Raw genomic sequence first — 45268 nt, forward strand, 5'->3', positions numbered from 1 at the left:
GGCGACGCCGACCGGGGCGGCGGCGTCGAGCGCGGCGAGGTCGTCGGCGCTGAGCACGACGTCCGCGGCGGCGACGTTCTCCTCCAGGTGCCGACGCTTCTTCGACCCGGGGATCGTGACGACGCCGTCCTGGTGCAGGACCCACGCCAGCGCGAGCTGCGCCGGGGTGACGTCGAGGCGCTCACCGATCGCGCGCAGCTCGTCGACGACGGCCAGGTTCTGCGTCAGGTTCTCGGCGCTGAAGCGCGGGTTGTTGCGGCGGAAGTCGTCGGCGTCGAGGTCGTCGGCCGAGGCGATCTTCCCGGTCAGCGCACCACGACCCAGTGGCGAGTAAGCGACGAACGCGATGCCGAGCTCGCGGGTCGTCTCCAGCACGCCGTTGACCTCGGGGTCGCGCTCGAACAGCGAGTACTCGGTCTGCACCGCCGTGAGCGGATGCACCGCGTGTGCCCGACGGATCGTCTCGGGCGCCGCCTCCGAGATGCCGAGGTAGCGGATCTTGCCGGCGGCGACCTGATCGGACAGCGCGCCGAACGTCTCCTCGATCGGCACGTTCGGGTCGACCCGGTGCACGTAGTACAGGTCGATGACGTCGGTGCCAAGGTTCTGCAGCGAGCGGTCGAGCGCCGTCCGCATGTACTCCGGGCTGCCGTCGACCGGACCGCGCGATCCGTCCTCACCGAGACGCGAGCCGAACTTCGTCGCGATCGCGAACTCGTCCCGTCGTCCGCCGAGCGTGCGCCCGATGAGCTGCTCGTTGATCCACGGCCCGTAGATCTCGGCCGTGTCGATCAGCGTGACTCCCAGGTCGAGCGCCCGGTGCAGCGTCGCGGCCGACTCCTCGTCGTCACGGTCGCCGTAGAACGCCGACATGCCCATCGCGCCAAGGCCCTCGACCGACGCCTCGAGCCCTTGACTTCCCCATGCTGTGGTCCTCATGGATCCAGCATGCTCCGGGCGCCGAAACGACGCGCGGTCAGCGGCGCAGGAGGTAGGCGTCCATGACCCAGCCAGCGTCGGCCTTGGCGTCCGTGCGCGCGGACTCGATCGCCGGGAGCACGTCGGCGACGCGGCCCGAGACGAGGCGCTCCGAGGCGGCCCCGAGGTTGGCGCCCCACCAGATCGTCCAGTCCTCCAGCCCCTCGAGCTCGAGGCGACCCGTCAGGAACACCAGGACGTTGTCGGCGCCGGAGTCGACCGCCTCGCGCAGACGCCGGGCCGTGGTGACCGTGATCGGCTGGCCGACCTCGTGCAGCACGATGCGGTGCCGTGCGGCCAGCAGCTGCAGCGCCGAGATCCCGGGGAGGACATCCCACTCGAAGGCAAGATTGCCCCGAGCCAGCACCCGCTCGACCACCCGGATCGTCGAGTCGTAGAACGCCGGGTCGCCCCACACCAGCAGCACCCCCGCACCCAGATGTGCTGACTTATCCGTCGAATCAGCACCGCGAAATGGCGGATGAGCCAGCACATCTGGTTCGGTCCAGGCGGTGGTGAGGGCGGACTCCCAGGCGGCGGCGCGGGCCTCGTGCCACGTCGAGACGACGGCCTCATAGGCCGACGTGGATGACGTGGCGCCTTCGCTGCGGTCGCGCTCGGGATCCTCGACCTCGACGACCGGGAGCCCGGGGGCGTACCGGTCGAGGATGGCGCGGCGGGCGGCCGCGAGCGGGTCGTCGTCACGCTTGACCGTGACCAGCGCGAACGACGCCGACTGCAGCGCCTCCACGGCCTCGACCGTCAGGTGGGCCGGGTCCCCGAGGCCGATGCCGACGAGGCGGAGACGGAAACCCTGTGGCTGAGGTACCCCTTTCGAGGCTCGTCGTTCCTCCTCGCGCCTCAGGGGGCGGGAGGGTTCGGTGGCGTCAGCCACGGTCCTCGAGGTCGCCCTCGATCTCGAGGTACACGGCCTGCATCGCCGCGACGACCTCCGGGTCCGGCTCGGCCCACAGCCCGCGCTCGGCCGCCTCGCCCAGCTTCTCGACGATGCCGCGCAGCGCCCACGGGTTGGACGTGCGCATGAACTCCTGGGTGTCGGCGTCGAGCACGTACTCCTTCGCGAGCGACTCGTACATCCAGTCGTGCACGACCCCGGCCGTGGCGTCGAAGCCGAACAGGTAGTCGACCGTGGCCGCCAGCTCGAACGCGCCCTTGTAGCCGTGACGCTTCATCGCGCCGATCCAGCGCGGGTTGATCACGCGCGAGCGGAAGACGCGGTTGGTCTCCTCCTGCAGCGTGCGGGTGCGCACCGAGTCGGGCGAGGTCGAGTCACCCACGTACGCCTTCGGGTCGGAGCCCGTCAGCGCGCGGACCGTGGCGACCATGCCGCCGTGGTACTGGAAGTAGTCGTCGGAGTCGGCGATGTCGTGCTCGCGGGTGTCGATGTTCTTCGCCGCGACCTTGATGCGCTTGTACGACGTGCGCATGTCGTCGGCCGCCGGGACGCCCGAGAGGTCACGGCCGTACGCGAAGCCGCCCCACGCCGTGTAGACCTCGGCGAGGTCGGCGTCGTCGCGCCACGTGCCCGACTCGATGACCTGCAGGATGCCCGCGCCGTACGACCCGGGAGCCGAGCCGAAGATGCGCGTGCGGGCCCGGCGCTCGTCGCCGTGCTCGGCCAGGTCGGCCTGCGTGTGGGCGCGGACGAAGTTCTGCTCGGCCGGCTCGTCGAGCGCGGCCACGAGCTGCACCGCGTCGTCGAGCATCGCCACGACGTGCGGGAACGCGTCGCGGAAGAAACCCGAGATGCGCACCGTGACGTCGATGCGCGGACGGCCGAGCTCCTCCAGCGGGACGACCTCGAGGTCGCCGACGCGGCGCGAGGCCTCGTCCCAGACCGGACGGACGCCGAGCAGGGCGAGCACCTCCGCGATGTCGTCGCCGCTCGTGCGCATCGCCGACGTGCCCCAGACCGACAGGCCGACCGAGGTCGGGTACTCACCGGTCTCGTCCAGGTACTTCGCAAGCAGCGACTCGGCCATGGCCTGGCCCGTGCCCCACGCGAGGCGCGACGGGACGGCCCGGGGGTCGACGGTGTAGAAGTTGCGGCCCGTGGGCAGCACGTTGACGAGTCCGCGCAGCGGCGAGCCGGACGGGCCGGCGGGGATGAACCCGCCCTCCAGCGCGTGCAGGATCGCGTCGAGCTCGCCCGCCGTGCCGTCGAGGCGCGGCACGACCTGCGTGGCCGCGAACTCCAGCACGCGCTGCACGCCCGGGTCGTCGTGGAGGCCGGCCGCTGCAGCGGGGTCCCAGCCGGTCGCGGCCAGCGCCTCGACGAGCGAGCGCGCCTGCGCCTCGATCTCGTCGACCACGGTGGTGGCCTCGTTGTCCTTCAGCCCGAGCGCCGACCGGAGACCGGAGACCGCGCCGGCCTCGCCGCCCCACACCTGCTGGGCGCGCAGGACCGCGAGCACCAGGTCGACCTGCACCGAGTCGACCGGCGCCTGGCCGAGCACATGCAGGCCGTCGCGGATCTGGACGTCCTTGATCTCGCAGAGCCAGCCGTCGACGTGCATGATGAAGTCGTCGAACGACTCGTCGTCGGGCTGGGCCTCGAGCCCGAGGTCGCGGTGCATCTCGGCCGCGTGCATCAGGGTCCAGATCTCGCCGCGGATCGCCGGCAGCTTGGCCGGGTCCATCGCGGCGATGTTGCCGTACTCGTCGAGCAGCTGCTCCAGGCGAGCGATGTCGCCGTACGTCTCGGCGCGGGCCATCGGCGGGATCAGGTGGTCGACGATGACGGCGTGCGCGCGCCGCTTGGCCTGCGCGCCCTCGCCCGGGTCGTTGACGAGGAACGGGTAGATCAGCGGGAGGTCGGCGATCGCGGCATCCGTGGCGCACGAGGCCGACAGCGCCGCGTTCTTGCCCGGCAGCCACTCCATCGAGCCGTGCTTGCCGAGGTGCACGACGGCGTGAGCGCCGAAGCCTCCGCGGTCGGGCTGCGCGCGCAGCCAGCGATACGCCGCGAGGTAGTGGTGCGAGGGCGCCATGTCGGGGTCGTGGTAGATCGCGACGGGGTTCTCGCCGAAGCCGCGGGGCGGCTGGATCAGCAGCACGACGTTGCCGGCCTGCAGGGTGGCGAGCACGACGTGGCCGTCGGCGTTCACGAACAGCGTGCCGGGCGCGGCGCCCCAGGCCTCGACGATCTCGTCCTTGAGGTCCTGCGGCAGGTCGGCCGTCCACTCCTCGTACTGCTCGGGGGTGATGCGGACGTGGGACTCGGTGAGCTGGGCGCTCGTGAGCCACTCCTCGTCCTGGCCGCCGGCGTCGATCAGGGTGTGGATCAGCGCGTCGCCGGCTTCGGTGTCGTCGGCCATCGCGATGATGCGCGTGACCTCGTTGTCGCCGCCCAGGTCGTAGCCCGCGTCGGCCATGCGGCGCAGCAGGCGCACGGTCGACACCGGGGTGTCGAGACCGACGGCGTTGCCGACACGGCTGTGCTTGGTGGGGTAGGCCGACAGCATCAGTGCGACGCGACGCTCGGCCACCGGCACGTGCCGCAGCCGCGCGTGGTGCACCGCGATGCGGGCCACGCGGTCGCACCGCTCGGCGTCGGCGACGTAGCGGGGCAGGCCGTCCTCGTCGATCTCCTTGAACGAGAACGGCGCGGTGATGATGCGGCCGTCGAACTCCGGGATCGCGATCTGGTTAGCCGAGTCGAGCGGCGTGACGCCGTCGTCGTTCGCGAGCCACTCCTCGCGGCTCGACGTCAGGCACAGGCCCTGCAGGATCGGGATGTCGAGCGCGGCCATGCGGGCGACGTCCCAGGCCTCGTCGTCGCCGCCGGCCGAGGCCGACGCGGGGGTCGCGCCGCCGGCCGCCAGCACCGTGACGACGAGGGCGTCGAGCGTGCCGAGCGCCTCGTAGAGGTCGTCCGGCGCCGAGCGCAGGGAGCTGGAGAAGACCGGCACGCCGGTCGCCTCGCCCGTCGCGTCGATCGCGTCGGCCAGGGCGTGCGCGAAGTCCTCGTTGCCCGCCGTGTGGTGCGCGCGGTAGAACAGCACGCCCACGCGCGGGAGGTCGGTGGAGGCCTCGGGACGGTCGAGCCAGCCCCAGGCCGGCACCTGCTGCGGCGGCTCGAAGCCCTCGCCGGTCAGCAGGACCGTGTCGGACGCGAACGCGTGCAGCTGCGCGAGGTTGGCCGGGCCGCCCTCGACGAGGTAGCGGTGCGCCTCCGCGGCGACGCCGACCGGGACGGTCGACATCTCCATGAGCTCGGCGTTCGGGGTGAGCTCGCCCCCGAGGACGATCATCGGCTTGCCCGTGGCGCGGATGCGGTCGAAACCGCCACAGAGGTCCTGCGGCGACCCGAGCACACGGGCGATCACGAGGTCGGAGGCCTCGATGGCCTCGGCCATGCCCTGGTGGCCCTCGACCTGGCGGGACGGGTTGGTCCACAGGTAGTCGGCGCCACTGGCGCGGGCCGACAGCAGGTCGGTGTCGGACGTGGACAGCAGCGCGATGCGGGTCATGACGTGCTCCTCCGGGGTTCTCGCCCCATGGATGACTCTCGGGAGGTCCGGTGGTCAGTGTCTGGCTGGGCCGCGAGGCCTCACAGTGGCGGAACCGCCCCGGACTCTCACCGGGTTCCTGCTCCACGCGGACGGTGCGCCCAGGGTATCCGCCACCACGGACGACGGTCGGACCGCCCAGATATGACCACTTTCGGCCCGTCCGGGGGCCTCCGAGTGGGCCCGAAGTGGACACATCTGGGCGGTCACGGGTCGACGAGGAGGTGGGGCTCGCCGGTCTCGGGGTGCGTCACGCGCGTGACCCGGACGCCGAAGACCCGGTGCACCAGGTCGGGGGTCAGGATCTCGTCGGCGGCGCCTGCCGCGGCGATCCCGCCGTCGTGCACGACGACGACGCGGTCGAAGTAGCGGGCCGCGAGACCGAGGTCGTGGATCGCTGCGACGACGGTCAGTCCGAGGTCGCGCACCGTGCGGAGCAGCTCGTGCTGGTGCCGCAGGTCGAGGTGGTTGGTCGGCTCGTCGAGCACCAGGAGCGGCGCCTCCTGGGCCAGCGCCCGCGCCACGAGCACGCGGCGCAGCTCGCCACCGGAGAGCCGGTCGACCGGACGATCGGCGAAGTCCCGCAGCCCGAGACGATCGAGCGCGGACGACGCGTGGTCACCCGAGTCCGTCGACCACGCCGAGCGGTGCGGCACCCGGCCGAGCGAGACCAGCTCGTGCACCAGCAGGTCGGCCGGAGGCACTTCCTGCTGCGAGACGATCGCGATCGCCCGGGCGCGCTCCCGCGCGGGCATCGAGGACAGGGGCTGGCCGTCGAGCAGCACCGTCCCTGCGTGCGGGGCGTCGATCGCGGCGAGCACCCGCAGCAACGTGGACTTGCCGGCGCCGTTGGGTCCGACGATCGCGACCCGCTCCCCCGTCGCGACGTCGAGGTCGACGCCCGCCAGGATCGTCGTGCGTCCGCGGCGGCACTCGAGTCCGTTCGCGCTGAGGTGTGCGGTCATGACTCGCCTCCGAACCGGTAGCGGCGGCGGCCGAGCAGCACCAGGAACACGGGCGCCCCGACCACGCCGGTCACGACGCTGAGCGGGATGTCCTGGGGCGAGGCGAGCGTGCGGGCGGCGACGTCGACCCACACCAGGAAGATCGCCCCCACCAGGGCCGCGACGGGCACCATGCGGCCGTGCAGGGGCCCCACGAGCAGACGCGCCACGTGGGGCACGACCAGGCCGACGAAACCGATGCCGCCGGCCACGGCGACCAGCACCCCGACGAGCAGCGCCTGCAGCACGAAGAGCACGACCCGCAGGCGTACGACCGGCACGCCGAGGCTGGAGGCGACGTCCGGCCCCGCGAGCAGGGCGTCGAGCCATCCCCGCATGAGGAGCAGCACGACCGCCGTCACCGCCACCGCGACGACCGGCAGCAGCAGCTGGTCCCAGGAAGCCCGCGCGAGGCTGCCGAGCAGCCAGAAGAGCACGCTCTGCGCCGCCTGCGGCTCCTCGCTGCGGAACACCAGGTAGCTCGCGACCGCTGAGAAGGCCGAGGCCAGCACCGTGCCCGTCAGCACGAGACGCAGCGGCGTCAGCCCACCCTGGCCCATCGCGATGCCGAAGACCGTGGCGGCCGCGACGACCGCCCCGACCATGGCGCCGACCGACAGGGCCCAGGTCCCGGCCGACGCGAGGACACCCAGCGTGATGACGGCGGTGGCACCCACGCTCGCACCGGACGAGACGCCCAGGAGGTAGGGATCGGCCAACGGGTTGCGCACGAGCGTCTGGACGACCGTGCCCGCGACCGCTAGGCCCGCGCCGACCACGGCGGCCAGCAGCACCCGGGGCGCCCGGATGTTCCACACGATCGTGTCGGAGGTGGCGTCGCTCGGCACGCCCTGGAGCCTCGCCCGCCAGACCTCGACGACCTCCGACCAGGGGATGCTCGTCGAGCCGAGCGCGGTCGCGACCGGCAGGCTCACGGCCAGCACCACGACGCTCACGAGCGTGAGGAGCACGAGCGGCGCGCGCCGGGTGTCAGCCGCCGACATGGGCACCCACCGCCATTCGGGGCGCCGGGGCCCGGTCCGCCTCCGCCTCGTCCCACCGCGCATCGCCCTCGGCCGGGTCGATGTCCGAGCACGCGGTGCAGGCCCGGTGATCGGGCGCCAGACGGATCAGGCAGCACGTGCCGCGGCGGTACCGGAGCGGCAGCCCGGGCCGCACCTGCCAGTCGAGCGGGACCTCGTCCCACGGCCACGCCGGAGCGTCGAGGCAGGCCCGCGCGGCGACCAGCACGTCGGCGCGTCGCGCGGGGTCGGCCGCGTCGTGCACGCGTCGCCACGCGCTCGCGACGGCGCTGCCGGCGTTGCCCCAGGCCACCTTCGGCTTCAGCCGCGAGACCGTGCGCGAGGCCTCGACGACGGGCGTCAGGTGCGCGACCAGGTCGGCGGCCAGCGCCTCGGGCGTCGCGGGGCCGGCCTCGGGAGCGAACCCGCCGACCGCCAGCCCCACCGTGCGGCCCGCCCGCTGGCGGACCGTCAGGTCGACCTCTGCCAGCGGCACGCCGTGCCCGGACGCCACCCACCGACCGACGGTCAGGATCGCGACGCGCCAGGCGTAGCCCTGGAGCGCGCACGAGCCACCGACCACGAGGCTCCCCGAGCCGAGGTCGGTGGCGTAGGCGCGGGCGACGTCGGGCCAGGCCGAGGCCCGGGCGAGGTCGGACGCGGGTCGCCACCCCGGCCCCTCACCCCGCTCGCCGCGACGGACCAAGTACTGGTCCGGGTCCGTCGCGGCGAGGTCGAGCAGGACCGCGTCTTTCGTCACGAGAGGTCGAGCGTGCCCGTGATGTCGGTCTCCGGCAGCAGACCGAGCGCCTCGAGACCGGCGCGGAGCTGCTCGGCGGCCTCGATGTTCGGGTAGCCGCTCGTGAAGAGCACCAGCGGGAGCACGATGATGCGGTCCTCGCGGACGGCCTCGGTGTCCTTCAACGCCGCGTTGGTGCGGATCGTGGTGAGCTTCTCCTTGACCTCGTTCGGGTTGTCGCTGCGGTAGTCCATCACCACGATGACGTCGGGCTCGCTCGTCGCGACCGACTCCCACGAGGCGCGGAACCAGGTCGTGTCCTCGGCGGCGAAGACGTTCTCCGCACCTGCCGCCTCGATGACGCCCTGCGGCGGGCCGTTGCGGCCCGACGTGTAGACGTCCGTCGTGGCACTGTCGAACAGCAGGACCTGCGGCGCGCTGTCGCCCTGCGGGGCGGCCTCGAGCGCCGCGAGACGCTCGTCGAACTCGGCCAGCGCGGCCTCGGCCTCAGCCGTGTTCCCCGTCAGCTCGCCGTAGTTGACGATGTCGGCGCGCACGGCGTCCCACGGGCTCATCGTGCCGAGCTTGGACGCCGGGTCCGCGGGGTCCTGGCGGCAGCTGTCGGAGATGACGTAGGTCGGGACGCCTTGGTCCGCCGCGGCCTCGCGGGTCACGCCTGACGACCCCGAGAACAGGCCGCTGTACGAGCCGATCAGGAGGTCGGGGTCGGCGCCCACGACCGACTCCAGCGAGATGGGGCTCTTGAGCCGGGGCACGTCCGTCACGTCGACGTCGTACAGCTCGTTCAGGATCGCGTCGTTGCCGACCGAGAGCGACATCGCCGCGATCTGGTCGAGCGCACCGACGCGCAGCAGCGTGCCGATGTTGGCGGAGTTGCTGGTCGCGACGATGCGCTCGGCGGTGGCGTCGTAGGACGTCTCCTCGCCGCAGTTCTCGACCGAGACCGGACCGGCAGCGTCCTCGGTCTCGGACTCGGCGGCTCCGCCGCAGGCGGCGAGCAGGAGCACGGCTCCGGCGGTCAGGGCAGCCGCGGCGCGGCGGACGCGGGCAGGGGTCGGCAGGGCCATGGGGCAGTCCGTTCACTCGAGGCTCGAACGCGGAGCCTGTGGGGGTGGGTCCGGGGCGGATGCCCCGCTGCCAGCAGGTCTTCGGACTCGAGATCATCGCGCCGGGACGCCTTCCCAGGCCTTCCGAAGAAGCCCCAGTGGCTGGTGCTCACCGCACCGAGTCCTGGCCCATCACCCTCACCGCTGCGCGTCAGTCCCGGACTCTCACCGGGTTCCCTTGCGCTGGCGATCGCACCGTAGCAGCACCCGCGGGCCAGCCTCAGGCGCTGTGAGCGAGCACACAGTCGCCGCAGTAGCCGCCGCCCGGGAGGCGGTAGTACAGGCAGCACGACCGGCGGACGAACGGCGGGCCGACGTCCGCCGTTCCGGCCAGCAGGCTGTGGTCGAGCAGGCGGCGCAGCAGCGCCCCGGCCGACTCCGAGAGCCGCGGATCGGCCTGCGCCGCCATGCGGGCGGCACCGTGGACGGCGGACGCGACGTTGCCCCAGCCGATCTTCGGCGAGACCCCGTGCTCGGCGTCGAGGCGTCGGACGATCGGGGCGAGCAGCTCGTGGAGCACCACACCGACGTCGGGCTCGACCCAGGCCTCTGCCGCGAGCCGCAGCGGCCCGCCGTCGACCGGTTGCCAGTGCAGCGACCCGGGGGCGGGGGCCTCGACCTGCAGCAGGGCGGCACCGATCACGGGCGACAGCAGGCGGGCGAAGATCCCGAGCGAGAACGTCGACGCCGCGACCCGCTCCTCCACCTCGACGCCGGCCCTGGCGCCGAGGGCCTCGCCGGTCCAGGCCACCCGTTCGGCCAGCGCACCGCCCTCGAGCAGGTCCGCGACCGGGCGCCAGCCCGGGTCCGCCCCGAGGGTCTCCACGACGAAGAACGCCCCGAGGTCGCCCAGCGCCGTCGCACCCATGCCGCAGAACCTAACGCCTCACCCCGTCCGGTAGGTTGCGATCGCCAGCGTGGGGGAACCCGGTGAGAGTCCGGGACTGACGCGCAGCGGTGAGGGTCCAGCACCCGAGTCCGAGTACCTGCCTGGCGCGTCGTCGCGATCGCGACGACACGTCCCCCGGGTCTCGCGCTACGGACCCCCGATGTGAAGGAACGCCATGCGTCCCCACCTGCCTGTGTCCCTGCTGTCCGCTGCGCTCGTGCTGAGCGCCTGCGCCTCGAGCGAGGACGGCGACGCCGGCCCCGTCGCCGAGGGCTATCCCGTGACGGTCGACAACTGCCACGCCGACGTCACCGCCACCGACCGCCCGGAGCGCATCGTCTCGCTCAACCAGGGCTCGACCGAGATCCTGCTGTCGCTCGGCCTCGAGGACCGCATGGTCGGCACCGCCACCTGGACCGACCCGGTCCTGCCGAACCTCGCGCAGGCCAACGAGGGCATCGAGCGCCTCGCCGACAACAACCCCTCGTACGAGGCCGTGCTCGACACCGAACCCGACCTCGTCACCGCGTCGTTCACCGGCACGCTCGCCGAGGGGGGCGTCGCGACGGTCGACGACTTCGCCGAGTACGACATCCCCGCCTACCTCTCGCCCGCCGAGTGCGGCAAGGTCGAGAAGGGCAACACCGACGGCGAGCGCGAGGGCACGCTCGAGATCGACGCGATCTACACCGAGATCCGCGAGCTCGCAGCCCTGACCGACACGGTCGACGAGGGCGAGGCGCTCGTCGCGAGCCTCGAGGAGCGCATGGCCGCGGCCAGCGCGGTGCAGGTCGGCGAGGGCGTCTCGGTCATGTACTGGTTCGCCAACTCCGAGTCGCCGTACATGGCCGGCTGCTGCGGCGGCCCCGGCATCGTGTCGCGCGCCCTCGGCCTCGACAACGTGTTCGTCGACCAGACCGCCGAGTGGCCCCAGATCAACTGGGAGGTCGTCGCGGCCGAGGACCCGGACGTGCTCGTGATCGGCGACCTGACCCGCAAGAGCCAGACCGCCGAGACGGCCGCCGCGAAGGTCGCGTTCCTGGAGTCGAACCCGGTCACGAGCCAGATGACCGCGGTCAAGGAGAAGCGCTACATCTACCTCGCCGGCGCCGAGCTGAACCCGTCGATCCGCACGGTCGACGCGGTCGAGAAGGTCGCGCAGGGTCTGCGGGACCTCGGCCTGGCGAGCTGACCCGGTCGATGAAGCGCCTCGGCGTCCGCGGCACCGCCGCGCTCGCCCCGATCGCCCTCGTGGTGCTGGCCGTGTCGATCGCGGTCGGCACCACGATCGGGCCGTCGGACCTGGGCCCGAGCGACGCGTTCGCGGTGTTCCTCGAGCGCATCGGCGGGCCCGACTCCGGGCTGTCGGCCGTGCGCGAGGGGATCATCTGGGACCTGCGGCTGCCGCGGGCGATCCTCGCCGCGATCTGCGGAGCGGGCCTGGCGCTGTGCGGGGTCGTCCTGCAGTCGTTGCTGCGCAACCCGCTCGCCGACCCGTTCGTGCTGGGCGTCTCGTCCGGCGCCTCGACGGGGGCGGTGCTGGTGGTCGTGACGGGCCTCGGTGCGGGCGCGATCGGGCTGGCCACGGGCGCGTTCCTCGGCTCGATGCTGGCGTTCGGGCTCGTGCTGCTGCTGGGCTTCGTGACCGGCGGCACGACCGACCGCATGATCCTCGCGGGTGTCGCGGCGACGCAGCTGTTCTCGGCGCTGACCTCGTTCATCGTCTACACCGCGGCCGACGCGGAGCAGACCCGCGGCGTGCTGTTCTGGCTCCTCGGCTCGCTCAGCACGGCCTCGTGGACCGACGTCGTGGTGTGCGGCGTCGTCGTGCTGCTGGGTGTCGCGGTGTGCTGGTCGGCGGCCGGGACCCTCGACGCGTTCACGTTCGGTCAGGACGCGGCCGCCTCGCTCGGTGTCTCGGTCGCGAAGGTCCGGCTCCTGCTGCTGGTCATGACGGCGCTGATGACCGCCGTGATCGTCTCGACGTCGGGCGCGATCGGCTTCGTCGGGCTGGTGCTGCCGCACGCGGCCCGCGCCATCGTGGGGGTGCGGCACCGCCTGCTCGTGCCGACCGCGACGATCCTGGGCGCGATCTTCCTCGTGTGGGTCGAGATCGCCTCGCGCGTCGTCATCGCACCGCAGGAGCTGCCGGTCGGCGTCGCCACGGCCCTCGTGGGCGTGCCCGCGTTCGTCGCGATCATGCTGCGCCAGCGCCGGAGGACCCAGGCATGAGTATTCAGACGCGCGGGGCCACGTGGACGACGCGCGGGAAGGTCGTGGTCGACGGCATCTCGATCGCGGTCGAGCCCGGCACGACGGTGGGGCTGCTGGGCCCCAACGGCTCCGGGAAGTCGACGCTGCTGCGCCTGCTCTCGGGGCTGCGCGGCACGACCTCGGGCGTGGTGACGCTCGACGGCACCGACGTCGGCGGGCTCAGCCGGCGCCAGGTCGCGCGCCGGCTCGCCGTGGTCGACCAGGAGTCCACGACCGACGCCGATCCCACGGTCCGTGACGTGATCGGCCTCGGCCGCCTGCCGCACCGCGCGCCGTGGTCGCCGGAGTCGTCGTCCGACCGCGAGGTCGTGCAGCGCTCGGCGGTGGCGATGCGCACCGACCACCTGCTCGACCGGCACTACGCGACGCTCTCCGGCGGCGAGCGGCAGCGCGTGCAGATCGCCCGCGCCCTGGCGCAGGAGCCGACCGAGCTGCTGCTCGACGAGCCGACCAACCACCTCGACGTCCGGCACCAGCTGGAGCTGCTCGAGCTCGTCGTCGCGACGCCGACCACGACCGTCATGGCGCTGCACGACCTCAACCTCGCGGCGGCCTACTGCGACGAGCTCGTCGTGCTCGCCGACGGCCGTGTCCGCGCCTCCGGGACCGCGGCCGCGGTGCTCACACCCGAGCTGCTCGCCGAGGTCTACGGCGTCGAGGCCGTCGTCGAGGACCGCGACGGCACCCTCCACGTCCGCTACCTCCGGGCCCTCCCGTGACCCGCCCCCGGGGCGGTAGGTCAGCCACCTTTGCCCACCCCGCTCGGGTGGGCGGTAGGTCAGCCACCGTTCGGACCCCTCGAGAGGTGGCTCACCTACCGCCCCCTGGGGTGGGGGGAGGTGCGGAGGACAATGTGCGGGTGACCGAACGAGATCGCGCCGACCGCTGCCCCGGGGTGCTGCGGCCGTGGATCGCCGACGACGGCGCCCTCGTGCGGCTGCGCCTGGTCGGCGGGCGCCTGTCGCTCGACGCGCTCGCCCGTCTCGTCGACGTCGCCGCGGAGCACGCCGACGGGCACCTGCACCTGACCAAGCGAGCCAACGTGCAGCTGCGCGCGATCAGCCACGACGAGGGCTGCGTGGACGAGGCGTTCGTCGAGGCCGTCGAGGCCACGGGCCTGCTGCCGAGCCGCACGCACGAGCTCGTGCGGAACGTCATGGTGTCGCCGCTGTCCGGACGCTCCGGCGGCCAGGCCGACCTCCGCCACGCCGCCACGCGCTACGACGCGCTGGTGTGCGACGACCCCGAGCTCGCCGCCCTGTCCGCCCGCTTCCTCGTGGTGCTCGACGACGGCCGCGGCGACCTGGTCGACCGCTCGCTCGACCTCGGCGCGATGGCCGTGTCGCCGGACGCCGCGCAGCTGCGCGTGGGGTCGGACGGATGGGGCGAGGTCGTGCCCGTGGCCGACCTGCCCGAGGCGCTCGTCGCCCTGGCCCACCGCTTCCTCGCGGCCACGACCCCGCCCCCTGAGGTGCGAGGAACGAGCCTCGAAGGGGGTGCCCCGGCCGCGCGACCGTGGCACGTCGACGAGCTGCCCGACGGCGGCGCGACGGTGCTGGGCGCGGCCCACGCACGCGACCTCCGCACGCACGTCACCGCGCTCCCCCTGCCCCACGGCCCCATCCCGCAGGACGACGGCCGGTTCGCCGAGCACGTCGCGGTGCCCGACGGCCGCCTGACCCCCGACCTCGCCGCGCAGGTGATCGCCCGCGCGCATCGCGAGGTCGTCGTGACCCCCTGGCGCAGCCTGCTGCTGCCCGACCTGGAGAACGCATGACCCTGACGCCCCCGACCCGCCGCTACGCCTACGAGGGCAGCGGCTCCGCCATCTACGTCGACTCGTTCGCGACGATTCGCGCCGAGGCCGACCTCTCCGGCATCCCGGCGGACGCCGAGAAGGTCGCGGTGCGGATGATCCACGGCACGGGTCAGACCGACCTCGCCGCCGACCTCGTGATCCACCCGGGGCTGGTCGCCGCGGCGCGCGGCGCGCTGGAGGGCGGCGCTCCGATCCTGACCGACGCTCACATGGTCGCCTCCGGCGTCACGCGCGCCCGACTGCCGAAGGACAACGAGGTCCTCTGCCTGCTCCGCGACGCGCGTGTGCCGGACCTCGCGCGCTCGTGGGGCACGACGCGCTCCGCCGCCGCGGTCTCGCTGTGGGGCACGCGCATGGAGGGCGCGGTCGTCGCGATCGGCAACGCGCCCACCGCGCTGTTCCACCTGCTCGAGCTGATCGCCGAGGGCGCCGCCCCGCCGGCAGCGATCGTCGGCGTGCCGGTCGGGTTCATCGGCGCCGCGGAGTCGAAGGAGGCCCTCGCGGGCTTCGCTGCGGAGACCGGTATCGACGTGCCGTTCGTGACCGTGCGCGGGCGCCGCGGCGGGTCCGCGATGGCCGCCTCGGCGCTCAACGCCCTCGCCCAGGAGCGCGAGTGAGCACGCACGGCGAGGGCGCCGGGCTCCGGGCGGCGATCGAGCACGGCTCCTTCCGCGTCGTGGGCGTGGGCCCCGGCGATCCCGAGCTGATCACGCTCAAGGCCGCCCGGCTCATCGCCGGCGCCGACGTGGTGGCGTACCACCAGGGCGTCGGCAAGTCCTCGAACGCGCGCCGCATCGCGGCCGACCTGCTCCCCGCGGGTGTCGTCGAGGAGGTGCTGGAGTACCCCGTGACGACGGGGCTGACCGACCACCCGGGTGGCTACGACGGGGCGATGACCGACTTCTACGACGACTGCGAGCGGCGCACGCGCGCGCACCTCGAGCAGGGTCGCGACGTCGTGCTGCTGGCCGAGGGCGACCCGCTGTTCTATGGCTCGGCGATGTACCTGCACGACCGGCTGTCAGCGGCGTTCGACACCGCCGTGGTGCCCGGGATCCCGGCGTTCGCCGCAGCCACGGCGGCGGCCGGCGCCCCGCTCGTGCGGCACACCGACGTGCTGACGGTGCTGCCCGGCACGCTCCCGGTTCCCGAGCTCGCGCGGCGGCTGGCCGACACCGACGGCGCGATCATCATGAAGCTCGGTCGACGCTTCCCTGGCGTGCGCGACGCGCTCGAGCAGGCCGGCCGGCTCGAGGGGGCGCTCTACGTCGAGCGGGCCTCGATGGTCGAGCAGCGGTACCTGCCGGTCGCCGACGTCGACCCGGCGACGGTGCCCTACTTCTCGCTGATCATCGTCCCCGGCGACACCAAGCCCCGCGCCCTGACGCGCGACGACGAAGGAGGAGCCTCGAAGGGTGCACCTCACCCACAGGAGGTCCTCGTGATCGGCCTCGGCCCCGGCCCCGACGGGTGGCTCACGCCCGAGGCGTCCGCGGCGCTCGCCGAGGTGGGCCACGTGATCGGCTACGCCCCCTACGTCGACCGGGTGCCGCAGCGCGCCGGGCTGCAGCGCCACTCCTCCGGCAACACCGTCGAGGTCGACCGGGCGCGCCACGCGCTCGACCTGGCGCTCGCGGGCGAGAAGGTCGCGGTCGTGTCCGGCGGCGACGCGGGCGTGTTCGGGATGGCGTCGGCGGTGTTCGAGGCGGCGGAGTCGCCCGAGTACGCGGCGGTCGCGGTGCGCGTGCTGCCGGGCGTCTCGGCGGTGCAGGCCGTCGCCGCCCGCGCGGGCGCTCCGGTCGGCGCGGACTTCGCGGTCGTGAGCCTGTCCGACCGGCTCAAGCCGTGGGAGGTCGTCGAGAAGCGCGTGCGCGCGATCGCCGAGGCCGACCTCGTGATGGCGGTCTACAACCCGCGGTCGCGCAGCCGCACGACCCAGGTCGCCGACCTGCGAAAAATCCTCCTGGAGCACCGTGCGCCCGAGACCGTCGTGGTCGTCGGCCGCGACGTCGGCCGGGCCGAGGAGTCCCTGGCCGTCACGACGCTCGCCGACCTCGACCCGGAGTCGATCGACATGAAGTGCCTCCTGATCGTCGGCGCCTCCTCGACCCGCGTCACCCCCTCCGGCCGCGTCTGGACCCCCCGCTTCGTCACCTGACCCCGTGCCGTTCCCCGCCCCTCGAGGTGCGACGAGGAACGAGGAGCCGTTCCCCGCCCCTTGAGGTGCGACGAGGAACGAGGAGCCTCGAAAGGGGTACCGCCGCCCGGATCGCGAGCATGGCTCCTCGCGGTGCGGCCACCGCCAGGGCGGAAACTCACTCGCCGCGGGGCGGAAACTCACTCGCGGAGGGGCGGGAATCCACTCGCGAGCGGTCGTCCAGGGGCTCAGGGTCGGGGGGACTTGAGGGAGCGGTCGCGGGTGGGGGCGTAGAGGTAGGACTCGCCCGCGCGGACGTCCTCGGCGAGGGCGCGGCCGACGAGGATCACCGCGGCCTGCCGCAGGCCCGCGGCCTCGACCTGGTCGGCGATGTCGGCCAGCGTGCCGCGCAGCACGAGCTGGTCCGGCCGCGAGGCGTTCGCGACGACGACGACCGGGCAGTCGGCGCCGTGGTGCTCGGCCAGCTCGGCCGCCAGCACGCGCGTCCGCGTGATCGCCAGGTGCAGGCACAGCGTCGCTCCCGTGGCCGCGAAGGCCGCCAGCGACTCCCCGTCCGGCATCACGGTCGACCGCGCCTGCGTGCGCGTGAGCACGACCGACTGCACCAGCTCGGGCACCGTGAGCTCGGCCGCCACCGTGGCGGCCGCAGCGGCGTACGCCGGCACCCCGGGCGTGACGTCCCACGGCACGCCGTGCGCGTCGAGCCGGCGCCCCTGCTCGTGCACGGCGGAGTACAGCGACGGGTCGCCCGAGCACAGCCGCACGACGTCGAGCCCCGCCTCGTGCGCGCCGACGAGCTCGGCCGTGATGCGGTCGAGGTCGAGGTCCTGCGTGTCGACGAGACGCACACCCTCGCGACAGTGCGAGAGCACCTCGGCGTCGAGGTACGTGCCCGCGTAGACCACGACGTCGGCTTCCCGCAGCATCGCGGCGGCCCGCAGCGTCAGCAGGTCCGCGGCACCCGGGCCGGCTCCCACGAAGTGCACGGTCACGACACGGTCTCCTTCGGCGACTTGGTCACGGCCCACTGCACGACGGCGCGCGCGGGCGTCCATCCGGTGAACGTCCCGATCGGCTGGGCCGTCTCGACCGAGACCCGCGTGAGCTCTCCGCCCAGGCGAGCGGCCCAGTCGACCACGACCCGCTCGGTCTCGAGCGTCACGGCGTGCACGACGAGGCGACCACCGGGACGCAGCGCCTCCCACGCCGCCTCGAGCACGCCGTCGCGCGTGGCTCCACCGCCGACGAAGACGGCGTCCGGCGTCGGCAGGTCGACGAGCGCGTCGGGTGCACGGCCCTGGACGACCCCCAGGTCCGGCACGCCCAGCCGCATCGCGTTGCGCGCGATGCGGACGACCCGGTCGGGATGGGACTCGACGGCCACCGTGCGGCAGGTCGGGTGCGCGCGCATCCACTCGATGCCGACCGACCCCGCGCCGGCCCCGACGTCCCACAGCAGGGCACCCGGCGTGGGGGCCAGGCGCGCGAGGGCGGAGGCGCGCAGGTCGCGCTTGGTGATCTGGCCGTCGTGGTCGAAGGCGTCGTCCGGCAGGCCCGCGACCCAGCCGAGGCCAGCCACCGCAGGCCGGCCCACGACCTCGATCGCGAGCACGTGCAGCGTCGGGACCGCGTGGTCCCAGTCGGCGGCGACGCCCTCGACGCGGGACTCGTCCGCACCGCCCAGGTGCCCGAGCGCCGTGAGGCGGCTGGCGCCCAGGCCACGCTCGACCAGGGCGCGGGCGACCGCACCCGGCGTCGTCGCGTCGGCGCTCAGCAGCAGGATCCGGTGGCCGGGCGCGGCGTGGCGCGGCAGCTCCCCCGCGTGGCGCAGCACGGTGGCGGCCTCGGCCGGCCAGCCCATGCGCGCCCGGGCGAGCGCGACCGACGAGACCGCCGGGTGCACCACCAGGCGGTCGGCCGGCACGAAGTCCTGCAGCGTCGTGCCGATGCCGGCGACGTACGGATCCCCCGAGGCGAGCACGACGACGCGGCGTCCGTCCCAGGCCTCGACGAGCCCGGGCAGCGCGTCGCGCAGGGGCGACGGCCAGGCCATGCGCTCGGCCGCGACGCGGTCCGGCAGCATCGCCAGGTGCCGCTCGCCGCCCACGACGACGTCGGCCTCGACGACCAGCGCCTGCAGCGACGCCGGCACCCCGTCCCACCCGTCGGCACCGACGCCGACGACGTGCACTCCGCCGCGCACCGGGGTCTCAGCCATGGGCGCGAGGCTAACGCGACCGGGAGGACGCGCTAGCCTGACCCCGATCAGAACGGCCCGAGGTGCCCCACGACGACCACGTGGTCAGGGGAGAATCGGGAAGCCGGTGAAAGTCCGGCACAGGGCCCGCTGCGGTGACCTGGGCATCACGACCCAGGAAGTCCGAAGACCGGCCTCGGGCCGCTCCACTGCACGCAACCTCACGGCACTGAGAGCGGGAGCCCCACATGCCACGTCAGTACCCCTTCACGGCCGTCGTCGGATCCGACGACATGGCCCTGGCCCTCGTCCTCGCGACGATCTCGCCGTCGATCGGCGGCGTGCTCGTGCGCGGCGAGAAGGGCACAGCGAAGTCGACGATGGTGCGCGCGCTCGCCGCGGTGCTGCCGCCGATCGACGTCGTGGCGGGCGACCGCTTCTCGTCCGACCCGCGCGACGCGAACCCGCTCTCGCCCGACGGGCCCTTCGGCCCGGAGCCGGAGGTCGAGACCCGGCCCGTGCGCCTCGTCGAGCTGCCCGTCGGCGCCTCCGAGGACCGCGTGCTCGGCTCGCTGCACCTGCAGAAGGCGCTCAGCGAGGGCGTCACGGAGTACGAGCCGGGCCTGCTGGCCAAGGCGCACCGCGGGATCCTCTACGTCGACGAGGTCAACCTGCTCCACGACCACCTCGTCGACCTGCTGCTCGACGCCGCGGCGATGGGCCGCAGCACGGTCGAGCGCGACGGCGTCTCGGTCGAGCACGCGGCGCGCTTCGTGCTGATCGGGACGATGAACCCCGAGGAGGGCGAGCTGCGCCCGCAGCTGCTGGACCGGTTCGGCCTGACGGTCGACGTCGCCGCCCCGCGCGACCCCCAGCTGCGCGCCGAGGTCACCCGCCGCCGGCTCGCGTTCGACTCCGCTCCCGAGACCTTCGCCGCGCGCTTCGCCGCCGAGGAGGCGTCGCTGACCGAGCGCCTCTCGGCCGCGCAGGACCTGCTCGAGCAGGTGCTGCTGACCGACGACGACCTGGTGCGCATCGCCGAGATCTGCGCGGCCTTCGACGTCGACGGCATGCGCGCCGACATCGTCACGGCGCGCGCGGCGGTGGCCCACGCCGCCTGGCAGGGCCGCACGCACGTCACGACCGAGGACATCCGCGTGGCCGCCCGCCTCGCGCTGCCGCACCGGCGTCGCCGCAACCCCTTCGACGCCCCGGGCATCGACCAGCAGCAGCTCGACGACCTGCTGGGCGACGACGAGCCCGAGCCGCCGACCGACGGGCCGGACGACGAGGGTCCCGACGACGACGGGCCTGACGGCGAGGGTCCGACGCCCAGCGGCCCCGACGGCGGCAGCGACGCCACCCCGGACGACGGCCCCGGCGAGACCGGCCCTCCCCCGCCCGCCGGCGGCTCCGGCGAGCAGCAGGCGCCGGGCTCCGGCACCACCACGACCGCCCAGGCCGGCGAGCCGTCGCGCGCCCGCCTGTTCACGGTCGACGGGCTGGGCACGGGCGAGGCCGGACGCCGGTCGCGCGCCCTCACCTCGAACGGCCGCCGCGTCGGCGCCCGCCGCCCCGAGGGCTCGGGCGGCCGGCTCGACCTCCCGCAGACCCTCTGGGCCGCCGCCCCGCACCAGGCGTCGCGGCGTGAGGCGGCAACCCCTTCGACGCTCGTTCGTCGCACCTCGGGGCCCGATGGATTTCCGCCCCCTGAGGTGCGACGAGGAACGAGGAGCCTCGAAGGGGAAACCTCCGCCCCGCGGGTCCGGCTCGCTCCCGCGGACCTGCGGGTCGCGATCACCGAGGGCCGCGAGTCGAACCTCGTGCTGTTCTGCGTCGACGCCTCCGGCTCGATGGCCGCCCGCAAGCGCATGGAGCAGGTCAAGACCGCGATCCTCTCGCTGCTGCTCGACGTCTACCAGCGCCGCGACAAGGTCGGCCTCGTGACCTTCCGCGGCGACGCGGCCGAGCTCGCCCTGCCGCCGACCGGCTCGATCGACATCGCCGCACGCCGCCTCGACGACCTCCCCGCCGGCGGCCGCACGCCCCTGGCCGAGGGCCTCCTGCAGGTCGTCGAGACGCTGCGCATCGAGCGCGTCCGCGACCCCCGCCGTCGCCCGCTGCTGGTGCTGGTGACCGACGGCCGCGCGACGCACGGGGCCGACCCCGTCGGCCGCTCGCAGCAGGCCGCCGCGCTGCTCGGCGGCGTCGAGACCGTCGTCGTCGACTGCGAGAGCGGCCGCATGAGCCTGGGCCTGGCCCGCCGGCTGGCCGAGGTCATGGACGCGACCTACCTGCCCCTGGCGGAGGTCACGGCCGACGCCCTCACGACCGTCGTGCGGGAGGTGGCCTGATGCCCCAGGGCGAGCCGCTGACCGTCCCCGACGACGGCCTCACGACCAAGCAGCGCCGCAACCGGCCGCTGCTGATGGTCAACACCGGCGACGGCAAGGGCAAGTCGACGTCCGCCTTCGGCCTGGCCCTGCGCGGCTGGAACCAGGGCTGGGACATCGGCGTGTTCCAGTTCGTGAAGTCGGCCAAGTGGCGCATCGGCGAGCAGACCGTGCTCGAGCGCCTCGGCGAGCTGCACACGCAGACCGGCGAGGGCGGTCCGGTCGAGTGGCACAAGATGGGCTCCGGCTGGTCGTGGTCGCGCAAGCAGGGCACCGAGACCGACCACGAGGCCGAGGCCGCGGAGGGCTGGGGCGAGGTCAAGCGTCGCCTCGCCGAGCAGAAGCACACGCTCTACGTGCTCGACGAGTTCACGTACCTGATGGAGCGCGGCTGGGTCGACGTCGACGACGTCGTCACGACGCTGCGCGACCGCCCGGGTCATCAGCACGTCATGATCACGGGCCGCCGCGCCCACCCCGCACTGCGCGAGATCGCCGACCTGGTGACCGAGATGCAGCACGAGAAGCACCCCTTCGACCGCGGCCAGAAGGGTCAGAGGGGCATCGAGTGGTGACCTCGCTTCCCCGGTTCGTCGTGGCTGCTCCTGCCAGCGGTCACGGCAAGACGACGGTCGCGACCGGGCTGATGGCGGCCCTGGCCGCCTCCGGCCACGTCGTCAGCGGCCACAAGGTCGGCCCCGACTACATCGACCCCGGCTACCACTCGCTCGCGACCGGCCGCCCCGGCCGCAACCTCGACCCGCACCTCGTCGGCGAGCAGCGGCTGGCGCCCCTCCTCCGTCACGGCGCGCGCGGTGCGAACCTCGCCGTGATCGAGGGCGTCATGGGGCTGTACGACGGGCAGATCGGCGGCGAGGGGTTCGCCTCCACCGCGCACGTCGCGGCGATCACCCGCTCCCCCGTGGTCCTCGTCGTCGACATCTCCTCGGCCTCGCGCACGATCGGCGCGATGGTGCACGGCCTGGCCAGCTTCGACCCCGCGGTGCGCATCGCGGGGGTGATCCTCAACAAGGCCGGCTCCCAGCGCCACGCCGACGAGGTCCGCCGCTCGATCGAGCCGCTCGGTCTGCCGGTCCTCGGCGTGCTGTCGCGCGACGACGGCATCGTCGCCCCCTCGCGGCACCTCGGTCTGGTGCCCGCGCAGGAGCGCGACGAGGCGGCGCAGGCGCTGGACCGGCTCGCGACCCAGGTCGCCGAGCGCATCGACCTCACCGCCGTCGTCGAGATCGCCCGCTCGGCGTCCGACCTCGACGCCGACCCCTGGGACCCCGCCGACCACGTCACCCCGGTCGCGGGCGCGCCGGTCGTGGCCGTCGCCGGTGGACGCGCCTTCACGTTCACGTACGCCGAGACCACCGAGCTGCTCGAGGCCGCGGGCTGCCGGGTCGAGGTCTTCGACCCCCTCAGCGACACCGAGCTGCCCGCCGGCACCCGCGCGCTGTACCTGGGCGGCGGCTTCCCCGAGGTCCACGCCGCAGGCCTGACCGGCAACACCGCCCTGCGCGAACAGCTGCGCCAGGCCGTGGCCGACGGCGTCCCGACCGTCGCCGAGTGCGCCGGGCTCCTGTACCTGTGCCAGAGCGTCGACGACGTCCCGATGATCGGGGCGCTCGAGGCCAGCGCCGAGATGACGCCTCGCCTCACGCTCGCGTACCGCACCGCGATCGCCGGCGAGGACACCCTCCTGACCCGCGCGGGCGAGCGGTTCACGGCCCACGAGTTCCACCGCACGCACGTCACGCCCGTGCACGGCGCCGTGCCGGCGTGGATCGAGCGGGGTGAGCACGTCGGCTTCGCCGGCCCCGCTCTGCACGCCTCCTACCTGCACACCCACTGGGCCGGTGCGCCGCGCCTCGCACAGCGTCTCGCCGAGGCCGCCGCAGCCGCGACGCCGCTCTCGCCCCCTGTCATCCGGCCGCACGCAGCGAGCACCTCGGCGCACGAGCCGGTCCCCGCGCGGCACGACCGCACCCCGGACCTCGGCTGGCACGGCGACGCCGAGCTGGCCGACGGACTCGTCGACCTCGCGGTCAACGTCACCGACGAGCCGCTGCCCCGCTGGCTGGCCGAGGCCCTGCAGGAGTCGATGACGCACATCGCCTCCTACCCCGACCCCACGACGGCCGAGAAGGCCGTCGCCCGCCGCCACGGGCGCGCGCCCGCCGAGGTGCTGGCGACCTCCGGGGCAGCCGAGGCGTTCACGCTGATCGCCCGCGCCCGCGCCTGGCGTCATCCCGTCGTGGTGCACCCGCAGTTCACCGAGCCCGACGTCGCCCTGGCCGCGGCCGGCCACGCCGTGCACCACGTCGTGACGCGCGCCGAGAACGGCTTCCGGCTCGACCCCGACGCCGTGCCCGAGGCGGCCGACCTCGTGGTCGTGGGCAACCCCACCAACCCGACGTCGGTCCTGCACCCCGCAGCGGACCTGCGGCGCCTGCTCCGTCCAGGCCGCGTCGTCGTGGTCGACGAGGCGTTCATGGACGCCGTGCCCGGCGAGCGCGCGAGCCTCACGTCGGTGCCGATGCCGGGCCTGGTCGTCCTGCGCAGCCTGACGAAGCTCTGGGGCCTGCCCGGCGTCCGCGCCGGCTACGTCGTGGGCGACGGCGAGGTCGTCGCCGACCTGCGCCGCCAGCAGCCGCCGTGGTCGGTCTCGACCGCGGCCCTCGCGGTGCTGACCGCGACGGCCGGCGACGAGGCGACCGCCGAGGCCGAGCGACGGGCCCGCCTCGTCACGACGCAGCGCGCGGTCCTGGTGGACGGACTGACCGAGCTCGGCATCCCCGTCGTGACGCCCGCCGCCTCGTTCGTGCTGGCCCGCCCGGGCACCGGCACGCACGCGCGGCTCCGCGCCGCCGGGTTCGCGGTGCGCCGCGCCGACACGTTCCCCGGGCTCGACGACTCCTGGGTGCGCATCGCGGTGCGCAAGCCCTCGACGACCCGCTCCCTCCTCTCGACCTGGCGGTCCCTGACATGACGGGCTCGTCTGCCGCCCAGGGCCCGGCACCCCTGCTGCGGCGAACGCTGGTGACCTCGGGCGACGCCCGGGCCGCGGCACACGTCGAGGCAATGCTCCGCGCGGGCCACACCGTCACGGTGGTCGCTCCCGAGGTGTGCGGCTCGATCGAGGACTGGCACGCCCGCGGCCTGCTCACGTGGCACGCACGCGACCTGACCCTCGACGACGTCCGCGCCGTCGACACGGTCTGGAACGCACCGGCCGACGACGCTCCAGCCGCCCCCCGCCGCGACCACGGCCGCGTGACCCTGGTCGGCGGCGGGCCGTCCGACCCCGGCCTGCTGACCGTCGCCGGCCGCGACGCCCTGCTCGACGCCGACGTCGTCGTGACCGACCGCCTGGCCCCGCTCGCGGCGCTCGCGACGCTCCCGCCGCACGTCGTAATCATCGACGTCGCGAAGATCCCGCACGGCCGCACGACGCCGCAGGAGGAGATCAACCGTCTCCTGGTCGAGCACGCCAGCGCCGGGCGGCACGTCGTGCGGCTCAAGGGCGGCGACTCGTTCGTGTTCGGCCGCGGCGGTGAGGAGGTCGACGCGTGCCGCGAGGCCGGCATCCCGGTCACGGTCGTCCCGGGCGTGACGTCCGCGATCGCCGCTCCCGAGCTGGCCGGCATCCCGGTGACCCACCGCGGCACGAGCCAGGGCTTCACGGTCGTCTCGGGCCACCTCCCGCCGAGCCACCCCGAGTCCACGGTCGACTGGGCCGCTCTGGCCCGCGCCGGCACGACGATCGTCGTGCTGATGGGCGTGCGCACGCTGCCCGCGATCGCCGAGGCGCTGACCGCCGGCGGGCTCACCGGCACGACCCCCGCCGCCGTGGTGGCCGACGCCGGGCAGCCCAGCCAGCGCGTCGTGCGCGGCACCGTCGCGACGATCGCCGCTCTTGCCGCCGAGGCGGGCATCGGCGCCCCCGCGGTGACGGTGTTCGGCGAGGTGGCCGCGATCGGGGCCCCGGCCGAGGTGTCCGCGTGATCGCGTGGCTGCGGCACGGCCAGTCGACGTGGAACGCCGCCGGTCGGTTCCAGGGCCACACCCCCTACCCACCGCTCACGGCGCTCGGCGTCGAGCAGGCCCAAGCAGCGGCCGAGCAGGCACGCGGGTTCGGGATCGAGCACCTCGTGTCGTCTCCCGCCGTGCGCGCACGACAGACCGCGATGATCGTCGGCCGCGCCCTGGACCTGCCGGTCCACCTCGACCCGCGCCTCGTCGAGCAGGGCTACCTCGAGCCGCTCGACCTCGTCGCCCGGCGCACGGCGGACGCCCTCGCAGCCGTGCCGGCCGGGGCCCGCCTCCTGGTCGTGAGCCACGGCGACGTCATCGCGCTGGCCCTCGCGCAGGCCACCGGCGAACCCCCGCGCCTGCCCGACAACGGCGAGCTGCAGGTCGCTCCCTGAGACGTTCGACCCACCCGTCGCACCCTGCAACCGTCATGCCCTACGATGCGAATCGATCGAGACCTCGGAAGCCGGTGGAAGTCCGGCACAGTCGCGCTACTGTGACACCCGCTCCGGCGGGTGGAGTCAGACCCGAGCCTCGGCATTCCACCCACCACGGGACGCTCGTATCCCGAAGGAGTTCATGATGAGCCAGCTCAACCCGACCGCCGTTCCCCAGGTCGCCCCGGTCGCCATCCCGGTCCGTCAGCTCGCCCCCTGGGCGCTCTTCGCCGCGCTGCTCGCGGTCGTCGTGACGTACTTCGTCGGCGCCGAGCAGGGTGCCTTCTCGCTGCTCTCCGGCACCGACGTGCACGAGTGGGTCCACGACGGACGCCACCTGCTCGGCTTCCCCTGCCACTGACGCTCGCCTCGCACGACGCCCGCTGACCGCTCCGGTGGCTGGGCGTCGTCCCCCTCGCCGGCTTGGCCGGCCCCCGTGGCGTGGCGTCACGCCGTCATGCCCTCCTGGACGGAACCTCCATGAACGCACGCAGCTTTCTGATCAACGGCCTGATCGCCGGTCTCCTCGGCGGCCTGATCGCCTTCGTCGTCGCCCTCGGCGTCGGTGAGCCCGCCATCGACGACGCCATCGCGCTCGAGGAGAGCGCCGCCGCACCCGCCGAGCACTCGCACGACGAGGACGAGGCGCACTCGCACGACGAGGCGGCCGGTGGCCACTCCCACGGTGACGAGGAGGGTGGCATCACGCGCGGCCAGCAGGCCGGCCCCGGCCTCGCGACCGCCACAGGCCTGATCGGCACGATCCTCGGCGGTCTCGTCGGCATCGGCGCCGCCTTCGCCGCGGGCCGCTTCGGCCGCCTCACGCCCGTCGCGACGACCGCACTGGTCGCCGGTGTCGGATTCGTGGCCGTGGTCCTGGTGCCGTGGCTGAAGTACCCGCCGAACCCGCCGGCCGTCGGCAGCGGCGACACGATCGGCGAGCGCACCGCCCTGTACTTCGGCTTCCTCGCGATCTCGCTCCTCGCAGTGCTCGCCGCCGTGATCATCGCCCGCCAGGTGCTCGCCTCCCGCTCGGCGTGGACCGCGACGGCCGCAGCGGGCGCGGTGTACCTGGTCGTCGTCGGCATCGCGACGTTCGTCATGGCGCCCATCGACGAGGTGCCGGACTCCTTCCCGGCCAACACGCTGTTCGAGTTCCGCATCGGGTCGCTGCTGACGCAGGCTTCGCTGTGGCTCGTGCTGGGCGTCGTGCTCACGGGCCTGGTGCACCGCGCCTGGACCCGCGAGTCCGCCGAGCTCGCACGCCGTGAGGCGGCTGCTGCGCTGTGACCTCCGGACCGGACCTCGCGCCGACGCTGCCCCCGGCCGGCACGCCCGTCCCTGCCCCGGACCCCGCGCTCGTCGAGGCGGCCCGGGAGCGGCTCGGCGGGCTGGCCACGCCGGCGGGCGCGCTCGGCCGGCTCGGTGACCTCGCGGTCTGGGTCGCCGCGACCCAGGGGGCCGTCCCGCCGGCACCGATCGAGCGCGTGCGCGCGGTCGTGCTCGCGGGCGACCACGGCGTGTCCGACCACGGGGTCTCGGCCTATCCCAAGGCGATCACGGGTGCCATGGTGCGCACGTTCGTCGCGGGCCGGGCAGGCGTCTCGGTGCTCGCGCGCCAGCACGGCGTGACCGTCCGGGTGCTCGACCTGGGCGTCGAGGAGGACCTGGCCGACCTCGATCCCGCCGTGCGGGAGTTCAAGGTCCGCGCGGGGTCCGCACCGATCCACCTGCAGGACGCGCTCACGGTGGGCGAGGCCCGTCGGGCGATGGCTGTCGGCGCGATGATCGCCGACCAGGAGATCGCCGCTGGCGCGCAGCTCCTCGTCTCCGGCGACATGGGCATCGGCAACACCACGCCAGCCGCAGCGCTGATCGCCGCCTCGCTCGGCCTGCCCGCCGAGGCGGTCACCGGTCGGGGCACCGGAGTCGACGACGCCGGCCTCGCGCACAAGACCGCCATCGTGCAGCAGGCCCTCGACCGCGTCGGCGACCGAGCCGACGACCCGGTCGTGACGCTCCAGGCGCTCGGCAGCGCCGACCTCACGGCGTCGGCCACGTTCCTCGCGCGGGCGGCGCACGCCGGTGTACCGGTGGTGCTCGACGGCGTCATCAGCGTCGCGGCTGCCCTCGTCGCCGAGCGGCTCGCACCCGGTGCTGCCGCCTGGTTCGTGGCGGGCCACCGTTCGACCGAGCCGGGCCAGGCCATCGCGCTGGAGAAGCTCGGCCTCGAGCCGGTGCTCGACCTCGGCATGCGTCTGGGCGAGGGCAGCGGCGCGGTCGCGGCGGTGCCCCTGATCCGCTCGGCCGGCCTCCTGCTCGCCGACATGGCCCTGCTCGCCGACCTGCTCCCCTGATGGCCTCCCCCGTCCGCACCGGCTGGCTGCTCGCAGCCGGGACGCTGACGGTCGTGCGCTGGCCCGCGCCAGAGCGGGTCGACCGGCGTGCCGCTCGGATCGCGATGCTGCTGGCGCCGCTCGCGGTGGTGCCCATCGGGCTCGTCGTGGCGCTCACGGTGTGGCTCGGGAACGAGGTCGACGCGCCGCCTCTCGTCGTCGGGCTGCTCGCGGTCGGCCTGGTCGGGCTCGGCAGCCGGGGCCTGCACCTCGACGGCCTCTCCGACGTCGCCGACAGCCTCACGGCGTCGCACGACCGCGACCGCTCGCTCGAGGTCATGAAGGGCGGGACCGCCGGCCCGGCGGGCGCGGCGACGCTGGTCGTGGTGCTGGGGCTGCAGGCCGTGGCGATCGCGGCACTGGTCGGCACCGACGCCGGGCCTCTCGTGGCCGGTGCGCTCGTGTGCCTGTCGCGCGCCGCGCTCGCGGTCGACTGCGTCGCCGGGGTGCCGCCGGCCCGCGACTCGGGCCTCGCGGTCAGCTTCGCGCAGACCGTGCCGCGCGCGGCCGCCATTGGCACCTGGATCGTCGTGGTCGCCGCGTGCGTCGGCCTGGCCCTCGCCGCGGACCTGCCGTGGTGGCGCGGGCTCGTGCTTGGCGCCGCCCTGCTCGCCGGCGCCGTCGCGGTGCTGGAGCGGTGCGTCCGGCGCCACGGCGGCGTGACCGGCGACTGCTTCGGTGCCTCGATCGAGATCGCGCTGGCGGCAGGCCTGATCGCCGCGAGCATCCCGTGAGCTGGTCGCGGGCCGTCGGCCTGGCGCTGGGGATCGCGGCCGACCGCCTGCTCGGCGACCCCGCGCGATGGCACCCCGTGGCGGGCTTCGGCCAGGCGGCCGGGGCGCTGGAGCGGCGGGTGTATGCCGACGACCGGCGGCGCGGCGTCGCCTTCACCGCCGTCGCGGTCGGATCGGTCACGGCGGCGGGAATGCTCGCCGAGCGAGGCACCGCCGGGCGCCCGGTCCGGCACGCCCTCGTCACCGCGGTCGCCACGTGGGCCGTGGTGGGTGGTCGGACTCTCGGGCGCGAGGCCGCGGCGGTCGGTGAGCACGTCATCGCCGGCGACCTCCCCGCCGCCCGTCAGCGCGTGCGCAGCCTCGTCGGCCGCGACCCGAGCACGCTCGACGCCGACCAGCTCGCGCGTGCCGTGGTGGAGTCGGTCGCCGAGAACACGTCCGACGCGGTCGTCGGACCGCTGTGGTGGGGGGCCGTCGCGGGGGTGCCGGGGCTCGTCGGCTACCGCGCGGTCAACACGCTCGACGCGATGGTGGGCCACCGCTCCGCGCGCTACCTGCGGTTCGGCTGGGCCTCGGCCCGCCTCGACGACGTCGCCAACCTGGTGCCCGCCCGCCTTGCGGCGGCGCTGGCGTCGGTGGCGGCTCCGGTGGTGGACGGCCGACCTGTCGACGCCCTTCGCGCCTGGCGCGAGGACGCACCGGGGCACCCGAGCCCCAACGCGGGCGCCGTCGAGGCCGCCTTCGCGGGCGCGCTGGGCGTGCAGCTCGGCGGGGTCAACCACTACGAGGGCGTGGTCGACGACCGCGTCCGCATGGGCACCGGCCCGGCTCCGGCGCCCAGGGACATCCCGAGGTCCGTGACGCTGGCGTCGGCGGTCGGCCGGGGCGCCCTCGCCGTCGCCGCCGTGGTGGCCGCCCGACGCCCCTGACCCCCTCCCCCAGATTTGCGCCGAGATGTGCAGAAGCGCCACCCCGGTTCCGCGCATCTCGGCGCAAATCTGGGGACGGTGGGGTCAGGGGCGGGTGGCGAGCCAGGGGAGGACGGCGGCGGGATCGGTGACCGAGGGGACCTCGGGGGCCGGGTCGTGGCGACGGACGACGACGACCGGGATGCCGCGCTCGGCCGCGGCCTCCATCTTGGGCCAGGTGTGCGAGCCGCCGGAGTCCTTCGTGACCACGACGTCGAGACCGTGCTGGTCGATCAGCGCCAGCTCGCCCTCCAGCGCGTAGGGCCCGCGGCTCAGCAGCAGGGTCCACCTCTCCGGCAGCGCGACGTCCGGCGGATCGACGACGCGCGCCAGCGCAGCGTGCGACGCGAGCGGCCCGACGAAGCGGTCGAGCGACTGACGTCCGATCGTGAGGAACGGCCGCTCCCCCAGCGAGGCGGCCGCACGCGCCGCCGCGTCGTGGTCGTCGACCCAGTGCCAGGTCTCGGCGCCGGGAGACTCGCTCCAGCCGGGTCGCGCCAAGCGGAGCAGTGGGACGCCCTCCGCCGCGCAGGCCGCCGCCGCGTTGCAGGACATGCCCACCGCGAACGGGTGCGTCGCGTCGACCACGGCCGTCACGCCCCGCTCCCGCAGGTGCTGCCGCAGTCCGTCGACCCCGCCGAACCCGCCGATCCGCACCGGTCCGACCGGGAGCTGCGGCCGCGCCACTCGCCCCGCGAGCGAGGACTCGAACGCGATGCCGGCAGCCTGGAGCTCGCGTGCCAGCGCACGCGCCTCGCCGGTGCCGCCGAGCAGCAGGACGTGCGGCCCTCGGGTCACTGCTCGGCCCCCGGCGCGAGGCGGCGCAGGCCCCGCGGCGGCCCGGACGTGGCGAGCTCGAGCAGTCGGTCGACGTCCAGGTGCTGCTCGGCGAGCTCACCGAGCAGGTCGAGCCGGGCCTCGCGCCGCTCGGCGAAGGAGACCTCGGCCGTGGGCGCCGGACGTCCGGCAGCCGACGCGACCTCGGCGAGCAGGGCCCGACGGAACTCGTCCGACTCCAGGCTGCCGTGCCACATCGTGCCGAAGACGTTCCCCTCGCGACCGCCCGCCAGGAAGTCCTCCACATCCGCTCCCCGGGTGATGCGCCCGTGGTGGATCTCGTAGCCCGCGGCCGCGTGGCCGAGGGCCTCGCCGGTCGGCAGCCGCAGCACCTTGTCCGCGCCGAAGTCGGTGCGGACGTCGAGCAGCCCGAGCCCGGCCACCTCGGCTCCCGCCGGACCCTCGACGCCGTCGGGATCAACCACAAGCCGCCCCAACATCTGGAAGCCGCCGCAGATCCCCAGCACGGCCCGGCCCGAGGCCGCGTGCTTCGCGATCGCGTCGGCCAGGCCCCGCTCGCGCAGCCACGCGAGGTCGCCCATCGTGGCTCGCGTGCCCGGAAGCACGACGAGGTCGGCACCGTCGAGGTGGTGCGGCTGGGAGGCGAACACGAGGTCGATCTCGGGCTCGATGCCCAGCGCGTCGACGTCGGTGAAGTTGCTGATGCGCGGCAGCCGCACGACCGCGACCCGCAACGCCGCCTCGCGGTCGCCCGCGCGCCGTCCCTCCAGGTCGAGCGCGTCCTCGGAGTCGAGCCACACGTCCGGGTGCCACGGCAGCACGCCGAGCGTGGGTCGGCCCGAGAGCTCGGCCAGCCGCTCGATGCCCGGCGCCAGCAGCGACACGTCGCCGCGGAACTTGTTCATGACGAAGCCGGCGACGAGGTCCTGGTCGGCGCCCTCGAGCAGCGCGACGGTGCCGAACAGCGCCGCGAAGACGCCGCCGCGGTCGATGTCGCCGACCACGACGGTCGGCAGCGACGCGTGCCGCGCGAGCCCCATGTTGACGTAGTCGTTCGCCCGCAGGTTGATCTCGGTGGGCGATCCGGCCCCCTCGGCGACGATGACGTCGTAGCGCGACGCGAGGTCGTCGAGCGCCGCGAAGGCGGCCTCCGCCAGGTGCGCGCGACCGCCGTCGACGAAGCTGCGCGCTCCGAGCGTGCCCGCCGGGCGGCCCATCACGACGACGTGGCTCGTGTGGTCCGAGCCGGGCTTCAGCAGCACGGGGTTCATCGCCGCCTCGGGCGCGGCACCTGCTGCGACGGCCTGGATCCACTGCGCCCGACCGATCTCGCCGTGCAAGCCGGTGGTTTCGGTACCCCTTTCGAGGCTCGTTCCTCGCACCTCAAGGGGCGGAAAGCCTCCGGGCCCTGAGGTGCGAGGAGGAACGACGAGCCTCGAAGGGCTCACCTCAGGGGGCGGAGAGCCTCCGGGCCCTGAGGTGCGAGGAGGAACGACGAGCCTCGAAGGGTCGGCCTCAGCCCGCACGACCATCGAGTTGTTCGACATGTTCTGGCTCTTGAACGGCGCGACCGACACCCCGCGACGCGCGAAGGCACGGCAGATCGCGGTGGTGACGACGGTCTTGCCCGCGTCGGAGGTCGTGCCGGCGACCAGCAGACCCCTCATGCGGAGGGCTGCTTGTTGAGCCACGGCGCGAGCAGGCGCGTGATGAACGGCAGCGCCAGGTACGTCATGACCGGCGTCATCACGAGCACGCTGATCAGCACGCGCAGCGGCAGCACCAGGTCGGGGAACAGGTGGCTCGACGCCCAGTTCGCCGCCACGCTGAGCGGGAAGAACACCAGGAAGATCGCGCACATCTGCTTCCACCGCGGCGGCGGGACCGGCGTGGGCCGCAGGTCCTGCACGTCGACGCTGCTCGGCTCGTCGAACCAGCCCTCGATCCCGGTGCGCTGCTCGTGCCGGGCCTCCTCGACGAAGCCCTGCGCCGACTCGAGCCACCAGCGCCGCTGCTCGGACTCGTTCCAGGCGTCGAGGTGGGCGTGGGAGTCGAAGCGGTAGAGCATGTGCCACTCGGTCGAGCCGGCCGCCGGCCGCACCCAGCCCGACCCGAGGAACCCGTCGAACCGCTCCGACAGCTGCGTGCCGGCCCGCAGCCACGCGAGCATCTGCTGCTCGTGGTCGGGGTCGACGTGCCGCGTGATGGAGACGGTGACGGGTCCGGTCATGCCCCCAGGCTAGGCCTCGGCGTTCGAGGCCCGGTCAGGCGTTCCGGGCGCGACGGCGCAGGAAGTACACGGCACCGCCCACGACGACCAGCACCCCGACCATCAGACCGAAGATGAGCCAGGCCGTGGGGGCACCGGCGTCCTCCGCGGCCTCGCTGGAGGGCTCGATCGTCTCCTCCGCTACCGACGGCGTGGCGGTGGGTCCGTCCGTGGCCTCGGCCTCGGCCGGCACGAGGGCCGTCGAGGTGAAGAGCTGCGTGTCGGTCGACTGGTCGGGCGCGGTCGCGGGCTGGCCGTTCGGCACGAAGTGGAACGTCACGAGCTCGCCGCCCGTGGCCTCGAAGATCGTCGTGTCCTGCTGCGCCTCGGACCACGGGCCGTTGACGTCGGCGGTGAAGAAGGCCCACGCGCCGCTGTCGTTGCCGTCGTCGCCGCAGCTGTCCTGCGTCGGCGTGGGGTAGCCGTCGATGCGGCAGATCGTCGCGATGTCGTCGTCGGTGACGTCGATCGGGATGTTCGTGGCCTTCACCAGGTCGACCACCGAGTCGCCCGCCGCGTCCTGGACGCACAGCGAGGTGTACTCACCGCCGGCGGTCGAGGCGTCGACCGTGACCACGACGTCGGTCTGCGGGTCGCACTGCTCCTTGACCTGCGAGGCCGGCGATCCGGCCGAGGTCGCGGCGACGGCCGGGGCCGCTCCGAGCCCGACGAGGCTCAGCAGGAGCAGCAGGATCGCGCTGCGGGTGCGCGTGGTCATGACGGATCACTCCCCAGGTCGACGGACCGGCCCGTCGTCGAGCGGTTTCTAGCCGACCAGCGTGTTCACGTAGAAGCGGTAGAGGAACGCCGCCATCTGCTCACGCAGCACGGGGTCCGAACCGCGGAACGTGCGCGTGCCGTTGGGGCCCTCGTAGCCCGTCGTCACGCCGACCGCGTCGAGCCACGTGATCTGCTTGTAGAACGTGGCCGTCGTCGGGACGTCGGTGAACGGCGACGTCGCGGGAGCCGTGAAGGTCGGGCTCCCCGCGAGGCGGTAGAGGAACGCCGCCATCTGCTCGCGCAGCACGGGGGCGCTCGGACGGAACGTGTTGTCCGCGTAGCCCGTCGTGATGCCCTCGGAGGCCAACCACGCGATGTGCTTGCTGAAGGTGTTGTTCACCGCGTCGGAGAACGTCGCGTTCGGGGCGCCGGCCGGCGGGTTGGTGCCCTCGTTGTCGTAGCGGTAGAGGAACGCCGCCATCTGCTCGCGCAGCACCGGCTGCGAGCCGCGGAACGACGTCGAGCCGTTCGCCTCGGCGTAGCCCGTCGTGATGCCGCGGCTCGAGAGCCACGCGATCTCGGTGAAGAAGGTCGCGGTGGTGGGCGTGTCGCTGAACTCCGTCGTGCCGTCGAGGACGGCCAGTCCGCCGTAGGCCTGAGCGGCCGCGAACGTGGCGCCCGTGCGCTCGAAGGCGGACAGCGAGCCGGCCTCGGTGGCGCCGTTGAAGTCCTCCTGCGTCGACAGGATCGCGCCGACGTCACCGGCGAGGCTGCCCGCCCCGCTGACGGAGTCGAGCTGCAGCGTGCGGACGAACCCGGCCGCGCGGGTGGCCCGGCGGTCGGGTGCGAGCTCGGACGAGGTGGTGAACGCCTCGAACGCCTGCGCGGCGAGCAGCGTCGAGCTGGCCGACGGGTTGAAGGTGCCAGCGGGGAACTCGAACCCGAACGAGCCGTCGGCCTGCTGCTGGGAGCCCAGCCAGTCGGTCGCGTCGGAGGCGAACCCCTGGGCGTTGCCGATGTTGTTCTGCGCCGCCGCGAGCGCGATCACGGCACGGGCCGTGGTGTCGACGTCGGAGAAGCAGTCCTCCGGGCCGGTCGGGAACGCGAACGGGAATCCGCCGTCGTCGCACTGGGCGTTGACGAGCGCCTCGGCCGCGGCCGTCGTGCTCGCGCTGCCGTTCTCGGCGAGCGCCTCGACGGCGTAGGTCTGGTTGAACACCGAGCCCTTGCCCTGCTGCGAGCCGCCCTGGTTGAGCGCCTGGCCGTTGCTCGCGAGCGTGCCCTCGAGCTGGGCCAGCAGGTTCTCCCCGCCGAAGTCGGTGGCCGAGCCGGTGACGGTCGCGGCGAGCACGGTCTTGGCCAGCGTGCCGGCGTTGAGGAACGTGCCCTGCTCCTGCGCCTGGCCCTCGGGCGGCGCCGGGAACGTCGGGTTCACGTAGCCCTCGTAGTTCGCCTCGAGGCCCGCGGTCAGCGCGGTGACGGCCTCGGGGTGCGCCTCCTGGTGATCGAACGACACGATCGCGTCGGCCGCGATGCCGAAGTCGGGGTTGTTGCCGCTGTACGCCGACAGCAGGAAGCCCTGCCCGGCCTGCGGGCCGGTTCCGGCGACGACCTCGCCGGCGAGCCAGTCGCCCGCGGAGACCGAGGGCTGGCTGTCGGCCGGGGTGGCCGCGACGGCGGCCGGGGCCACCAGGGCGAGGGGCGCGAGAACGGCGGCAGCCGCTCCGAGCCCGAGCAGACGTGTGGATCTCGACATGCGTTGTTCCTTCCAGCTGCACACCTCGGCAGCTTGGGTGGGTGCCGTCGTGAGGAGGTGCTCCGGCTCGCCGCCACGGGCGGCACACGGTTGCGGGTCAGCGCCGGAGTTGCACCGGCTTCCCCTCGGGGCACGACGGGCCTGGGATCCCAGACGCCCTGAAGGTAACACCGCCCGGCCGCCCCTGCCCCCGGTTCACCCGAGGCGAGAGGCCGTCAGCGGGTCGAGGCGGGCGCGCCCGGCTCGGCGGGTGCCAAGGTCGTCACGATGCGCACCCGGCGCAGGGCGCGGCGGAAGGTCGTCAGCAGCGCGGGACCGAGCACCACGAGCAGCACGCCGGTCGTGATCGCGCGACCGGTGTCCCAGCCCCAGGTCGAGGTCAGCAGGGTGAACACGACGAAGCGGTGCAGGTTGTCGAGCACCGGGTCGCCCGGCACCATCTGCAGCCCGTCACCGGCACCCGGCACCGCGATGCCGAGCGTGAAGGGCCACGACGACAGGTTCATCAGGAACCCGTACAGGTAGGCCGCGACGACCCCGTAGGCGACGAGCAGCGCGATCTCCCAGCGACCCGTGACGCGGCGCGGCAGCAGGCCCGCACCCATGCCGACCCAGGCGGCGCACATCATCTGGAACGGCAGCCAGGGTCCGACACCGGACGTCAGCAGCGCCGACGTGAACAGGCTGGTGCACCCCAGGGCGAAGCCGAAACCGGGGCCGAAGACGCGACCGCCGAGGATCAGCAGGAAGAACACGGTCTCGATCCCGGCGACGCCCGCGCCCAGCGAGCGGATCGCACCGTTGACCGCGGTGAGCACGGCCAGCACCGCGAGGGTGCGGGAGTCCATGCCGCCCTCGGTCAGCTCGGCGACGACCAGCCCCAGCACGATCGGGAAGATCAGCATGAACAGGAACGGCTGGTCGACCCGTTCGACCCCCGCGGCCGGTTGCAGGATCAGCGGCCACGCGAACATCACCAGGCCAGCCAGGCTGGCGACGGCCAGGACCATCGCCGACCGGCGGCCGACGTGCAGCGAGGTCGGGCGGCTCTCGCTCATCGCGATCCCCCGTCCGGCAGGGCGGCGGCGGGAAGAGCGGCCTCCACCTGCGCCACCGTGAGCCACGGCGGGCCGAGGACCTTGGTGACCTGCGGGGCGAATGCCGGGGACTCGGTGAGCACCCGGGCGGCCGGTCCCCGCGAGACGATCTCGCCCTCGGCCATCACGACGACCTCGTCGGCGACCCCCGCCACGAACTCCACGTCGTGGCTCGAGACGACGATCGCGCGTCCCTCGGCGGCGAGCGTACGGAGGATCGCGGTCAGCGCCTCCTTCGCGGGGTAGTCGAGCCCGCGGGTCGGTTCGTCGAGCGCCACGACCCGCGGGGCCGACGTCACGACGACGGCCACGACGAGCGCGAGCCGCTGCCCCTCCGAGAGGTCGCGCGGGTGACGGTCGCCGGGAACGCCGGGCGCGAGCCGGTCGAGGTGGTCGCGGCAGGTGCCCGCGGCGACGTTCGCCTGCCGGTCGGCCGCAGCGCACTCGTCGTCGACGGTCTCGAGGAACAGCAGGTCGGCGGCGGTCTGCGGCACCAGGCCCACGAGCTCGCGGGCCTTCTCGGGCCGGGCGGCGGCGGGGTCCACGCCGTCGACCGCGACCGAGCCGGAGCGACGGCGCACGCCACCCTGCAGCGCCCAGAGGAGCGAGGACTTGCCGGCACCGTTGCGACCCATCAGGCCCGTGACGCGTCCGGCCACGAGCGTCAGGTCGACGTCGCGGACCGCGGGGGTCGTGCCGTGCAGGACCGAGACCCCCCGGGCGACCAGGACGTCAGCACCCTCGGGCAGCAGCGGCGGCGAGGGCTCGCCCAGCCGGTCGACGACCTCGCTGCGGCGGCGCCGCGCCTCGCGCACCGAGAGCGGCAGCGGCGACCACCCGGCGAGACGGCCCAGCTCGACGATCGGCGGCGCCACGACCGAGCCCGCCAGCACCTCGGCCGGAGGGCCGGACGTGACCTGCCCGTCGGCGACCGCGACGACCTTGTCGGCGAACGGCACGACCCGCTCCATGCGGTGCTCGGCCACGACGACGAGCAGGCCGAGGTCGTGCACGAGGCGGGCGATCGTGGCCAGCACCTCCTCGGCCGCCGTGGGGTCGAGCGCGGACGTGGGCTCGTCGAGCACGAGGACCCGCGGGTGCATCGTCAGCACGGCACCGATCGCGACACGCTGCTGCTGGCCGCCCGAGAGCGAGAGCAGCGAGCGGTGCCGCAGCTCGGCGATGCCGAGCAGGTCCAGCGTCTCCTCGACCCGGCGCCGCATCGTCTGCGGATCGAGCCCGAGCTGCTCCATGCCGTAGGCGAGCTCCTCCTCGACGGTGTCGCTGACGAACCCGCTGAGCGGGTCCTGCGCGACGTAGCCGACGAGGTGGGCGAGCTCGCGCGGCGGCGTGCCGACGACCGAGACGCCGTCGACCAGCACGTCTCCGGCCAGCGTGCCGCCGGTGAAGTGGGGCACCAGGGAGTTGAACATCCGCAGCAGCGTCGACTTGCCGGATCCCGTGCGGCCGCACACGAGGACCAGCTCGGCGTCGTCGAGCTGGAGGTCGACGTGGCTCAGCACCACGTCGTCGCCGTAGGCGAAGGAGACGTCACGCAGCGTCAGCACGAGCGACCTCCCGGGGCGTGGTCGGCGAGCCGTCGGGGCTCGGCGCGGCAGCCGGCGCCGGGGTCAGGAGGGCGGGCAGCGCGCCGACGAGCACCGCGAGCACGCACCACACCGGCAGCGTCGGCAGGGCGTCGAGCGGCGGGATCACGGCGGCCGGGACCGCACCGTCGGCGACCTCCATGAGCGCCGCGACGGCGACGCCGCTGGCGGCCGTGAACCACTCCGGTGCGAGCCACCGCTGCGGCCGGTAGCGCGTGCGCTGCACCCGCCGGCCTGCGGCCGTCATCGCGAGCAGGGCGACACCGGCACCGAGCACCAGCGCGGGGATGCCGATCACACGGGGCGCCGTCGCGTCGAGGTAGCCGTAGATGCCGACCGTCAGCAGGAACAGCGCGACGAGGACCAGGGCGCCCGTCACGAACCGCTGTCGCGGGGTGGCCCGGCCCGAGCGTCCGTAGCCGCGCGCGTCCATGCCGGCCGCGAGGGTCATCGACCGCTCGAGCGCGTCCTCCAGCACCGGCACGACGATGCGGCGCAGCACCGCGGTGCGGCGCATCCCGTCGCCGCGCAGACGACGCGCGCGCCGCACGCGCTGGACGCTCTCGGCGAGCTGGGGGAACAGCGACAGCGCGACGACGATCGTCGTGCCGACCTCGTACAGCGCCGGCGGCACCGACTTCAGCAGGCGCTTGGGGTTCGCGAGGGTGTTCGCGGCACCGACGCAGATGATGATCGTGCCGAGCCGCATCCCGTCGTAGAGGCCCGACAGGATCGATGCGCGGGTGACGTCGCCCAGCAGCCGGATGCCCCGCGCGGCCTCGGGCAGCGGGATCTCGGGCAGGCGCAGGAGCACGACGTCGTCGCTGTAGCCGCCGCCCGCCAGGAGCACGTGGAACACGACGCGCACCACGACGACGACGAGCGCGAAGTAGACGTAGAAGCGGAACGAGAGCGCCCAAGGGGCGTCGGTCCGACGAGCCGCGACGACCAGGGCGGCGACGGCGCAGATCAGCAGGAGGGCGAACGGGTTCAGCGTCGTCGAGGCCGCGGCGGCCAGGGCGAGCGCCCACACCCACCAGGCACCGGGTGCGAGGTCGCGGGGCAGCGAGGCCCGGCCCTTCTCAGGCACCGCCCTGTCGCCTTCGCCGGACCAGGACCACCGCGGCGCCCATCAGGCCGATCACGACCACGGCGAGCAGGAGTCCCCACACGCTTCCGCCCTCGCGCTCGGCGACCTCGGCGGAGGTGGACTCGCGCTCGTCGCCGTCGACCGCGTCGCCGGGCGAGGAGCTCTGGCCGTCGGCGGGAGTCTCGGTGGGAGCAGCAGACTCGGTGGGCGTGGCCGACGGGCCCGGCATCGTGGGCGCCGTGGTCGGCGACCCGGAGCCGCCACCCGTGCCGCCGGTGCCTCCACCGCCCGATCCCCCGCCCGACGTGCCCGGGTCGGCCGGAGCCGGGGCCGCGGGGGCCGGGCCGACCGGCGTGACCGACGGTGCGGTGCGCGTGGCGCTGCTCTGCCAGACGAAGGCGACCCACGTGCCGGCCTTGACGCGCTGCCCGTTCACACCGACGCTCGCGTAGCGCCAGGTGCCCGAACCCGGGTCGGAGACGAAGAGCGCCCAGTAGGCGTCGGTCTCGAAGCAGCGGTTGTCGGAGGGGAAGCCGTCGATGCGGCAGACCGCGCCGGTCTGCCCGGGGACGTCCTCGAGCGCGAAGCCCTCACCCGTGAACGAGTCGCGCGCGAAGCCGCCCGGGGTGGCGTCGCACCGGACCTGGGAGTTCACGACGACCGTGACCCCCGTGCCACGCGTGCACGCCCCGGAGGCCGCCTCGGCAGGGCTCGCCACGACGACGGGCAGCGCGAACGCGGCACCGGTGACGGCGAGCGCGAGAAGTCCGCGCAGGGCTCGGGGCAACATCGATGTCCTCCCGCTGTACTCCTCGACAGCGTTGACGGGTAGGAGTCGCGCGCAAGCTTTCCGGCTCAGCACCTCGCGGTGCTCCACGGTTGCGGGTCAGCGCCGGATTCGGACCGGCTTCCCTCGCCACGCGACTGCAGGGATGGCCCCTGAGGGCCACCTTCGAACCTACCATTCCCGGGACAGATCGCCGGTGTCGTGAGGAGCCGCCCGATCCCGCGCGCGATCAGGCCCGCCGCACTACCGTGGTGGCATGACGCTGGCTGACGAACTCCGCATCGCTCTGGACGGCAAGTGGCGGCACGTGCGGGAGGAGTCACGCACGCGCCTGGCCGAGCTCGACCTCGCCGTCGACCCCGACCTCGACCTCGAGGGCGCTCGCGACCACACGTTCGCGCAGCTCAAGGACCTCGTGCAGACCGGCATCCCGGCCGCGGGCTTCCGCGAGTCCCACGGCGGCCTGGGCGATCCGGGCATGGCCGTCACCGGCATCGAGATGCTGGCGCAGTTCGACCTGTCGCTCATGGTCAAGGCCGGCGTGCAGTGGGGCCTGTTCGGCGGCGCGGTCGAGAACCTCGGCACCGACCGGCACCACGCACTGATCCCGCGCATCATCGACCTCGACCTCGTCGGCTGCTTCGCGATGACCGAGATCGGTCACGGCAGCGACGTGCAGAGCCTCGAGACCACCGCGACGTACGACCCCCAGACGCAGGAGTTCGTGGTCCACTCCCCCACGCACAGCGCCACCAAGGACTACATCGGCAACGCGGCGCGCCACGCGTCGATCGCCGCGGTCTTCGCCCAGCTCGTCACGCGCGGCGAGTCCCACGGCGTGCACTGCTTCCTCGTGCCGATCCGCGACGAGCACGGCGAGGACATGCCGGGCGTCACGACCGCCGACGACCACCACAAGGGCGGCCTCCGGGGCGTCGACAACGGCCGCATCAGCTTCGACGAGGTGCGCATCCCCCGCGAGAACCTGCTCAACCGCTACGGCAACGTCGACGAGAACGGCGCCTACAGCTCGCCGATCGACGACACCGGCAAGCGCTTCTTCACGATGCTCGGCACCCTCATCCGCGGCCGCATCAGCGTGGGCGGCTCGGCGCTCGCCGCGTCCGAGGTCGCCCTCAGCATCGCCGGTCGGTACGCGCTCAAGCGCCGCCAGTTCGGCCCCGCCGACGGCGAGGAGACCCTCCTGGCCGACTACCGGATGCACCAGCGTCGTCTGCTCCCCCTGATCGCCCGCGGCTACGCGTACCGCTTCGCGCAGAACCAGCAGGTCGCGCGCATGGACAAGCTGCAGCGGTCGGACAACCCCGACGCGCAGCAGCAGCGCGAGCTCGAGGGCCGCGCCGCGGGCCTCAAGGCGATCCTCACGTGGCACGCGTCGCGCTCGGTGCAGGAGTCGCGCGAGCTGTGCGGCGGCGCGGGCTACCTCGCCGAGAACCGCATCTCGACGCTCCGCGGCGACATCGACGTCTTCACGACGTTCGAGGGCGACAACCACGTCATGCTGCAGCTCGTCGCGAAGGAGCTGCTGACCGCCTACGCGCACGAGGTCGGCGGCCTCGACCCGCTGGGCATGGTCAAGTTCGTGGCCAGCACCGTGACCGACGTCGTGCGCGAGCGCACCGCCGCCTCGCAGCTGATCCAGCGCCTGATCGACGCCCGCCCCGGTGGTGGTGACGACGACCACGACCTGCTCGACCGCGGCACGCAGCTCGAGCTCTTCGAGGACCGCGAGCAGCACGTCATCGAGACCGCGGCCCGCCGTCTGCAGCGCGCCGCCGGCGCCGACAGCGCCGAGGCGTTCCGCATCTTCAACAACGCCCAGGACCACGTGATCCGCTGCGGCCGGGTGCACATCGACCGCATCGTGCTCGAGGCGTTCACGGCCGGCATCGCCCGCTGCGAGGACGAGGACGCCGCCGACCTGCTCCGCGAGGTCGCCACCCTCTACGCGCTCAGCGTGATCGAGGACGACCTGGCCTGGTTCATGGGCCACAACCGCCTCTCGGACGCCCGCGCGAAGACCGTCACGTCGCTGCTGAACGACCAGCTCGACAAGCTGCGGCCGCACCTGCTGACGCTCGTCGAGGGCTTCGGGGTCCCGGAGGCGACGCTGGGCGCGGCGTTCCTGCTCGACCCCCAGCCCGACGCCTGAGCCCGTGACGGTCGAGGTCCGTCGCGCCACGGTCGACGACGGCGAGCTCGTCGCGCGGCTCCTGCGCGACTTCAACGCGGAGTTCGACACCCCGGCGCCGCCCGCCGCGGTGCTGGCTGCGCGCGCCTCCGCACGCATCGTCGGCGGCCAGGTCTCGGTCCTCCTGGCGGGCTCGGACCCGGACGACGCCGACGGCTTCGCCATGACGGTGCAGCGTCCGAGCATCTGGTACTCCGGGCCGGTCGTGCTGCTGGAGGAGCTGTTCGTGTACCCGCACCTGCGCAGCACCGGGATCGGTGCCGCGCTGGTGCAGCGGGTCGTCGCCGACGCCGGGGCGCTCGGCGCCGGCTCGATCGAGATCAACGTCGACGAGGGCGACGACGACGCGCTGCGCTTCTACCTGCGCGAGGGCTTCACCCAGACCGAGCCCGGCGACACCGAGCGCGCCTTCTACCTCTGGCGCGAGCTCGAGAGCCCGTAGCCCGTCGGGCACCGTTGGTTGAGGTGCGAAGGCGCTCTGGCGCCTGAGCCTCGAAACCCTGGCCGGCTCGACCCGAAAGGTCACCGAGGTTTCGAGGCTCGCGCCGCAGGCGGCACTCACACCTCAACCACCGGTGGTCACCCGCCCGCCCCTTGAGGTGCGAGCGAGGAACGAGCGAGCCTCGAAAGGGGTGCGTCAGCCACCCACTCGCCCCGTCAGCCCTCGAAGTCGGGGGTGCGCAGGACGCGGAGGAGCTCGTAGGCCTCGCGCTGCTGGCCGGCGGGCAGCGAGCGCAGGCCGAAGTCGATCGCGGTCAGCGCCTCGGTCGCGGCGTCGAGCACGCGACGTCCGTCGGCGGTGAGCGAGGCCAGGACGCGGCGGCGATCCACCGCGTCGACCGTGCGGTTGACGAGCCCGTCGGCCGCGAGGCGGTCGATCACGTTGGTCACCGAGGTCGGGTGCACCATGAGCCGCTGCCCGATCTTGGACAGGGGAAGCGATCCACGAGAGCTGAAGGACAGCAGCCGCAGCACCTCGAATCGTGCGAAGGTGATTCCCAGTGGCTTGACGGCGGCGTCGAGCTCGGCCAGGAGGAGCTGGTGCACGCGCATGAGTGACGTGGCAAGGCGCATCGAGTCCGCCGGACCGACGTGCTCCTCCCAGAGCTGGCCCGCGCGCTCGATGGGGTCGAAGTCGAGTCCCGGCATGGGGTGGAGCGTAGCGACAAAATTTAGTAGGATGTCAGAGTATTGGACTTCCAAGGAGTGTGTTGACCGTGAGTGACCGTCCCCCCGTGCGCCTCGTCACCGCGTCCGCCCTGTTCGACGGGCACGACGCGAGCATCAACATCATGCGGCGCATCATGCAGTCGCAGGGCGCCGAGATCATCCACCTGGGCCACAACCGCTCCGTCGCCGAGGTCGTCACCGCGGCGATCGAGGAGGACGTCCAGGGCGTCGCGGTCTCGAGCTACCAGGGCGGCCACGTCGAGTACTTCGAGTACCTCGTGGAGTCGCTGCGTGCCCAGGGCGCCGGCCACGTCAAGGTCGTCGGCGGCGGCGGTGGCGTCATCGTGGCCGAGGAGATCAGCCGCCTGCGCGCCTCCGGCGTCACGATCTTCAGCCCCGAGGACGGCCAGCGCCTGGGCCTGCCCGGCATGATCGCCGAGGTCATCGAGTCCTGCGCGTTCGACCTGTCCGACCTCGCCCCGCTCGACGTCGACGCCGTCCTCGCGGGCGACCGCGCCGCGATCGCCCGCGCCATCACGATGGCCGAGGCCGGCAAGCTCACGGGCGAGGCCCGCTCCCGCCTCCTCGAGACCGCCGCGTCGCACGCGACCCCGGTCCTCGGCATCACGGGCACCGGCGGCTCGGGCAAGAGCTCGCTGACCGACGAGCTCGTCCGCCGCCTGCGCGTCGACCAGCAGGACAAGCTGCGCGTCGCCGTCATCGCGGTCGACCCGACCCGCCGCCGCGGCGGCGGCGCCCTGCTCGGCGACCGCATCCGGATGAACTCCCTCGACGGCGACCGCGTGTTCTTCCGCTCGCTCGCGACCCGCGGCGCGCACGAGCTGCCCGAGTCGCTCAACGACGTCATCGCCGTGGCCAAGGCCTCCGGCTTCGACCTCGTCGTCGTCGAGACCCCGGGCATCGGCCAGGGCGACGCGGCCATCGTGCCGTTCGTCGACCACTCGCTCTACGTCATGACGCCGGAGTTCGGCGCGGCCTCGCAGCTCGAGAAGATCGACATGCTCGACTTCGCCGACGTCGTCGCGATCAACAAGTTCGAGCGTCGCGGCGCGAAGGACGCCCTGCGCGACGTCGGCCGACAGCTCGTGCGCAACCGAGAGGCCTTCGGCAAGCGTCCGGAGGACATGCCGGTCTTCGGCACCTCGGCCGCCACGTTCAACGACGACGGCGTCACGGCGCTCTACCAGCACCTGCGCGGCGTCCTCGGCGACGGCGGGCTGCAGCTCGACGAGGGCGTGCTGCCCGCGGTCGACGTCCGCTTCTCCAGCGGCATCCGCCAGGTCGTGCCGCCGGAGCGCGTGCGCTACCTCGCCGAGGTCACCGAGACCGTCCGCGCCTTCCACGAGGAGACCGAGAAGCTCGCTGACGCGGCCGACCGCGTGCAGCGCCTGGAGATCACGGCCGCCGAGCTGGCCGCCGCCGACGTCGACGCGACCTCGGTCGACGGCCTCCTGGAGGCCGCGCGCAAGGAGCTCCCGCACGCCGTGGCCGACCAGATCACCGGCTGGCCCGCGGTCGTGGAGTCCTACTCCGGCGACGAGCAGGTCGTGAAGGTTCGCGACAAGGAGATCCACACGCAGCTGACGCGCGAGTCGCTCTCGGGCAACAAGATCCCCCGCGTCTCGCTGCCGCGCTTCCGCCACCACGGCGAGCTCGTGCGCTTCTGGCGCCGCGAGAACCTGCCGGGCTACTTCCCGTACACGGCGGGCGTGTTCCCGTTCAAGCGCGACGGCGAGGACCCGGCCCGCATGTTCGCCGGCGAGGGCGACCCCTTCCGCACCAACCGCCGCTTCAAGCTGCTCAGCGAGGACGGCGACGCCACCCGCCTGTCGACCGCGTTCGACTCGGTCACGCTGTACGGCCGCGACCCCGACGAGCGCCCCGACATCTACGGCAAGATCGGCACGTCCGGCGTCTCCGTCGCGACGCTCGAGGACATGAAGGCGCTGTACGACGGCTTCGACCTCGCCGCGCCGTCGACCTCGGTCTCGATGACGATCAACGGCCCCGCGCCGACCGTGCTCGCCTTCTTCCTC

At 73.8% G+C, this 45268-nt stretch carries 38 protein-coding genes, 2 pseudogenes and 4 riboswitches; of the genes and pseudogenes, 20 read left to right on the forward strand and 20 right to left on the reverse strand.

Annotation, left to right across the window (positions count from 1 at the left end):
* The 8 genes and pseudogenes from ABD127_RS11970 to ABD127_RS12005 all read right to left on the reverse strand — a co-directional run.
* Positions 1-939: pseudogene (locus ABD127_RS11970) on the reverse strand (aldo/keto reductase); the annotation flags it as partial.
* A 37-nt stretch (positions 940-976) separates the two neighbouring features.
* Positions 977-1843 (reverse strand): precorrin 6A synthase, encoded by an 867-nt coding sequence (locus tag ABD127_RS11975; protein ID WP_344202617.1) that lies wholly within the window; start codon positions 1841-1843, stop codon positions 977-979.
* Positions 1844-1865: 22 nt separating this feature from the next.
* Positions 1866-5471, reverse strand: coding sequence for a cobaltochelatase subunit CobN (locus tag ABD127_RS11980; RefSeq protein WP_344201723.1), 3606 nt, complete (start codon positions 5469-5471; stop codon positions 1866-1868).
* Between the two features lie 50 nt (positions 5472-5521).
* A riboswitch (cobalamin riboswitch) is annotated at positions 5522-5630 on the reverse strand.
* Between the two features lie 86 nt (positions 5631-5716).
* A complete protein-coding gene (locus tag ABD127_RS11985; protein ID WP_344201726.1) occupies positions 5717-6475 on the reverse strand; it encodes an ABC transporter ATP-binding protein in 759 nt (252 codons plus the stop codon).
* The gene (locus ABD127_RS11990) at positions 6472-7518 is read right to left on the reverse strand and encodes a FecCD family ABC transporter permease (protein ID WP_344201729.1); all 1047 of its coding nucleotides are present in this window, start codon (positions 7516-7518) and stop codon (positions 6472-6474) included. The genes ABD127_RS11985 and ABD127_RS11990 overlap by 4 nt, the downstream gene beginning before the upstream one ends.
* Positions 7505-8296 (reverse strand): hypothetical protein, encoded by a 792-nt coding sequence (locus ABD127_RS11995; RefSeq protein WP_344201732.1) that lies wholly within the window; start codon positions 8294-8296, stop codon positions 7505-7507. The genes ABD127_RS11990 and ABD127_RS11995 overlap by 14 nt, the downstream gene beginning before the upstream one ends.
* Positions 8293-9363: an ABC transporter substrate-binding protein gene (locus ABD127_RS12000; RefSeq protein WP_344201735.1), complete on the reverse strand. Its 1071-nt coding sequence runs from the start codon at positions 9361-9363 to the stop codon at positions 8293-8295. Before ABD127_RS12000 ends, ABD127_RS11995 begins: the two co-directional genes overlap by 4 nt.
* 55 nt (positions 9364-9418) lie before the next feature.
* A riboswitch (cobalamin riboswitch) is annotated at positions 9419-9605 on the reverse strand.
* Between the two features lie 17 nt (positions 9606-9622).
* Positions 9623-10270, reverse strand: coding sequence for a (2Fe-2S)-binding protein (locus ABD127_RS12005; protein WP_344201738.1), 648 nt, complete (start codon positions 10268-10270; stop codon positions 9623-9625).
* Positions 10271-10281: 11 nt separating this feature from the next.
* Positions 10282-10410: riboswitch (cobalamin riboswitch) on the forward strand.
* A 56-nt stretch (positions 10411-10466) separates the two neighbouring features.
* Between ABD127_RS12005 and ABD127_RS12010 the strand changes: the two genes are divergently transcribed.
* The 6 genes from ABD127_RS12010 to cobJ all read left to right on the forward strand — a co-directional run bounded on the left by ABD127_RS12010 (position 10467) and on the right by cobJ (position 16542).
* Positions 10467-11483 carry an ABC transporter substrate-binding protein gene (locus tag ABD127_RS12010; RefSeq protein WP_344201740.1) on the forward strand — a complete coding sequence of 339 codons (1017 nt, stop codon included), beginning with the start codon at positions 10467-10469 and terminating at the stop codon, positions 11481-11483.
* An 8-nt stretch (positions 11484-11491) separates the two neighbouring features.
* Positions 11492-12523, forward strand: a complete 1032-nt coding sequence (locus ABD127_RS12015; protein ID WP_344201742.1) for a FecCD family ABC transporter permease — start codon at positions 11492-11494, stop codon at positions 12521-12523.
* Complete coding sequence (locus ABD127_RS12020) at positions 12520-13284, forward strand: ABC transporter ATP-binding protein (protein WP_344201744.1); 765 nt, start codon at positions 12520-12522, stop codon at positions 13282-13284. Before ABD127_RS12015 ends, ABD127_RS12020 begins: the two co-directional genes overlap by 4 nt.
* Positions 13285-13424: 140 nt before the next feature.
* Positions 13425-14342, forward strand: a complete 918-nt coding sequence (locus ABD127_RS12025) for a nitrite reductase (protein WP_344201746.1) — start codon at positions 13425-13427, stop codon at positions 14340-14342.
* Complete coding sequence (locus ABD127_RS12030; RefSeq protein WP_344201749.1) at positions 14339-15001, forward strand: precorrin-8X methylmutase; 663 nt, start codon at positions 14339-14341, stop codon at positions 14999-15001. Before ABD127_RS12025 ends, ABD127_RS12030 begins: the two co-directional genes overlap by 4 nt.
* Complete coding sequence (gene cobJ / locus ABD127_RS12035) at positions 14998-16542, forward strand: precorrin-3B C(17)-methyltransferase (RefSeq protein ID WP_344201752.1); 1545 nt, start codon at positions 14998-15000, stop codon at positions 16540-16542. The genes ABD127_RS12030 and cobJ overlap by 4 nt, the downstream gene beginning before the upstream one ends.
* Positions 16543-16769: 227 nt before the next feature.
* Here the strand turns inward: cobJ and cobM are convergent, their stop codons facing one another.
* Both cobM and cbiE read right to left on the reverse strand, forming a co-directional pair.
* Entirely contained in the window at positions 16770-17534 is a 765-nt protein-coding gene (cobM, locus tag ABD127_RS12040) for a precorrin-4 C(11)-methyltransferase (RefSeq protein WP_344201754.1), read from the reverse strand.
* Entirely contained in the window at positions 17531-18760 is a 1230-nt protein-coding gene (gene cbiE / locus ABD127_RS12045; RefSeq protein ID WP_344201756.1) for a precorrin-6y C5,15-methyltransferase (decarboxylating) subunit CbiE, read from the reverse strand. The genes cobM and cbiE overlap by 4 nt, the downstream gene beginning before the upstream one ends.
* Before the next feature lie 43 nt (positions 18761-18803).
* Positions 18804-18952: riboswitch (cobalamin riboswitch) on the forward strand.
* 35 nt (positions 18953-18987) lie between these two features.
* On the opposite strand from cbiE, the gene ABD127_RS12050 reads away from it, so the two are divergent.
* From ABD127_RS12050 to ABD127_RS12100, 11 genes and pseudogenes are all read left to right on the forward strand, one after another.
* Positions 18988-21093, forward strand: coding sequence for a VWA domain-containing protein (locus ABD127_RS12050; RefSeq protein WP_344201759.1), 2106 nt, complete (start codon positions 18988-18990; stop codon positions 21091-21093).
* Positions 21093-21707 carry a cob(I)yrinic acid a,c-diamide adenosyltransferase gene (gene cobO, locus ABD127_RS12055; RefSeq protein WP_344201762.1) on the forward strand — a complete coding sequence of 205 codons (615 nt, stop codon included), beginning with the start codon at positions 21093-21095 and terminating at the stop codon, positions 21705-21707. The genes ABD127_RS12050 and cobO overlap by 1 nt, the downstream gene beginning before the upstream one ends.
* The gene (gene cobBC, locus ABD127_RS12060; RefSeq protein ID WP_344201764.1) at positions 21701-24127 is read left to right on the forward strand and encodes a bifunctional hydrogenobyrinic acid a,c-diamide synthase/histidinol phosphate aminotransferase CobBC; all 2427 of its coding nucleotides are present in this window, start codon (positions 21701-21703) and stop codon (positions 24125-24127) included. The genes cobO and cobBC overlap by 7 nt, the downstream gene beginning before the upstream one ends.
* Positions 24124-24369 (forward strand): annotated as a pseudogene (locus ABD127_RS12065) (NAD(P)-dependent oxidoreductase); the annotation flags it as partial. The gene cobBC and the pseudogene ABD127_RS12065, both read left to right, overlap by 4 nt.
* Positions 24370-24411: 42 nt before the next feature.
* On the forward strand, positions 24412-25143 hold the full coding sequence (cobA, locus tag ABD127_RS12070; RefSeq protein ID WP_344202619.1) for a uroporphyrinogen-III C-methyltransferase: 732 nt from the start codon (positions 24412-24414) through the stop codon (positions 25141-25143).
* Positions 25140-25565 carry a histidine phosphatase family protein gene (locus ABD127_RS12075; RefSeq protein ID WP_344201767.1) on the forward strand — a complete coding sequence of 142 codons (426 nt, stop codon included), beginning with the start codon at positions 25140-25142 and terminating at the stop codon, positions 25563-25565. The genes cobA and ABD127_RS12075 overlap by 4 nt, the downstream gene beginning before the upstream one ends.
* A gap of 187 nt (positions 25566-25752) precedes the next feature.
* Entirely contained in the window at positions 25753-25968 is a 216-nt protein-coding gene (locus ABD127_RS12080) for a CbtB domain-containing protein (protein ID WP_344201769.1), read from the forward strand.
* A gap of 119 nt (positions 25969-26087) precedes the next feature.
* A complete protein-coding gene (locus ABD127_RS12085) occupies positions 26088-26897 on the forward strand; it encodes a CbtA family protein (RefSeq protein ID WP_344201771.1) in 810 nt (269 codons plus the stop codon).
* Complete coding sequence (gene cobT / locus ABD127_RS12090; protein ID WP_344201774.1) at positions 26894-27964, forward strand: nicotinate-nucleotide--dimethylbenzimidazole phosphoribosyltransferase; 1071 nt, start codon at positions 26894-26896, stop codon at positions 27962-27964. Before ABD127_RS12085 ends, cobT begins: the two co-directional genes overlap by 4 nt.
* Positions 27964-28737, forward strand: a complete 774-nt coding sequence (locus ABD127_RS12095) for an adenosylcobinamide-GDP ribazoletransferase (RefSeq protein ID WP_344201777.1) — start codon at positions 27964-27966, stop codon at positions 28735-28737. Before cobT ends, ABD127_RS12095 begins: the two co-directional genes overlap by 1 nt.
* Entirely contained in the window at positions 28734-29666 is a 933-nt protein-coding gene (locus ABD127_RS12100) for a cobalamin biosynthesis protein (RefSeq protein ID WP_344201780.1), read from the forward strand. The genes ABD127_RS12095 and ABD127_RS12100 overlap by 4 nt, the downstream gene beginning before the upstream one ends.
* Before the next feature lie 84 nt (positions 29667-29750).
* Here the strand turns inward: ABD127_RS12100 and ABD127_RS12105 are convergent, their stop codons facing one another.
* The 9 genes from ABD127_RS12105 to ABD127_RS12145 all read right to left on the reverse strand — a co-directional run bounded on the left by ABD127_RS12105 (position 29751) and on the right by ABD127_RS12145 (position 39832).
* Positions 29751-30503 (reverse strand): cobalt-precorrin-6A reductase, encoded by a 753-nt coding sequence (locus ABD127_RS12105; protein ID WP_344201782.1) that lies wholly within the window; start codon positions 30501-30503, stop codon positions 29751-29753.
* Positions 30500-32170: a cobyric acid synthase gene (locus ABD127_RS12110; protein ID WP_344201785.1), complete on the reverse strand. Its 1671-nt coding sequence runs from the start codon at positions 32168-32170 to the stop codon at positions 30500-30502. Before ABD127_RS12110 ends, ABD127_RS12105 begins: the two co-directional genes overlap by 4 nt.
* Positions 32167-32733 (reverse strand): antibiotic biosynthesis monooxygenase, encoded by a 567-nt coding sequence (locus tag ABD127_RS12115; RefSeq protein WP_344201788.1) that lies wholly within the window; start codon positions 32731-32733, stop codon positions 32167-32169. The genes ABD127_RS12110 and ABD127_RS12115 overlap by 4 nt, the downstream gene beginning before the upstream one ends.
* Before the next feature lie 34 nt (positions 32734-32767).
* Positions 32768-33490: a hypothetical protein gene (locus tag ABD127_RS12120; protein ID WP_344201791.1), complete on the reverse strand. Its 723-nt coding sequence runs from the start codon at positions 33488-33490 to the stop codon at positions 32768-32770.
* Positions 33491-33538: 48 nt separating this feature from the next.
* Positions 33539-35248 (reverse strand): S-layer homology domain-containing protein, encoded by a 1710-nt coding sequence (locus ABD127_RS12125; RefSeq protein ID WP_344201794.1) that lies wholly within the window; start codon positions 35246-35248, stop codon positions 33539-33541.
* 215 nt (positions 35249-35463) lie between these two features.
* A complete protein-coding gene (locus ABD127_RS12130; protein WP_344201797.1) occupies positions 35464-36306 on the reverse strand; it encodes an ECF transporter S component in 843 nt (280 codons plus the stop codon).
* Complete coding sequence (locus ABD127_RS12135; RefSeq protein WP_344201800.1) at positions 36303-37913, reverse strand: ABC transporter ATP-binding protein; 1611 nt, start codon at positions 37911-37913, stop codon at positions 36303-36305. The genes ABD127_RS12130 and ABD127_RS12135 overlap by 4 nt, the downstream gene beginning before the upstream one ends.
* Entirely contained in the window at positions 37897-39042 is a 1146-nt protein-coding gene (locus tag ABD127_RS12140) for a CbiQ family ECF transporter T component (protein ID WP_344201803.1), read from the reverse strand. The genes ABD127_RS12135 and ABD127_RS12140 overlap by 17 nt, the downstream gene beginning before the upstream one ends.
* Complete coding sequence (locus ABD127_RS12145) at positions 39035-39832, reverse strand: hypothetical protein (protein ID WP_344201806.1); 798 nt, start codon at positions 39830-39832, stop codon at positions 39035-39037. The genes ABD127_RS12140 and ABD127_RS12145 overlap by 8 nt, the downstream gene beginning before the upstream one ends.
* 253 nt (positions 39833-40085) lie before the next feature.
* Between ABD127_RS12145 and ABD127_RS12150 the strand changes: the two genes are divergently transcribed.
* Together ABD127_RS12150 and ABD127_RS12155 are read left to right on the forward strand one after the other, a co-directional pair.
* A complete protein-coding gene (locus ABD127_RS12150) occupies positions 40086-42002 on the forward strand; it encodes an acyl-CoA dehydrogenase family protein (protein ID WP_344201809.1) in 1917 nt (638 codons plus the stop codon).
* Positions 42003-42006: 4 nt separating this feature from the next.
* Positions 42007-42483 (forward strand): GNAT family N-acetyltransferase, encoded by a 477-nt coding sequence (locus ABD127_RS12155; protein WP_344201812.1) that lies wholly within the window; start codon positions 42007-42009, stop codon positions 42481-42483.
* Positions 42484-42698: 215 nt separating this feature from the next.
* On the opposite strand, the gene ABD127_RS12160 is transcribed toward ABD127_RS12155, so the two are convergent.
* Positions 42699-43190, reverse strand: a complete 492-nt coding sequence (locus ABD127_RS12160) for a MarR family winged helix-turn-helix transcriptional regulator (RefSeq protein WP_344201815.1) — start codon at positions 43188-43190, stop codon at positions 42699-42701.
* A 62-nt stretch (positions 43191-43252) separates the two neighbouring features.
* Between ABD127_RS12160 and ABD127_RS12165 the strand changes: the two genes are divergently transcribed.
* On the forward strand, positions 43253-45268 hold a 2016-nt coding region (locus ABD127_RS12165), incomplete at its 3' end, for a methylmalonyl-CoA mutase family protein (RefSeq protein WP_344201818.1).

This window comes from Aeromicrobium alkaliterrae, from assembly GCF_039529015.1.
Lineage (GTDB): Bacteria > Actinomycetota > Actinomycetes > Propionibacteriales > Nocardioidaceae > Aeromicrobium > Aeromicrobium alkaliterrae.

Excerpts from the sequence above, each read along its gene's own strand:
- ABD127_RS11980 (WP_344201723.1), bottom strand. The coding sequence starts at position 5,471 with ATGACCCGCATCGCGCTGCTGTCCACGTCCGACACCGACCTGCTGTCG.
- ABD127_RS11985 (WP_344201726.1), bottom strand. The coding sequence starts at position 6,475 with ATGACCGCACACCTCAGCGCGAACGGACTCGAGTGCCGCCGCGGACGC.
- ABD127_RS11990 (WP_344201729.1), bottom strand. The coding sequence starts at position 7,518 with ATGTCGGCGGCTGACACCCGGCGCGCGCCGCTCGTGCTCCTCACGCTC.
- ABD127_RS12000 (WP_344201735.1), bottom strand. The coding sequence starts at position 9,363 with ATGGCCCTGCCGACCCCTGCCCGCGTCCGCCGCGCCGCGGCTGCCCTG.
- ABD127_RS12005 (WP_344201738.1), bottom strand. The coding sequence starts at position 10,270 with ATGGGTGCGACGGCGCTGGGCGACCTCGGGGCGTTCTTCGTCGTGGAG.
- ABD127_RS12010 (WP_344201740.1), top strand. The coding sequence starts at position 10,467 with ATGCGTCCCCACCTGCCTGTGTCCCTGCTGTCCGCTGCGCTCGTGCTG.
- ABD127_RS12015 (WP_344201742.1), top strand. The coding sequence starts at position 11,492 with ATGAAGCGCCTCGGCGTCCGCGGCACCGCCGCGCTCGCCCCGATCGCC.
- ABD127_RS12020 (WP_344201744.1), top strand. The coding sequence starts at position 12,520 with ATGAGTATTCAGACGCGCGGGGCCACGTGGACGACGCGCGGGAAGGTC.
- ABD127_RS12030 (WP_344201749.1), top strand. The coding sequence starts at position 14,339 with ATGACCCTGACGCCCCCGACCCGCCGCTACGCCTACGAGGGCAGCGGC.
- cbiE (WP_344201756.1), bottom strand. The coding sequence starts at position 18,760 with ATGGCTGAGACCCCGGTGCGCGGCGGAGTGCACGTCGTCGGCGTCGGT.
- ABD127_RS12050 (WP_344201759.1), top strand. The coding sequence starts at position 18,988 with ATGCCACGTCAGTACCCCTTCACGGCCGTCGTCGGATCCGACGACATG.
- cobO (WP_344201762.1), top strand. The coding sequence starts at position 21,093 with ATGCCCCAGGGCGAGCCGCTGACCGTCCCCGACGACGGCCTCACGACC.
- ABD127_RS12080 (WP_344201769.1), top strand. The coding sequence starts at position 25,753 with ATGAGCCAGCTCAACCCGACCGCCGTTCCCCAGGTCGCCCCGGTCGCC.
- ABD127_RS12085 (WP_344201771.1), top strand. The coding sequence starts at position 26,088 with ATGAACGCACGCAGCTTTCTGATCAACGGCCTGATCGCCGGTCTCCTC.
- ABD127_RS12095 (WP_344201777.1), top strand. The coding sequence starts at position 27,964 with ATGGCCTCCCCCGTCCGCACCGGCTGGCTGCTCGCAGCCGGGACGCTG.
- ABD127_RS12110 (WP_344201785.1), bottom strand. The coding sequence starts at position 32,170 with ATGAGGGGTCTGCTGGTCGCCGGCACGACCTCCGACGCGGGCAAGACC.
- ABD127_RS12115 (WP_344201788.1), bottom strand. The coding sequence starts at position 32,733 with ATGACCGGACCCGTCACCGTCTCCATCACGCGGCACGTCGACCCCGAC.
- ABD127_RS12120 (WP_344201791.1), bottom strand. The coding sequence starts at position 33,490 with ATGACCACGCGCACCCGCAGCGCGATCCTGCTGCTCCTGCTGAGCCTC.
- ABD127_RS12125 (WP_344201794.1), bottom strand. The coding sequence starts at position 35,248 with ATGTCGAGATCCACACGTCTGCTCGGGCTCGGAGCGGCTGCCGCCGTT.
- ABD127_RS12130 (WP_344201797.1), bottom strand. The coding sequence starts at position 36,306 with ATGAGCGAGAGCCGCCCGACCTCGCTGCACGTCGGCCGCCGGTCGGCG.
- ABD127_RS12145 (WP_344201806.1), bottom strand. The coding sequence starts at position 39,832 with ATGTTGCCCCGAGCCCTGCGCGGACTTCTCGCGCTCGCCGTCACCGGT.
- ABD127_RS12150 (WP_344201809.1), top strand. The coding sequence starts at position 40,086 with ATGACGCTGGCTGACGAACTCCGCATCGCTCTGGACGGCAAGTGGCGG.
- ABD127_RS12160 (WP_344201815.1), bottom strand. The coding sequence starts at position 43,190 with ATGCCGGGACTCGACTTCGACCCCATCGAGCGCGCGGGCCAGCTCTGG.